43 protein-coding genes and 2 pseudogenes (1 of these 45 running past the window's edge) are annotated in these 57,671 nt (G+C 53.0%); 22 read left to right on the top strand and 23 right to left on the bottom strand.

Annotated elements, in window-relative coordinates:
* The 5 genes from Q1A43_RS20065 to Q1A43_RS20045 all read right to left on the bottom strand — a co-directional run.
* Nucleotides 1-263, bottom strand: the 5' portion of a protein-coding gene (locus tag Q1A43_RS20065; protein ID WP_299938237.1) for a M35 family metallo-endopeptidase. 337 nt of this gene lie to the left of the window's left edge; only the first 263 of its 600 coding nucleotides appear in the window; its start codon is at nucleotides 261-263; the stop codon falls past the left edge of the window.
* A 57-nt stretch (nucleotides 264-320) separates the two neighbouring features.
* Nucleotides 321-917: a hypothetical protein gene (locus Q1A43_RS20060; protein ID WP_299938234.1), complete on the bottom strand. Its 597-nt coding sequence runs from the start codon at nucleotides 915-917 to the stop codon at nucleotides 321-323.
* Nucleotides 918-938: 21 nt separating this feature from the next.
* Nucleotides 939-6,908 carry a hypothetical protein gene (locus Q1A43_RS20055; protein WP_299938231.1) on the bottom strand — a complete coding sequence of 1,990 codons (5,970 nt, stop codon included), beginning with the start codon at nucleotides 6,906-6,908 and terminating at the stop codon, nucleotides 939-941.
* A 7-nt stretch (nucleotides 6,909-6,915) separates the two neighbouring features.
* Nucleotides 6,916-13,968: a hypothetical protein gene (locus tag Q1A43_RS20050; protein ID WP_299938228.1), complete on the bottom strand. Its 7,053-nt coding sequence runs from the start codon at nucleotides 13,966-13,968 to the stop codon at nucleotides 6,916-6,918.
* A gap of 661 nt (nucleotides 13,969-14,629) precedes the next feature.
* Entirely contained in the window at nucleotides 14,630-15,013 is a 384-nt protein-coding gene (locus Q1A43_RS20045) for a DUF6634 family protein (protein ID WP_299938225.1), read from the bottom strand.
* Between the two features lie 214 nt (nucleotides 15,014-15,227).
* Between Q1A43_RS20045 and Q1A43_RS20040 the strand changes: the two genes are divergently transcribed.
* The 6 genes from Q1A43_RS20040 (at nucleotide 15,228) to Q1A43_RS20015 (ending at nucleotide 21,819) form a co-directional block, all read left to right on the top strand.
* On the top strand, nucleotides 15,228-15,470 hold the full coding sequence (locus tag Q1A43_RS20040; RefSeq protein ID WP_299938222.1) for a helix-turn-helix transcriptional regulator: 243 nt from the start codon (nucleotides 15,228-15,230) through the stop codon (nucleotides 15,468-15,470).
* 197 nt (nucleotides 15,471-15,667) lie between these two features.
* Complete coding sequence (locus Q1A43_RS20035) at nucleotides 15,668-16,468, top strand: TnsA endonuclease N-terminal domain-containing protein (RefSeq protein WP_299938219.1); 801 nt, start codon at nucleotides 15,668-15,670, stop codon at nucleotides 16,466-16,468.
* The gene (locus Q1A43_RS20030; protein ID WP_299938216.1) at nucleotides 16,465-18,753 is read left to right on the top strand and encodes a Mu transposase C-terminal domain-containing protein; all 2,289 of its coding nucleotides are present in this window, start codon (nucleotides 16,465-16,467) and stop codon (nucleotides 18,751-18,753) included. The genes Q1A43_RS20035 and Q1A43_RS20030 overlap by 4 nt, the downstream gene beginning before the upstream one ends.
* Complete coding sequence (locus Q1A43_RS20025) at nucleotides 18,750-19,697, top strand: ATP-binding protein (protein WP_299938213.1); 948 nt, start codon at nucleotides 18,750-18,752, stop codon at nucleotides 19,695-19,697. Before Q1A43_RS20030 ends, Q1A43_RS20025 begins: the two co-directional genes overlap by 4 nt.
* Nucleotides 19,698-19,725: 28 nt before the next feature.
* On the top strand, nucleotides 19,726-21,603 hold the full coding sequence (locus Q1A43_RS20020) for a TniQ family protein (protein WP_299938210.1): 1,878 nt from the start codon (nucleotides 19,726-19,728) through the stop codon (nucleotides 21,601-21,603).
* Between the two features lie 30 nt (nucleotides 21,604-21,633).
* Nucleotides 21,634-21,819, top strand: a complete 186-nt coding sequence (locus Q1A43_RS20015) for a hypothetical protein (protein WP_299938207.1) — start codon at nucleotides 21,634-21,636, stop codon at nucleotides 21,817-21,819.
* A gap of 826 nt (nucleotides 21,820-22,645) precedes the next feature.
* On the opposite strand, the gene Q1A43_RS20010 is transcribed toward Q1A43_RS20015, so the two are convergent.
* From Q1A43_RS20010 to Q1A43_RS19990, 5 genes and pseudogenes are all read right to left on the bottom strand, one after another.
* Complete coding sequence (locus tag Q1A43_RS20010) at nucleotides 22,646-22,894, bottom strand: hypothetical protein (protein ID WP_299938204.1); 249 nt, start codon at nucleotides 22,892-22,894, stop codon at nucleotides 22,646-22,648.
* 344 nt (nucleotides 22,895-23,238) lie between these two features.
* Nucleotides 23,239-23,642: pseudogene (locus Q1A43_RS20005) on the bottom strand (transposase); the annotation flags it as partial.
* A gap of 183 nt (nucleotides 23,643-23,825) precedes the next feature.
* Nucleotides 23,826-24,310 (bottom strand): annotated as a pseudogene (locus Q1A43_RS20000) (IS3 family transposase); the annotation flags it as partial.
* Between the two features lie 140 nt (nucleotides 24,311-24,450).
* Entirely contained in the window at nucleotides 24,451-25,725 is a 1,275-nt protein-coding gene (gene rhaI, locus Q1A43_RS19995; RefSeq protein WP_299938201.1) for an L-rhamnose catabolism isomerase, read from the bottom strand.
* A gap of 57 nt (nucleotides 25,726-25,782) precedes the next feature.
* Nucleotides 25,783-27,879 carry a bifunctional rhamnulose-1-phosphate aldolase/short-chain dehydrogenase gene (locus Q1A43_RS19990; protein ID WP_299938198.1) on the bottom strand — a complete coding sequence of 699 codons (2,097 nt, stop codon included), beginning with the start codon at nucleotides 27,877-27,879 and terminating at the stop codon, nucleotides 25,783-25,785.
* Nucleotides 27,880-28,066: 187 nt separating this feature from the next.
* Between Q1A43_RS19990 and Q1A43_RS19985 the strand changes: the two genes are divergently transcribed.
* The 7 genes from Q1A43_RS19985 (at nucleotide 28,067) to Q1A43_RS19955 (ending at nucleotide 35,216) form a co-directional block, all read left to right on the top strand.
* Nucleotides 28,067-28,867, top strand: coding sequence for a DeoR/GlpR family DNA-binding transcription regulator (locus tag Q1A43_RS19985; RefSeq protein WP_299923742.1), 801 nt, complete (start codon nucleotides 28,067-28,069; stop codon nucleotides 28,865-28,867).
* A gap of 55 nt (nucleotides 28,868-28,922) precedes the next feature.
* Nucleotides 28,923-29,912 carry a rhamnose ABC transporter substrate-binding protein gene (rhaS, locus tag Q1A43_RS19980; protein WP_299923739.1) on the top strand — a complete coding sequence of 330 codons (990 nt, stop codon included), beginning with the start codon at nucleotides 28,923-28,925 and terminating at the stop codon, nucleotides 29,910-29,912.
* 98 nt (nucleotides 29,913-30,010) lie between these two features.
* Nucleotides 30,011-31,558, top strand: coding sequence for a sugar ABC transporter ATP-binding protein (locus Q1A43_RS19975; protein ID WP_299938195.1), 1,548 nt, complete (start codon nucleotides 30,011-30,013; stop codon nucleotides 31,556-31,558).
* A complete protein-coding gene (locus tag Q1A43_RS19970; RefSeq protein WP_299923733.1) occupies nucleotides 31,555-32,532 on the top strand; it encodes an ABC transporter permease in 978 nt (325 codons plus the stop codon). The genes Q1A43_RS19975 and Q1A43_RS19970 overlap by 4 nt, the downstream gene beginning before the upstream one ends.
* On the top strand, nucleotides 32,529-33,530 hold the full coding sequence (locus Q1A43_RS19965; RefSeq protein WP_299923730.1) for an ABC transporter permease: 1,002 nt from the start codon (nucleotides 32,529-32,531) through the stop codon (nucleotides 33,528-33,530). The genes Q1A43_RS19970 and Q1A43_RS19965 overlap by 4 nt, the downstream gene beginning before the upstream one ends.
* A 4-nt stretch (nucleotides 33,531-33,534) precedes the next feature.
* Complete coding sequence (locus tag Q1A43_RS19960; protein WP_299923728.1) at nucleotides 33,535-33,849, top strand: L-rhamnose mutarotase; 315 nt, start codon at nucleotides 33,535-33,537, stop codon at nucleotides 33,847-33,849.
* The gene (locus tag Q1A43_RS19955) at nucleotides 33,846-35,216 is read left to right on the top strand and encodes an FGGY-family carbohydrate kinase (protein WP_299938192.1); all 1,371 of its coding nucleotides are present in this window, start codon (nucleotides 33,846-33,848) and stop codon (nucleotides 35,214-35,216) included. The genes Q1A43_RS19960 and Q1A43_RS19955 overlap by 4 nt, the downstream gene beginning before the upstream one ends.
* 4 nt (nucleotides 35,217-35,220) lie before the next feature.
* On the opposite strand, the gene Q1A43_RS19950 is transcribed toward Q1A43_RS19955, so the two are convergent.
* The 4 genes from Q1A43_RS19950 to Q1A43_RS19935 all read right to left on the bottom strand — a co-directional run bounded on the left by Q1A43_RS19950 (nucleotide 35,221) and on the right by Q1A43_RS19935 (nucleotide 40,782).
* Entirely contained in the window at nucleotides 35,221-36,249 is a 1,029-nt protein-coding gene (locus tag Q1A43_RS19950) for a GlxA family transcriptional regulator (protein ID WP_299923724.1), read from the bottom strand.
* A gap of 74 nt (nucleotides 36,250-36,323) precedes the next feature.
* The gene (locus Q1A43_RS19945; RefSeq protein ID WP_299938190.1) at nucleotides 36,324-37,970 is read right to left on the bottom strand and encodes a BCCT family transporter; all 1,647 of its coding nucleotides are present in this window, start codon (nucleotides 37,968-37,970) and stop codon (nucleotides 36,324-36,326) included.
* 85 nt (nucleotides 37,971-38,055) lie between these two features.
* Nucleotides 38,056-39,159 carry a dimethylsulfoniopropionate demethylase gene (locus tag Q1A43_RS19940; RefSeq protein ID WP_299938188.1) on the bottom strand — a complete coding sequence of 368 codons (1,104 nt, stop codon included), beginning with the start codon at nucleotides 39,157-39,159 and terminating at the stop codon, nucleotides 38,056-38,058.
* Nucleotides 39,160-40,782 (bottom strand): long-chain-fatty-acid--CoA ligase, encoded by a 1,623-nt coding sequence (locus Q1A43_RS19935; RefSeq protein ID WP_299938186.1) that lies wholly within the window; start codon nucleotides 40,780-40,782, stop codon nucleotides 39,160-39,162.
* A gap of 210 nt (nucleotides 40,783-40,992) precedes the next feature.
* On the opposite strand from Q1A43_RS19935, the gene Q1A43_RS19930 reads away from it, so the two are divergent.
* Nucleotides 40,993-41,886 carry a LysR family transcriptional regulator gene (locus Q1A43_RS19930; RefSeq protein ID WP_299938183.1) on the top strand — a complete coding sequence of 298 codons (894 nt, stop codon included), beginning with the start codon at nucleotides 40,993-40,995 and terminating at the stop codon, nucleotides 41,884-41,886.
* 441 nt (nucleotides 41,887-42,327) lie between these two features.
* Here the strand turns inward: Q1A43_RS19930 and Q1A43_RS19925 are convergent, their stop codons facing one another.
* From Q1A43_RS19925 to Q1A43_RS19905, 5 genes are read right to left on the bottom strand one after another with little or no spacing between them, the layout of a single operon-like run.
* A complete protein-coding gene (locus tag Q1A43_RS19925; RefSeq protein ID WP_299927080.1) occupies nucleotides 42,328-42,885 on the bottom strand; it encodes a DUF3833 domain-containing protein in 558 nt (185 codons plus the stop codon).
* Nucleotides 42,885-44,111: an MFS transporter gene (locus tag Q1A43_RS19920; RefSeq protein ID WP_299938180.1), complete on the bottom strand. Its 1,227-nt coding sequence runs from the start codon at nucleotides 44,109-44,111 to the stop codon at nucleotides 42,885-42,887. Before Q1A43_RS19920 ends, Q1A43_RS19925 begins: the two co-directional genes overlap by 1 nt.
* On the bottom strand, nucleotides 44,108-44,602 hold the full coding sequence (locus Q1A43_RS19915) for a hypothetical protein (protein WP_299938177.1): 495 nt from the start codon (nucleotides 44,600-44,602) through the stop codon (nucleotides 44,108-44,110). Before Q1A43_RS19915 ends, Q1A43_RS19920 begins: the two co-directional genes overlap by 4 nt.
* On the bottom strand, nucleotides 44,595-45,752 hold the full coding sequence (locus Q1A43_RS19910; protein WP_299938174.1) for a cyclopropane-fatty-acyl-phospholipid synthase family protein: 1,158 nt from the start codon (nucleotides 45,750-45,752) through the stop codon (nucleotides 44,595-44,597). The genes Q1A43_RS19915 and Q1A43_RS19910 overlap by 8 nt, the downstream gene beginning before the upstream one ends.
* Nucleotides 45,691-47,040 carry an FAD-dependent oxidoreductase gene (locus tag Q1A43_RS19905; RefSeq protein ID WP_299938364.1) on the bottom strand — a complete coding sequence of 450 codons (1,350 nt, stop codon included), beginning with the start codon at nucleotides 47,038-47,040 and terminating at the stop codon, nucleotides 45,691-45,693. Before Q1A43_RS19905 ends, Q1A43_RS19910 begins: the two co-directional genes overlap by 62 nt.
* Before the next feature lie 121 nt (nucleotides 47,041-47,161).
* Here Q1A43_RS19905 and Q1A43_RS19900 point away from each other — a divergent pair, with 121 nt between their 5' ends.
* Complete coding sequence (locus Q1A43_RS19900; protein WP_299938362.1) at nucleotides 47,162-47,929, top strand: DUF1365 domain-containing protein; 768 nt, start codon at nucleotides 47,162-47,164, stop codon at nucleotides 47,927-47,929.
* Nucleotides 47,926-48,651: an SDR family NAD(P)-dependent oxidoreductase gene (locus Q1A43_RS19895; protein WP_299938172.1), complete on the top strand. Its 726-nt coding sequence runs from the start codon at nucleotides 47,926-47,928 to the stop codon at nucleotides 48,649-48,651. Before Q1A43_RS19900 ends, Q1A43_RS19895 begins: the two co-directional genes overlap by 4 nt.
* Before the next feature lie 47 nt (nucleotides 48,652-48,698).
* On the opposite strand, the gene Q1A43_RS19890 is transcribed toward Q1A43_RS19895, so the two are convergent.
* The 4 genes from Q1A43_RS19890 to Q1A43_RS19875 all read right to left on the bottom strand — a co-directional run bounded on the left by Q1A43_RS19890 (nucleotide 48,699) and on the right by Q1A43_RS19875 (nucleotide 51,392).
* Nucleotides 48,699-49,208 carry a fasciclin domain-containing protein gene (locus Q1A43_RS19890; protein WP_299938169.1) on the bottom strand — a complete coding sequence of 170 codons (510 nt, stop codon included), beginning with the start codon at nucleotides 49,206-49,208 and terminating at the stop codon, nucleotides 48,699-48,701.
* Between the two features lie 177 nt (nucleotides 49,209-49,385).
* Nucleotides 49,386-50,021 carry a ChrR family anti-sigma-E factor gene (locus Q1A43_RS19885; protein WP_299938166.1) on the bottom strand — a complete coding sequence of 212 codons (636 nt, stop codon included), beginning with the start codon at nucleotides 50,019-50,021 and terminating at the stop codon, nucleotides 49,386-49,388.
* Nucleotides 50,022-50,600 (bottom strand): sigma-70 family RNA polymerase sigma factor, encoded by a 579-nt coding sequence (locus Q1A43_RS19880; protein ID WP_299938163.1) that lies wholly within the window; start codon nucleotides 50,598-50,600, stop codon nucleotides 50,022-50,024. It abuts the gene before it with no gap.
* A gap of 507 nt (nucleotides 50,601-51,107) precedes the next feature.
* Nucleotides 51,108-51,392: a DUF2218 domain-containing protein gene (locus tag Q1A43_RS19875; protein WP_299938161.1), complete on the bottom strand. Its 285-nt coding sequence runs from the start codon at nucleotides 51,390-51,392 to the stop codon at nucleotides 51,108-51,110.
* Nucleotides 51,393-51,524: 132 nt separating this feature from the next.
* Here Q1A43_RS19875 and Q1A43_RS19870 point away from each other — a divergent pair, with 132 nt between their 5' ends.
* From Q1A43_RS19870 to Q1A43_RS19845, 6 genes are all read left to right on the top strand, one after another.
* Nucleotides 51,525-52,415: a siderophore ABC transporter substrate-binding protein gene (locus tag Q1A43_RS19870; protein WP_299938158.1), complete on the top strand. Its 891-nt coding sequence runs from the start codon at nucleotides 51,525-51,527 to the stop codon at nucleotides 52,413-52,415.
* 15 nt (nucleotides 52,416-52,430) lie between these two features.
* Nucleotides 52,431-53,381 carry an iron chelate uptake ABC transporter family permease subunit gene (locus Q1A43_RS19865; RefSeq protein ID WP_299938360.1) on the top strand — a complete coding sequence of 317 codons (951 nt, stop codon included), beginning with the start codon at nucleotides 52,431-52,433 and terminating at the stop codon, nucleotides 53,379-53,381.
* A complete protein-coding gene (locus Q1A43_RS19860) occupies nucleotides 53,371-54,315 on the top strand; it encodes an iron chelate uptake ABC transporter family permease subunit (RefSeq protein WP_299938154.1) in 945 nt (314 codons plus the stop codon). The genes Q1A43_RS19865 and Q1A43_RS19860 overlap by 11 nt, the downstream gene beginning before the upstream one ends.
* Nucleotides 54,312-55,064, top strand: a complete 753-nt coding sequence (locus Q1A43_RS19855) for an ATP-binding cassette domain-containing protein (protein ID WP_299938151.1) — start codon at nucleotides 54,312-54,314, stop codon at nucleotides 55,062-55,064. Before Q1A43_RS19860 ends, Q1A43_RS19855 begins: the two co-directional genes overlap by 4 nt.
* A 217-nt stretch (nucleotides 55,065-55,281) precedes the next feature.
* Nucleotides 55,282-55,464, top strand: a complete 183-nt coding sequence (gene hemP, locus Q1A43_RS19850) for a hemin uptake protein HemP (RefSeq protein ID WP_299927238.1) — start codon at nucleotides 55,282-55,284, stop codon at nucleotides 55,462-55,464.
* 904 nt (nucleotides 55,465-56,368) lie between these two features.
* A partial coding sequence (locus Q1A43_RS19845) for a VCBS domain-containing protein (RefSeq protein WP_299938148.1) occupies nucleotides 56,369-57,671 on the top strand: 1,303 nt, incomplete at its 3' end.

The raw sequence follows: 57,671 nt of genomic DNA, 5'->3' as shown, positions 1-57,671 counted from the left end.
TGCAACATCTCGATTACGCCAGCTACGACGTCTGAACTTGGAGCTCCTAGCCATCTTGTGTACTTATCAATGGTAGGAGAGGCTGCAGCTTCTAGCAATTCAATTGCCATTGATATTTCAGTGTTCGAGGTATCAAAAGCTGTAGATATAGTCGCAGATTTTGGCTCGCTACATGCAACTTTGGAGTCGTTCAGATCTGCAATTGCTGGTGATACAGTCGACACAAAGATAATTGCAGAAAAACAACACTGAATAACAGTCATGGTTTACCTCACTTGGCGCAATGAGAGCACCGTATAGTTCAAATAGTTTTCAGACCGTCACTTTTGCTTAAAGTCTGCATGCCAGATCGTAATGCCACCCTCTTCGTCTAAAAATTTTCGAAGATTTGGGAGTTCCGAAATCGCCTTTTTCAGTTTAGCGTCATCGGTCGGCTTAACATCAAAAGCCAATCCAGCCATATGTCTTGAAAAGCCTTTCTTTTGTGTATCTGTCCAATCTGACATGATTTTGGCTAAACCTGCTTGGATTTCGGCCTTAGTTTTCGCACTAGGGTTTTTATCCACCCAGTCCTGTAGGCTTTTTCGCTCTGGGCTAGATTTGTAGGTTTGCTCAATCCATTTGCGATTATTCACAACATTTCCGGCCATTGCGCGTGCTTGATCGTCCGATGAACGCCTTCCACTAGTGAAAACAACACCCGGAAAATCGGCTTCGAGCTTTAACGCCGCTGATTTTGCATGTTCTGCTAGGTCCAGTTGCGAAGCGGTTTTTCTCTCACTTTGTAGAGCTTTTCCAAAATCGTCTTCCAGAAAATGTGGCTCGATCTCGCGGTCATTCTGTTCGCTGGTCATTTCTCTATTCTCCTGTTTCAGGTTCAAGCCTTTTAACTCACCGCTGATCAAACCCTTTGTCATCTGGCGCTGAGGGATGGGGTCCTATCTTGTAAGCAATTCCTCCTGTGTGATCAGGCAGGCGAAGGTGGTCTTGCCGCGAATTACCGATGACAAGCCATCTGGGCTCGTAGCGAAAGCCTCAACAATTTTCAGAGCGGTTTCCTCGCCCTCAAGAGCCTGAGGACTGGGCCCATCCCCGTCGGCAGCGGTGCGTTCGTATTCCCTAATCAAGATGGCTCGGCTGGATAGATTTCCGTCCAATCTCCAATCGGACGGCAATTCCACTCTAAGATCCCAAAGATTATCCGACACAGATGAACCAGCTGCGCCACTTTGTATCGGAGTTGGGTGAGACGTATCTACCTTTGTCCAACCCCCTTCCCCTGAAACACCCGCCGAACGTTCAAGAAAAATGAGCTCCAACCATGGCTTGTCTACTGTTGGTTTGAGATCTGAAAGCACAGTTCCTGGCTGGCGTTGACGGTACGTTCCACCGTTGACTACTACACGTGCGGATGCATCTGGGCGCCCCTCAGTCCAGTTTATAGTAACTTCCGCAACTCTACGGGGTGGCACGCGCGCCCAACCATCGACTGGTTGTGAGAGCTCCAACCCTTTTAGAGTTCGGTCGCGGTGTTGGCAGGCTGCGAGCGAAAGGCGCACATAAGGCATGTAACTGGTCCCTCCGCGCATATGGATATCCGAAATCCAGACATCGCGTTGGCGGTCAAGCTCCACTGGAAAAAGCGCAGCAGACACCTGATAGTCAGAAATGACATGACCATCAGAAAGTTCGTTGGGGGGAGAAACTCCGGGCAGTTCCAAATGAGCCATTCGTTCTTCCGTTAGATCGTTCAGAAAATCATCGCCGGTCAGAAAATCGTTCACGCTCACGCTATCAAATTTTGGGTCGCGCCCTTGTAAACTTACACGTGTACGCATCTCTTCAGGAATGTCTTCTGGTATTGTTTCGGGCCGATCTGCCTTTGACTCACCGGTACTATCAAACAATGCTCCGTCCCAAAGCAGAACAGCTAGTCTTTGGTCAAAACCCGCGTCAAACCAAGGACGTTGAATGAAGTACCGCAATTTGCTGTGGCGTTCGATTTTTATTCCAGTTTGACGTGGTGGCCCTCCGACGCCATGAGAAATGAGATTAATGCGATCAAATTGAAATACCGGTAACATCTGTTCGGCTAGAACAGGCGCCGCCGGCCTTGCGGTAGCACGCAATACAAACTCTTCGGTTGGTTGGCCAGGAGTGATAAAGGTCTGCGAAGTTCTGTCATTTGTCGCAAAATTCTTAGAGTGGCGTGAGATCGCAGATACTCGAAGTTGGATTTTGCGTGCTTTTGTGTCGTAGAAGTCGTGCATTATGCACCTCAGACTTCCGCCTGGATCACGCAGTAAGTTCACGGGTTTCCCGGCGAGCTCAGCTGTATTTTCGACAGTCGCCAATGTGCCTTCTAAGTGGGTCCATTCATCTGGATCAACGGGGCTAAAACGCCGCAAAGGATCACATTCGTCGCGCCGCGCCGGTTGCGAGGGATCATCGAGATACTCTTTCCATCGTGCCTCAATGCGAAGTTGATCGGTTGAAGGCCGATCACATAAGACCTGCCCCCCAAAAACCATATTGGTCGATTCTGCAGCTTCATTCTCGGCTGACCCGTCCTTCATTTTTTCTATAATTGTGTCATCGCCTAGCCAGGCTTCAAGTGCCTTAATGGTCGCCTGCTTGGCTGATGGGGCTGGCTCGACCAGCATTTGTTCCGCTACTCTCTCAGCAAGGTTCACTCGCGCAAATGGCACATGAGAAATGCCTTCTGGCACCAAATATTCTGGTGCCCTGATTGGCCGTTTCGTCGCATTGACCAAAGAAAGTCGCCGAACCGTCACCAATCCTCGTACGGGAGTTCTAGATAGTAGTTCGCCCAATTGTCTGTAGGTGCCGTGATTCGTCGCCAGTGCAGCAAAAGTACCGGCTTGCCCACGCAAGTTGTTAAAGCGGGAGCTACTTTCGTAGCTCTGCGAAGAAAAGGCCATTTGCAAAAGGCGATGCGACGCCACATCTTCACCGAATACCGGCGCAAACCAAGTGGCTAGTTCACAGCTTCGCCCATCGTTGAGCCATATACCCAAGGTAGGAAGCGTGCCTTCTAGGAAGTTGCGACTGCTGGTACCGATCCGTAACGTTAAGCCGTCGGCTTCTATCTCTGACTCTTCGAAAGTTGTGTCGTCGGGCGGCTCCGTTTCTGGACGCATAAGCTGCAAAACACAGGGGGCTTGGTTCGGCCAACCAGTGCCACCTTTCAGTGCCTCCAGCCGGATTGGTTCATCCAATAACGGGCGTCCCTCACGTGTGGGCATCAAGCACAGAACATTCGCCAATGGATCAGGTAGGTAGGGAAAATCCACTGAATTGTCGCCTGAGCGTCCCACTAAAACACCACCACGGGCAGCTTTCTGTTTTGTGCTTTCATCGCTTGAGCCAACGGTGCTTAGTGGGTCATCAAGGATCTCCGGGACATCTGGTTCGTCCAATTCTTCGCCGCCGACGGCCACTGGGAACCCGCCGCTCCAGCGAACCCGGTGCACTTTGTTGTCTTTATCGAAGAGACCGGCGAGCACATCGCTAGATTGTACATCTAGGACTCCAGCTACCTCCGCGGCAGCTATGTCAATTCTCGGAGGCAGAATGTACCTTTGTACTGTGTCGATGTTATCGGTGCTTATGGAGGAACCTGCCGTCGACTCCTCTTCTCCTTTACTGCGCAGGATTAGATCGTCTACCGAATTTCCAGGCCATTGCGTGATGAATGTCGACTCCGCGCCATGCTTCAACCCATAAGCAGACTCCGATGGTGCATGGGCTACAAACAATGGCTCGCGCGCGGTACCACTTTGGGTAGTGGGCAAAAGGATCTCGGGGGCACCAATTGGCTCATTGCGACCGAAAATAAGTGGTTTGTCCCCATCAACTGCACCCAGACGCAAAGAATGGGGTCCTATGTTGCCATTGTAGTAGTTCAATGCATCAGACAGCCGCGGTCCGCCGCGGTTTAGGAAAACGGGCCGAGCGCCAAAGTAGTATCCTGCGCGCTCTCGTTGCGGCGGCAAGCCGGGCACTACGCCGTCCAAGCCAATTTCGTCGTCATCCTCTTCTTCGGAAATCTCAGGTTCGGAGTAATCCATTTCGATCGGCAAGGGCCCTTCGTCTGGGTCTACCATTGGCGAGAACCAGTCTTGAACGATGAATTCGTCCTCACGCGCACGACGGGGCAGTGATAGCGATCGTCCTTGCCAGGTTGCTAACGTTTCTTGAACAACTACATCGGAGTAGCCGCCAACGGCGGCGGGAACAGTCTCAAGGCTACCGTCCACGTTCTTTACTTCTTTGATAGCATCTGGATGATCAAGATAGCGGTTGATGCCTGTTACATATGATGTGCTGCGATGGCGCACTTCTGGGCGCGCGGTCTTTGTTGAGACTTTCAGATCGGTCAGATCAGGACTGTTGCGAAGGCGATAATAGTCAATGTCACGATCACCTGCGGCGAACCAGGCGGTGCGCTCCTCTGGTTGAGCTATCCCAACATCGAGGCGAAACCCTATTGTTAAGTTTTCTGCAAAAGTGAGCATTGGCGAGTTACCATGCCACTCTTCGCTAATTTCGCTTGCAGCAAGATTTTCGATTTCCTCGTCAAGTCGCCCGCGGTCGATTAGCGCTATGCCATATCTGCGGACCTGAGGCAGATGAGCGTCGAGGTTCTCTTCTACCTCGCCAGCCAGGAATTGATCCGTTGTACCATCAGCAGCCCCTTCGAAGCTGTTTAGCACTTGCTGTTCGTCCAGAGTCTGAAGCGCGAAGCGCGGCGTGCCAAAACGTTTTTCAGTAAGGTCTTTTAGTCCGGCTTTGGGATCAGGCGTGCTATCGAACCATTCGGCGCGACCCGAGGGTCTAAATGCCAACGAACCTTGGAGCTCGGCCTGTAAGATAGTCGCTGTCTGCGTATGCGGGCTAAGAAAAGAAGTGGTCGCACTTAGGCGAAAGAACTCAGCGCCGCCGGTCTCGTTAAGCAACTCTTCGAGAGGTACCTTATAGTCCCGTATCAGACCTAGTTTTTCTGCAAGTACGGGATGGGCGTAGATCTCCTGAAACCTTTTCAATGCTTCATCTGCCGCCTCATCGGTTGGATTCTTGACGGCAACCCTCCCAACCCCACGACGCCACGCCGATTTTGATGCCGCTAGTGCACGTGCAAAGGGAACAGCATCGTTCAAGCTACCCTGTTCTGGGTTCAGGGTGTTTGGATTGTCATCTAAGGCCAAAGTTCCTTTTTCTCCCAACACATCGGCAACAGCCACTGCAATGTTGTCGGCGATTAAAAATTGATTTTCGTCGACAATAGCATTTGTGTCTTGATCACTCTCTTCGCCCTCGAACGCCTTTTTCCAAACAGATCGAGCATTCTCAGAGCTTGCCGCAAAATACTTGGCGGTACTTCTTTCTTGCTCCATCACAACCTGACCAAAACCGGGGCGGATGTTGCCTTTTTTCTGGGCTAGAGATGGCGAGTGGCGGCTAACATTGTACCCTAAGCTAGAGAAAACGTCATCTTCCTCGAGGACTAACGATCGAAGAGCAGCTTCTCGTCGTTTTTCGGCCAGTAACAGCAAATCCTCATCGTTGAAGCGCTGTCGCTCGCTAGGCGCTTCTGGCTGCGCCAAACGGGTAGCTGTGAGCTCAGGGAAATCAACACGTGGTTTTAAACTATCTGCGCGGTAAAGTTCGGCCAACCGGATAGCCTGACTGGGGGGAGCAACTAACTCTGGCGGAGTCTTTGATGCCGTATCTGCACCGTCGTCGCGCAATAGTAGCTGGGCCTCTTCATTCTGGGGGGGGGCATAGGAACGAACGGCCCCTAACAACCGCCCATGGATAGTTCCTATCAAATCACCCGGAGTGAGGCCTTCGTTGAACCGGTCAGTCCCTTTTTGCTGATTTTTGCTGCGTAAACTGATCGTTGCATCCCAAGCCGCCAGTAATTCTGTCGATTTGATTTCCGAAAGACCCGCTGCAATAACGCTGACATGATCGCTCCGCAAAGTGATTTTGTTCGCCTTCCTAACCCGAATTTGTTCCGGATTGCGTAGTCCGGAGGGGTTGTTGGGAAAGAGAAGTGCGCGCGCAAGGTTGCGCAACTCATTCGAGCTAAATAGGCCTTGCCAAATCTTCTGAGCTTCTTCCGGACTCCAAACTTCGGTTACTTCCTTTGACGACAGGATCCCTTCATAGTTCAAAGGGTTCAAAGAACCGTTTTGTTGGACAAACTCGTTCAGATCACTGGGAGTTTCGAAGGCCGAAAGATCAATTTCGCTGAGGGTATTGGCATCTTCTTTGCCCGACCAGCTGCAAGGCACGCGATATACTTCGAATTTTGAAGAATCGAATGGGTTAGGGATGGAGATCGAGCAAAGCTGAATATCTTGAGGCTGTGGCTCTGATTGATTTTTAGCATCGTCCATTCGCAAGAAGGTTGTCTGGCTAACGCTATGCAAATGCTGAGGCAAGTCTGCAAGCCAGACCGCGAAGCTATCGATCAAGATTTCAGCGATAGGGCGTGCATCTAAACTGGTAGGGCGTTCCCACAAAACACGTTGTTTTTCTTCCGCTGATACCGCTTTGAGGGTATTGATCTGATCTGGTGTGAGGTCGTCGATTGTAGTTGGTAGGCCGGCATCTTCGCCGCGATCAAGTGCCTCAGGATCAGTCAGGATCAAACGGTAGACGCTCTCATGTACCACCGAATCAGCCCCTGGAAAGAACCCGGTGATTGCATCTTTGATCTCATTGCTAACTGCCGCCTTGGTTATAGGAACCAGCAAAGACATGCCGTTTGGGCGAAACACGAGGCTAATATTCGCGAACGGCCCTTCGTCACCCAAGGAAATCCCGCTTGGAACCGTTGCAATGTCAAATCCAGATAAGCGTGCTGCAGTAGTTGTCATATTTGTGTCACCGTCCAGAAGCTACCGTTTTCGGAAGAACTAACCCTTTGGGGTATCCATCGTAGTATGCCTTCCATTTCACCAAACGGGGCGGTGTAAACACGCGGATCAAAGGCCGCCCCCAACTCGAATTTACCGATTTCTCATACAGGAATGCGCGGGCTTCAACGTTACGGCTACCAGAGATTTTGCGCTCAACGTCAAATGAGAAGGTCACATCAAAGAATTTGAGACTGAACGTGAAAGATACGAAGACCCGACCATACATCGCCCCATTTATGTGGGTGAGCGACAACTCGATATGAAAGGCCAATCCAAAAATACCGATTGAGCCCTCGCCAATGGCACGTACAAAGCCAGTAATGATTGTTAGACCATCTACGGTCTTCTTGATGTAGATACCGGCTGTTACTTGGCCATGACCGTTGATCACTACAAGTTTGAGAGGCACGACTCCACCGTACTCCATAGAAGCCTCAAACCCAGTGATCCGCTTGTTTGCGGTCAGCCCTATGAAACCGCCGCCACCATAAGGTGGCACAGCGATTAGGAAGGGCCGATTCCGCCTTCCAACAGAGGCCTTGAAGATCAGCTCTCCGTCATCCAGCGGCAGATGAGCCGAGACATTCAGAGAAATCTGCGAAAAAATTAACGGCCCTAGGTAAATGGTGGGTAGTTCAAATCGCACGCCTACCTCAATTTTGGGTGGCAACAGGTCGATATCGTAATATGGGCCCTGTTCCCCCCCACCGGACAGGAAGCTCGAAAGCGATTGAATGAACTTCACCATCTCGCCAAAAACGAAATCTTCGGGCAGTGCGTTCAATTTTGCAGATTGTCCTGATCCTGCTGTGAAGCTAGCGGCACGAAAATGCAGCTTCACTACATCAAAACCCGGAAGAACATTGATGGTGAATGGGTGCAACCAAGCGTCAGCCCAAACGCGACTTTCGCCGGTTAGAATGTGGTAAGTAGCGCCAGCATCAAGGACTAGATCACCGCGGCGGTTTTGGAACTCCGCAGCACCTATCGGCCTACCATTTAGATTGGGGTAGAAGACGTCTTGGATGCTTTTTTGACCTCCTTCACCATCATCCACGAGCCAATAGTTCTCATTGGCAAGAATGGGGCCATTGGAATCCTCTTTTTCAGGGGTAGCGATTTCAAAGATTGGCTTTCCGGGCGGGAAATCCCCCAACTTCGTCTCCCATGGGAATACTACGCCCACTTTGACAGGCAGCAGGTTCGTTATCGCGAGGAGGATTTCACTCTTAAGTCGCTCAAGATCGGGAAGGTCGAGGATCTGTCCTGATAAGATCAGCTCAACAAGACGATCAAGAACATCAATCCCATCCTCTATAGCAAGCGGGCGTTTTATGAGGGCCTCTAGTCCGGTTCGTATTGCGTTGGCATCGGCTTCCGCGATTTTCTTCCTTAGCTCCCTTAGATCGTCGCGTTCTTTTTCGATGGCAATGCATGCTCGGGCTAAATCTGCGGTTACCGTGCTATCGACGAGGTATCCTAGAACTGTAGGCTGATTGTTAGACTTATTGACAAGCGCTTCTGTTATTTCCGAAAAAACAGGTTGCGCTACCTGTTCCCATATAGGAAGTGCCAAATCGATAGCGACCAACAGTAAACGGCGTGACCAGCTATCGAGCGCATCCAGCGCGCCATCGCCGAATTGTGTTACACGGGCAACTTGGGCGGCAAACGTACGGTTTTGCTGGCTCGCAAAGTCTAGAACTACTGTCAGTACAGCGACCGCATCTTGAGGAGTGGTAATATTTTGGATGCGGTTTTGAACAGCTATCCCCACACGCTTGCTCTCGGCAATAGCCGTTCTGAAGTCTTGGGCGTATCTTTTGAGAGGCGCTAAATTTTCAGCCTCTACACTTGTCAAGAAATTCTCAGCTGAGCTGAAATCGACCGTCGTTCCAAGGCCAATTGCCTCAGCAATAGAGCCCTTTAGAGCCGCCCCTGTTGCCTCGATTGCTTTCTTGAGATTCCCCAGCTCGGTATCGCGTAAAGTTCTGTTCTCTTGTGTACTACCGAATGCTCTGGAAGTTTCTGCATCGATTTCGTCGATCATTTCTGCCAAATTTCGTGAGGCACCAAGAACTGCGTCAATCGCCGAGGCCTGTAATCTGAACAGTTGGTTGACGGGTTCAAGCTCTCTCGCGGTCAAACACTTAACCTTGGAAATATCCTCCTGTAGCGCTTGGAGGAGGAACTTGCCGTCCTTTAGTACGTCTAAGGCTCGTTGAGTTGCCTGCAAGGCTCGGCCTCTGGTTGAGGCGATCTTCGGAAATTGCGCGGGTACTTTCAGCCCACCGATTTGCCCATGCAGCCGCAAGACATGAGCCTCAGCCTGTTCAAACCGGCCAAAGAGATCATGGCCTTGACCAGTAAGTAGACCGGTAGCCTGTTCACAAAGACCTTTTAGAGTTGAAAATGCGTCTGAGACTTCTCTCAGTGCAGTACTTTCGAGAGCTGCTTTCGTCGCGCTCGCGACTAAGGCAATTAACTCGCGGGTGATCTCTTTTCGCTTGTCTTGTGCTTCTCCTGCGACAACATTTTTGATCCGAAGAACCTTTTGATGCAGATCAGCTAACGGAAAGCCGAAGGTCTCGGCCAAAAGTGTTTCGCCGCGTTGCCGCAACAATGCAGCCTCTTTATCAGCGAAAGATTTGACATAGTCTTTGACATCGCGCTCAATACGAAGTTGAAGGCCTTCAATGTCGCGTGAGACTACATCATCAATGTAGGCGTTTACCTGCTCAGGCGTTGGATTGGTGTTGCCAGGTAGTGGACTCAATCCTTCACTTACCCGCCTGAAGATCTGACCACGTACTTGTGTTTCAGTTTGGCGCGCATATCCAAGAACGGCACCTATAATTTTTGCCGCCTCCTGATCTGCATTGTTGATCAATTCCGCAAAAGGTAACGCTGTTTCAATACCTGCCACGACAACTTCGGTCGCCATCTCATCGACCGCATCCGCAATCAACTTGTCGATGCCGGATGTCAAAATCCGCCGCAGCTTGTCGAATTCAGCTTTTACTTCAGCGACCAACTCAGTGACGATCGGTGGAACTGGATCGTCGATCACAGCTTGAATTTCGTCTCCGAGGTCCTTAGCAGCACCAATTAGCCCAGATACTACCGAACCAAGGCTGTCACGAGCCCTCTCAAAATCCGCCTTGTTTCCTTCGGTTGGCTCCTGATCTAAAGGCAATTGGTCGACAAGTTGTTCAATTCTGGATCGGGCCGTCGCGATCGCCTCCAGAAGTTCTTCATAGGCCTTATTCAAATTAGGGTAGAGATCGCTTAGAGTAAGCTCACCGTCGGGCCCTGCAAGACCCTTAAATTTGACGGCCATACGCTCAAGGAAATCGTCGATGGCTTCAATCAAAAAATCGCCAGCGTCATCGACCGCATTCTTCAAGCGTTCGAAAACATTTTTGCCCGGACCACCTTCAACATCGTAAGTTGTTTGCTCCTTGATCTCAGGGGCACCCTCTCCCAACGAAACTGCGTCGAGCACAGACTGCAAGGTGAAAATACCCAATACCTTTGAGTTGCCAGCAAGCATTTCGATCGGGTCAAATGTTCCAACTGCGGCAGCGCTGTTAGGGTTCGGTCGGGCTTCTTTGGCTAACCTTGTTTCGCCAAAAGCAGTAAAGTTGACTGGTTCGTAGGTCTTAGCGCCACCTATCGGTCCCTTGAGGCGCGAAAGATGAGCAATGTCCATATTTGGTCGTGCAAAACCGCCCGAGCTGGCTCCATCTCCTGAGAAATCCAGCGGTAGTGGGCTTAGCACATCTAAGAACAGTTCAGAGGGGTTTCGATCTGAATCAAAGCCATGTTCTACCCATTGGGCGTTGTAACTGGCCGAAACATGGCCGTGTTGTTGACGTTTGATCCGATCAATCGACTCCACCTTGATCTTACTACGCTCTACTGTCGCATAAAAGCCGGGTTGATCGGCACCTTCCATGTAAGCGTTGATGAAGTACCCCTCGGCTGGGTTGGTGATATCCTCAAATATTTCTTTATGATTTTGCTCCGGATCACTCGGGAAGTAAGGAATACCAGGGCTCTCAGGGTAAGATCGAGCATTGCCACGCGCCCGGCCCGACACAGAGAGAGTCATTGAATGGGTGGCAAAAGACGTTGCTCTTGCGTCTTTGCTTGGCGCGAAAGCGTGCGGTTTTCCTAAGCTCTCAACCTTACGCGATCCCTGATCGGAGTTGCGATAATACTTGGCTAGATTGGCCATTTGCACAGGGTCTTGTGCTACATTGTTCGAAACAAACAAGAACCCAGCACGATGCACATCTTTATCGTCATCAAGTTCAAACTCCCACAAAACATCTGACGCTGGCGTGGTCCCCATTGCAGTTTGTCTAGGCCAGAATGTGTTTGAAAACCCTTCTATGGCGCCACTTTCAATTTTGGTTTGATCTGGTGGAAGAATTTCGGGTGATTCACTGGTCCGTAGCCGAATTCGCTTCTGAGCGAGTCCCGCGCGCCCACCAAAAGGTTGGCCGAGAGCAGGAAAGAGTTTCTCTACCTTTCCGACCGTAATGAACGTCCGCTTTATTAGATAGGCGGTCTGATCTATGTCTTCCGCATCAACTGTATGCGCTGCATTTCGCCGAAATTCTCGTTTAGTTATCTGAACAAGTGAGGCTCGATGCCCTACTGGAAGTAGAAAACCCTTCTCAGAAATAGCGACAAAGATATCCTCACCCAATAGACTCTCTTGTTCAAAAGTTTCTGTCTCTGGAGCTCGGTAATTTGCAGCTGGATAAGGGGCTTCTCCACCGGAAAGTGTAGGTCGTACAGCGTCAACATCGGCATAGGGCTGAAATACTGATCGAGAGCGCACATTTGCACCCCATGATGTCATCACAACTTGCGAAACACCTAAAGTCGGAGATTGAACAATCCCCATGTCCTCAGGTTTGATATCTTCGCCACTGGGTAGAAGGTCACCGGCGTATGTATAGCCTTCCGGCGCAGCCTTGACGTGTCCGCTGGGGTCATCGCGGAACTTTATAGGCTTAGAAGTGTTGGTAGTGGGGTCGCCATCGAGATAGGCCAGAAGGTCGTTGAGTGGAGCAGGCATGTTGTTATCGACATAAACTGCCTGGAGGCGCCGTTTGGCCATTAGCGCAAATACGGAAGTCATGGTCATCAAGTCACGCATCTGGTGGTGATTGACAGCTCGGTTAAAGGTGACGGCGCCTTCTTGACCCGGTGTTGCAATCGGTGACCAAGGGGCCAACGCTTTGTCATTATCAGAGATCGGCCGTCCTTGGAGATATCCAAGATCGACTCCTCTCACCCAAATCACCCTTAGATCTTGTGTCGACATTGACGCTGGGTCGGCAACTATATCCAACGGCTCTTCTATGTCGCCTGCATCTACCTCTGCCTCTTCAGCTGGCGTCTCTTCCTCTGCCTCTTCAGCTAGCGTCTCTGGCTTGCACTCACTCTTTCGCACTATTGGAGCAGAAGGTGCAGATTTTGGCACAATACGTGCGCTCCACAATTGGCTCCCTCGCAACCCAGCCTCGTCCAATCCGGTCGATACTGTTTCTACCCGTGCACCTGCGGAGGACGGTGAAAGAATCATGCGATAGCGCGCTTCAATGGCAGTTGTAAGATGGATCCGACTGTCGGGACGCGCGACGTCAAGATCACGGTCCTTTTCCACGCTTTCGCGAATTAGTTCCATTGCACGTCGCCGTCCAATATCCTTCCCGATACCAACGTAGTCCAATTGTTCAAGAAGAGTGCTGTCAGCAGACATGGCCCGCCCGGACACATGTAGAGCTAGGTCCTGCCATCTGGTGAATGCGTCTAGCGTCAATGGCCAAGGTTCATGATGTTCGTCGATGCGAAATGCAATCCGCGATGGAGCAGCTGCGCGAGACTCGGACATTTCCTTTAATTGCGCCCCACCCCCCGCAGTTAGGTTGTCATAAACCTCTTCTTCAAAATGCTGTGCTTCGAAGTGCGCCACCAGTATTGGCGGAGTAATTTCGGTTCCATACGGCTGGAGCCGCGCCCCAGACGGCGCATCAGGATCAGACACTACCAGAAAGCGAGAAAAACCAAATTTGAGGTTTAATAGATCTCTCGCTCGGAAGAGATTTAGAAGCGAATAGGACGCATCAAATACAAAGGATGTGTCTCCGTCGTGAAGCGTTATTACACCAGTGTCCTCTTCGCTTACATCTGGTTCTTGTTCGCTAATGCTATCGACCAGATGCACAGTGGAATCAGCTGCGCGCGGCATCCCTATCTGCATTTTCACTGGGGTCTTAGGGAAGCGCCAATCAGATAAATCCGCTTCAGTGACACCGATGTTTGCAGAAGAAAGACCTACCTCAAGATTGATCGACTGAGCACTCCAACCGGTTTGCACGTCTAATTCTAGGGCTGGTCGGCCGACATTCCCAACCAATTTGAAACTGGTCTTTCCAATCTGAGCCTTAACGGAAAGTGCTTCAGATGGTGCCCAAATATTAAAGGAACTTGGACCACTTCCCAACCGCATCGTCGAACGGCTGTAGCTCGCATCCAAAGTTATTGCACTGTGATGCCGATCGGATGTGACCTCAAGAATTGACGGACCTTCCCAAAAGAATTGATCAGCCCTGCGCCGATCCTTCGAAACCAGCAATGCACCTCGACCCAATCCCGTCGGCGCAAGAGTTACTTTCGTCGATGCGTCCAAGTGTGAAGGAGCATTTTGCCCTGCTTTTGCGGTTAAGTCTGCTAAAGCAACATGCCATGATGGGTCATCTATCGAAGGATGGTTCCACCTCATGGCCCCGGCACTGAATCCAAAAGGTCCAGCCCTCAACTGAACAGTTTTTTCTGACCGTCCACGTACGACAAGTGACCCAGTTGGGGTCGCAAACACTTCCACCGGTTCGTCAACAAGTGCAAAATGCTTACTATTTTCATTAGGCCGGAGATCATCGCGTATCTGAACTGCGCGCAGATCAGTCAACCAATCGGAAAGTAGAACCGGACGCCTCATAGCCTCCGGTGATTGAACTGACCGAACGTGCCAAGCTCCGGCACTACGTTGAAATATCAATCCAAATTCAAAGGCTCGGGTCAAGCCTGCTACACGCGCGCGACGCAAGCTAAAGAACCAACTTGCCCCTCGTTGGGTCAATTGAGCACTTCGGGTTTGCCCAAAACCAGATAGGTTGAACCGAGAAACCGAACCAGCGTGTTCTATTATTAGCGCATCTCGCTCTAAACGTAAGGACAGTTGTTCGAAACCAAGAGCTCTGGTTGCAGGTAACACCGCCAGAGCCGTCAAAAACGTCCTGCGAGATATGGAGACATCGGCTAGTAAGCTACCGCTCATTTTTCTGTGCCAGAAAGCTGTGTCCTGAAGCCGGTGCGCTTTCGAAGTTCGGAACAAAGTATCCCCCCTTCAATAAAATAGCTATTTAGAATAATTTGCTTAATTCGTACTAGTCTCAACGATCGGGTTGAATTAATCAAGACTATTGCCTCGTTAATCTGAGATTCGGTTTTCCGAAGCGCTTGAAAAGGCAAGGACGGCGTTACCCCGACCATTGCTCGGCCTCCGCCTCAGGCGCCTAGATGACGGCTCTCATTGTGATGCTCATTCATCTCATAACTCCGAAGAGATTTGAGTGTCGGGTTAATACCAACAACTTTCTTTACGATCTATCTTTTTTCTGAGCCACTTTCATTTCGGTCATAACCCATTTCCGCGTTGCTTTAAGGAGGCTTTGAATGGCAACAATCATCTCATCCCTTTCCTTAGGATTTGGTAGCAGCCAGTCTGGCCCAAGCCGGTACCAACGACTGCGCGTCCGTGCCCACCCAGCGTCCGGATCAAACCCGAAAAGCGGTGTCGTCGTCACATACGGGTCATCAATCGTTGGATGCCCCTGCACCTTACCGTAAATTTGTTGAACACTTTGACCAATTGTTTCGAGGCGATAATGGTTGATGATCGGCGCATTCGTAAGTTCTTCGTCCGTTGGTCCTCGTTCTGCATCTGCGATGGCCTTCAAGACTTCATCAAAATTCTCGTCCATATTACATCCGTTCTGTCGTTCTTTGGGATCCGTTGTGCTGCCTGAAAGTCGTACACAAAAACTACCAAGGCAACCCACCCGGAGAGATCCGAATTGGTAAGTAACATATTGATTCTATTATTTACTTTACTGAGAAAGCTGATCAGGACTCTTGCTTTTCAGTCGCAATGGATTCATTCTGCGCATGTCCATTTACGTGGATTTGGAGGGCTCAATGCCGCAAAAGCTAGATGCAAATCTCATTAAGTACAGGTTGCTTTCAGAAGCCAACTTGTCGCTGAAAGATCTTGCGAAGAAACTGAAACGCGATCCCTCCACAATCAGCATGGTCATCCACGGTCGCCGCAAAAGCGCGCCAATTATGCAGGCCATAGCTGACATCTTGGATCCAACGTTATCTGAAACGCCTGACGACGGTACGACTGTTGATGTCGAGAACAAAGAGGATGCAGCATGACCTAGGTTTCAACAAAAATTAGCCAGAGGTATTGCTGAATTAGCAAAGGCCCGGATGCATTTGCAATCCAGACCCTGCCGTAGAACGCCTTCTTCATCTCACCTCACAATTTGAAAGTCAACAGACTCGCGCAAGCGATCAGTCGCTTGCGCTCAAAAATCCGACGCTGTCGCGTTCGGAAACGAGGATGCTTTGCTATGAATATGTCACTCGATCACGCGCTGATGGAGCACGCCACGAGTCCAGAAATGGATTTGTCAGGAATGCCAGAGGCGTTCCAAAGGGCCTACGGCCCAACTGAACCGTTTGAGAATGACTTCGTGGAACTGGAGATGCCCGATTTAGTGCCGCTCCCTTATCGAGGGAACCGTAAGATCAATCCGCGCTCGAGGGGCTCAACCCGAATATTTTCCGTTTGGTTAGACCTACAAACGCGAACACCAAGAAATTACGGTTTCGATAGCCAGGTTGAGTATCATAACGGCGCAGTTACGTTGATTGATCCATCTGTCGCGCAAATCCAAGAGCAATTCGGACCAATCCCCTTTATCGATGAAGACGGCAAACCGGCCAACCACTACATAGATCTGCTGATCACCAAGAAGAGTGGTCGCAAGATTGCGGTCGCGGTGAAACCGACCAAACGCCTGAAATCGGGGCGTTTCATGCGCCAACTTGAAGCACTCCAAAAGACAATGCCTTCGGGAATTGCCGATGAATTACGGCTCGTAACTGAGGCGTGTATTCCACGCGCTGAAGCGTTCAACGCAGTCATGTACCAGCGATTTTCCTTATGCCGAGACATCGAAGTTGAAATCCGTCTCAGGGACGTTCTTTCATCAGCTACTGGCGACATTTCAATATGCGATCTTGCGGAGCGGTGTCGGGCTGGCGGTAGAGCGTTTCGCCCAATCGTGAGGGGCATCTTTGAAGGCCTACTCGCAAAACAAAGCTCTGGACGTATCAACCTCTTCACGAAGGTGCGGAGGCTCCAATGATACCCAAAATCCATTTGAACCCTGTCCATCAGTACATGATCGATCGTGTTCCTTATCATTTCGAAACCGGCGACAATCACTCAGCCTACTTCCGGCGGGAAGATGGTTCAGGTGCAGTTGAGCGATTTGGGTGGGAAGAACTTAATGGGATCGTCGGTACCGACCGATGGGAATGTAAACGGCGTTCGTCCACATCGGATGCCGCCGAGAATGAACCTGACCCTCACGTTTTCATTTGGGAACTGTCTGAAACGCAGAGAATTCTGTTTTTGCGCAGGTGGTTTTTCGTTTTGGCACTTAATAAACTATATGCTGGCGGATCGGTAAAACTGACACCAGAGGACGTCAAAGCCAACTTCTATGATCTTCTCGATGAAGCAACGAAAATTCATTTGACCTTCAATGGACAATTTGGAGTTCAGTATTTCTGTTCCAAAGACAACGCCCTTGGCTACAAAGCAAGCCCTTCCAAAATCCTAGAATGGCGAAGACGGGTCGAGCAGGCTTACGGTCGCATTGATGTCCTTGTCGACCAAAGAGGAAAGTCCTCTGAAATCGACATTGATCAAGAGAGCTTCGTTTTCATCATCAAGAAGCTTCGCAATTTTCTCTCGCAGCAGCAGTCTAGTGCCAATGGTGTCGTCGATGAAACGATCAAGGCTCTAAGATTCGAGAACGAGCAGCGCAACAAAGACGGGCTTAAGTTGCTCGAGACACGGGGAAGAACGCAGTTGCATGAATGGGTCGCTAACTTTGGCCCGGTCAAAATTGAGGCCAATCGCAAGGGCAAGAGCTTTGCGAAACGCAAGTATTCTGGCGTTGGTAAGACAGAACAAGCGATACGTCCTGGCCAAACCTTCATTGTGGATGAATGGGAAGTAGATGCTCGGAACGTAATCATGTCCGGGCCCATGCGTGAAGGGCTAGATGACAAGACAATCAAGGCACTTCCGCGTGGTCGGCGGTGGCTCTATATCGTGATTGATGTAGCAACGCGCTACATCGTTGGGTTTTTCCTATCCACTTCCCAAAAGACGGAATCCGCCGTTCGATCTCTGCATATGGCCACGCGAGACAAGACAGATCTCGCAAAAGCTGCCGGGGCAGAGTCTGACTGGCATGGTTTCTCGTTTGAAAGTTTGGAGAGTGATACAGGCGCGGCATTCTATGCAGAGCCGACTCAACGCGCAGTCAGTACCGCCTATGCGACTTACGTTTTTCCCATGGTTGGTGAACCACAATTTCGCGGAATAATTGAACGGGTATTTGGTACCTTCCGCGATCGAGCGATGCCCTTCATTCCAGGTCGAACATTTAGCAACCCGCAACAACGCGGCGACTACCCCACCGAGGAACTTGCCGTCCTTACCGACGATCAGCTCGCATTGATCTTCATTCGATACATCGTAGACGTATACCATCACTCAATGCATCGCGGCTTAGGGGGCGAGACTCCGGCGGCAGCGTTGGCTCGCTTGGGAGGACTATACGGCGTGCCTCCCAAACTATCCCCAAATACGCTCCGCAGGGCCTTTGGAAGCAGGGAAGAACGTACAGTCACCGCACGAGGTATCCAGTTCTTAGGAATCCACTACAATAGCAAGGAACTGCAACAAATCCGCCAAGAGCGTGGAAGCAACAAGCGCGCATTTTTCATTGACCCAGATGACCTTGGGACAATCAGCGTCTGGAACAATGATCACTGGGTTGAGGTTCGCTGCAGTGTTGAGAAATTCCACAATATTCGGCTTGTCGATTGGATCGAAGTAGGGAAAATCCTGCGCAGTCGCTACTCTGCACAAGCCGAGATCAAAACATCTGTCATCATGAGAGCTTTGGCAGACATGCGCAGTCGCGCAACCGACGCGCTAAAGATCATGAACGCGCTTCCTCAGATGCTCACTGCAGATGACTTGGAGCGCTTAGATCGCGAGCTTTATTGGGGCCTTTCGGTTGTCGATGACGCCCCAGCAACCGTTGACGGTCTAAAGCGAGCCGAAGACGGGCTCGGCTATGTCATTGGCGGCGCGTCCACTGACAGCCGTTCGGATGAAAAACCAACGCCTCCTGTTAGCAGCCTTCCGACTTCGGAAGCATCAAACGAACCGCCAGAAGCAGGAGATGTTAGCGAAGACGATTGGTGGGGCGACGGGGCAGAAGTTGGGGAGCCCCGCCACGATTTCGACCCGGCACAACGCTATTCGAATTCATCTGCCGATGAAACACCGTCAGCAGCGCCGAACGAAGATGATGACGATTGGTGGCGCGAGGAGGATGAAAAATGACAGAAGCACCTTCTAATCATGATCTGTATGTGCGGCATCACAAACTCCGAGGATTGTTCATCGAACACCCTGATGCCCAGCTGATATTCGATGAAGTTGACGATCTGCTCGCTGAGTATCGCGTCGCTCAGAAATTTGGGGACATCTTTGAAACTGGTGGCCTTGTCATATTGGGGCACAGCGGCACAGGTAAGACAGACGGTACCACATTTGCATTGTCCCAATCTGGACTCGACCTAACCGTTGTAGGCGACAACCCCCGCCCGGTTATCATTGTCAAGCTGAGTGCAGATGCGACCTTAAAGGGTCTATACTTGGATGTGCTCCGAGCATTTGGATGGACGAAGCCTTCTAAAGGGGAAAGCGCCCAATCCCTTTGGGTTCACATAGCAAACTATATCAGGGACCTAAAAACTGTCGTGATCGTGTTGGACGAAATCCAACACGTGAGAGCAGCAGGGCCAAGCGATCGCGCAAAACTGCAGGACTTTCTAAAGTCGCTCGTCCAACAAAGCGACAACGCAGTGATCCCAATTCTGGTGGGGATGCCTTCGTTTCAGGAAGTATTGGTTTCGGACACGCAGTTTCGTCGTCGCTACAAACAGATTCATATGCGAAGACTGAATCCAGCTATCGATCAAGAGACAGCAATCCGGACGCTCGCCCGGTTCGTAACAGCCGCAGACCTAAATATGGACAAGAGCGTCAAATCCCGAGACTTCGCCGCCAGGGTACTTCATGCCTCGAATTATGCCTTTGGACATCTATGCGTATTCTGCCGCACAGCCACCAAAAAAGCCCTTCTCAGCAGATCGCACGAGGTGACCATCGAGCACTTTGAAGCGACTTACCGAAGCGCTACGGGCTGCCTTCCGGCCGTCAATCCATTTGTCGCGTTGGACTTTCAAAGCATTCCAATGGGCGACGACCCAATCGACCCTTAACTCGCAACAATAAAAACCGAGCAGTCAAATGATCACAATATTGCCAATCACAATAGCGGCGTCAGCCGCCGAACCCGGATTCTCAGTACTGGCACGCAACGCTGATGCCAATGCGGTTCGGTCAGTCCAAGAATTCTGCGTCGCAACAGGCCTCAACAAGAAAAAGATTTGCGCCGGCGATCCTGACAGCGTCGAATTACTTGGAGAGCTAACAGGTTCCGGCGCCACCCAGTTGATCTCCAACAGCCCACGCCAGCTTCATCGCAAGAACACGATACTGGATGGGAAGACACTGCTGTCGCGGTCAGTGCGAAAGGCTGACTTGTCGATCTGTCCACAGTGTTGGTCCGAAATAGCCGACTCTGGCTTATTTAGGCCGTACAATTTGGCGATGAAACGCGATTGGTTATTGAGACCGATCCAGACCTGTTCTGTTCATCACACTCGTTTGGTGCCGCTACCGTTCAATGACTATTCCACCTGCTACGACCATGTCTTCCGTAGCCGATTGAACCATTCTTGGCTGAAAGGCCTGCCGGAATTGATAGCCTCGCAATCACCAACCAAATTTGAAGCTGCGGTCATTGAACACTTGGACCAAGACACAAGCCTCTGTTGCTGGTTGGACAAGGTCCAAATAGACGTTCTTGAACGCTGGTGTCTTGGTCTCGGGTTTTTCATGGAACGCGGTTCCGGCCAACCTGTCGATCTTGATATCAACACGCAGAGGCAACTTATCGACATCGGCTTCGACGTTACCGTAAATGGCGTTGGTTCTATCCATAACGCCGTCAGCGCAGCTCTCAGGAAACACAGCATTCGAATGGGTAAAACTTGGCTCTACGGATGGGCCTACCAAGCGGCAAATCCGCTCGAACGCCGGCCATTCCGCGCTTTGATGAAGAACATCTGTAATGACCAAGGCGACTATTGTCTGCTCAGCGTTGCCAAGGTCGATCAGAAATCACCGTTTGTCGAAGCGGAAATCCGAAAGATTGCCCAAAAAACTGATAGATCAGTTGGGTGGGTTCGAAATGTTCTTCGCACAGACGGGATGATACCTGAAAACGGGATCCCTACGCAGGGCAACCTGAGACAGCATATGCAGATCTGCCTGCGACATGTCGCCAAGGTCGCAGACGGCATAAACGCTAAGGCGTCTGCAGCCCGCCTCAATATCGGGATCAAAGCGTTTGAGGGGTTGGTGGGCGACGGCATCATCGAGCCAATCAAGACCGAGACGTCCGCAAAACCACGTTACGAGGCTCGTGTGGTTGATGAACTTTTTGCGAAAATAGAAGTCAACTTGGAAAAGATCCCGCACAATGACATCGACGAATTTATGTCGATCCCCGATGCATGCTTTGCCGTATCAAGCACGACAGCCAAGATCACTTCGCTGCTACTCTCAGATCAGTTGCCAAAGTCGTATACGATAGACCTAGCGGCTGGTTTCAGCGGCATCCGCGTAAATATCTCTGAACTCAGATCGAAGCTTCTCATGCATGCCTCGACGGGCCTAACAATGCAGGATCTGCGGGCGCGGCTTGGGCTTCAATATTCTGAAGTAAAGCAGCTCACCACCCTGAAACTTCTGCCGAGCTTCTCAGGCCGCAAGGAAGGGAGCAGTCGGCCAGCACTTATCGTTGATCCAACAGATTTAGCGAAATTCTTGGAGCGGTTCCAAACCATTCGTACCGCAGCTAAGCAGCTCGGAATTGACGAGGGCATTGCCAGATCGAGAATTCTGAATTCCAAGATTTATCGCGCACCTGAGGGACAAGGCCTACCTATCTACAAAACGAGCGATATTGTCGGCATCAGACCGCGATCTATCCCGCGCCGCCGTCCTCGAACGCAACGCGCAATCTTACAATCCGGTGCGTCGCCACCGTTTCAACCATGAACTATCTTGTTTTCAAAATGGAGGAGAATAATGGACCTAGAAATTTCTGACTACGAACTTGGTCATAGTTTGAGCGCACAGCGCGACCTACTTGAGCAGGCCTTTGCCACTGGTGACGACAGTATCGTTGAGCAAGCACTGGTTCATGTCACCATGGTTCGCCGCATGAAGAAAAACGGGACATTGGAGTGGCAACGTCCGGACGAAGACCTATGAGTGCATCGCCCAAGGCAATCGGGTAAGCAAACTACGCACACCAAAATCTGCAAGCCGAGCGATGCCCATCGCGATCGCTTTGGAATTGTCACCTGCCGTGATTCCTCGAGATAACCTCACATAAAATTTGGTCATCCAGCCCTAATTCTTGCACCGCCTCTGGCGGTTTTTTTGTGCCTGCCATTGGCCAAGTTGCGTTCTTGCCCGGATGAAAGTGCGGTTCTAAATGGACTCTTCCGAAAATTTGATTCAGTTTCAGCGGGTTAGAAATTCGCCAGACTCCGATTTAAACCGGACGCCACATCAATATGGCGTCCAACGTGAATCGTGATTTGTACGGCGAGAAACGCAATTTTGTCAGGCAAGAACGGAACTTTGCACATAAGTTTCACATTTGCAGACATATTGAGTAGTCTGAACTGGCTCCGAGCGAGTTCTTGAAAAGCTCTCTGACAAGTCAGCCATGAAAGTGGCAGCTCAATTGGTAGAACAACTGGTTTTGATCTCGTGTGTTGCAGATTCGAGTACGGCCCTTCCAGCCAAAAAAGAAAGGAAACATTAGGGGGAACAAAAGGGTTGCTCTGATTGTTTGGCTTCGTTCACAACAACTGATGTGAAACATGTGTTTCCATGATGTTGGTGTCGACCAATGGGGGCTAAATCCGGTCACCAACTACGACATCACACACAGGCCAAAGAAAGCTATAGCCGTACAAGCGCTAGAGCGACGTGAGGCAAAGATTGATTGAGGGCACCAAACAAACCTCTTTGTTGCTTAGCATTTCAACCATTCGCCCAGACTAATAGCTGAGTTTTCTCGTTTGTCTCAAACCAACCATTCATCCTTGGGCCGCCCTTTGATTTTCCCCCGGACAATCCGATCATTCAATCCTAAATATTCCCAATCTGTCCAACTATCTTGGCGGTCATCCTCTAGAGCTGGGAGGAGTGCAATGTTTCGTAGTGACTTGTTTCCATCAGTCAAACCAAGCTCCCAAGGGCTCCATTTGCTTTCTTTACTGTTTTTGGTCGCAAGAAAAACAAATTTTCGAGATTGAATGATACGAGATTTCAACGTCGAGGCTGTATCTTTGTTCTTATATGGTGGCAAAGAGGGTTCTTTCTTGTCGACACAAACGTTCGCGCTGTGGTTTTCGAGTATACGGATGACACGGGTTGAGAGCTCATGGATTTTCTGGAGTGAGACAAGAAGCACGCAGCAGTTGGTGATCGTCTTTCAGCTCTCTTTAGGACGTTTGCCCGATCCTGTGTCGATAGGTTCCGGGAAAAAACCTCGGGTACCCCTCAATTTCAATGGGGATCGGCTCTAGAGCTAACGCGGCCATTTTCAGGTTCGTGGCGGGTGTTATGCCGCCAATGCCCATGTTGGGTCGTTCATTGTGTAAGTCCACAGCCATTGTTCACCGACAACCGTTCCAACCAGTCTGCATTTGTCTCGTTCTCATCACTCAGCACTGGACTGCAACGATAACACGTCTCGCTGATCTTAAATGCTCGGCTGGCCAGCGCGATGCTGATCCCGTGATCTGTGACCGCATTCATGGCCACCTCCCGCCTCCGTCCCTCACGGGACATTGCAGGGCAATGCCCTGGCGGGCAGTGGACGGCCTTAGCGCTTTTTCGAGCGCCTGCTCAGGTTCTCTCGGACCAATGGCGGACAAAAGCTCGCTCTCAGACATCAAAGACGCATCCATACCGCCAAATGTCGCCCGCCATTTAAAGAAACTCGCGCTGCTCATCCCATGCTCTCGGCACAGTTTAGAAACTGGCACACCGCCCTCTGCTTGCTTCAGGATCGCCATGATCGGCGCGTCGCTGTATCATCCGTTCTTCATTCCAAATCTCCTCAGATATCGTGCCGAGAAAATTCTACTTTTGAACACCACTAATTTCGGCGGGATTACCGTGCGAAAAGAAGTGGCTGCCCCTATCCGCATGGTGAAGGCAGCCTTTTGGGGGGCGCGGAAAGCGATGGACGTTTTTTTTAGGCCGATTTCCCGCAACTCTTCCGTCATCCGTGGTCTGCCGTAGCCGCGCAGGTTAAGAGGTGACTGTTTTTTTGAGGTGCGCCAGCGTGACCAGATCAGAGCGTTGTCTAGGGCTGGCAGGACAGCTGCGCAAAGCACGCACGCCGCGCGGACTGACATCCATGACATGGAACATCCGGCCAATGGAAATGCAGATTGGTGCTCTTCAATTAACTAAAACCTCACGGCTATTGGCTCGCGAAGCACCCCGTGGCCTTTCTAAGATTTCCCGCGCCTCCTTTAGAATGCGGTTCTCGCGCTGAAGCCGACCATTCGCTTGGTCGAAGCTCAAATCCTCTTTCGACACCACATCCGTGTCTTTGTGTGCCGAGATCCACATGTTCAACGCCGACATCATCGGCGACCTGTTTGCATGTTAGCCCGCTGGTCAGTGCTATCCTCACCGTTTGTCGTCGGAACTCCTCCTCACTTAGATGCCGCAAAGGCCATGAGTTTTAAAGCGGGGGGGGGATGGCCAGCACGTTATGGACAGTAACCTGTGCCGGTTGGGGGGGCGTCTGTCAGGGATGGAAAGAAGCGGATCGCTTCCTCAGGTGTGTTCTTCAGCGAAGGCTCTATCGATTTAGACGATTCCGCCGCCCGCACCGCTAGAAACAGGCCGTTTCTCAGACACTTGGTCGCGATACCCCGCCGCGCGGAAAGTCATGACCGGATCAATCGCTCCTCCGGCTGAAACCCGAGCGTGCGCCAGAATAGCATCCACATCGGTGCGAAACGCCGCGCGCAAGGTGGCCGAAGCCATAAGCGCGTCATTGTCGTCTTGATAGCCGGTCAAGGCCGCGCGATCGACAAGCGAGGCCTGCACATAGGCGCGCTGAATTTCCATCGCCGAAATCATCAGGCTTTCGATCGGATCGGTGACATTGTGGGATTGGTCGATCATATGCGCCAGATCAAGGCCCGGGGTGCCTTCGGCATCGACAAGTTCGTTCCAGACCAGAAACAAACGATAGGGGTCAATCGTGCCGCTATCGAGATCGTCGTCCCCGTATTTGCTATCATTAAAATGAAATCCGCCAAGCTTGCCCACATGGATCAAGCGCGACACGATCATCTCAATATTAACATTGGGTGCGTGATGGCCCAGATCGACGAGACACATGGCTTGGTCGCCGAGCTCCTGCGCGGTCATGAGCGAGGTGCCCCAGTCCTGCACCACGGTCGAATAGAACGCCGGTTCATAGATTTTGTGTTCGGAAAACAAACGCCAATCATCGGGCAGGCCGCGATAGATGTCTTTCATCGAAGACAGATAACGCTCGAACTGACGACCCATATGAGTTTGGCCGGGAAAGTTCGCGCCATCGCCAATCCAAACGGTCAACGCCTTGGAGCCGATCTGTTGACCAATGTCGATGCATTCCAGATTGTGCTCAACCGCTTGGGCGCGGGTTGCGGTATCTGTATGCGTCAGCGAACCGAATTTGTAGGAATGGGTTTGGTCGGCCTGATCTTGAAAGCTGTTGGAATTCATCGCGTCAAAGGTCAAACCATGCTGACCCGCCTTGGCCAGCAAATCCTTGGGGTCCGCCTTGTCCCATGGGATGTGCAGCGACACCGATGGGGCGGCTTGGGTCAGGGCATGGATCACACCACAATCGTCAAGCTTGTCAAAGATGTTGGCCGGTTCGCCCAGACCCGGAAAGCGGGCAAAGCGGGTGCCGCCAGTGCCGGTTCCCCAAGATGGCACAGCAACACCAAACCCTTTGGCGCGCTCAACAATGGCGTTGATGTCGACGCCGCGACGATCAAGCTTTTCGCCAAGATGGTCAAAGTCACGCGCCAGATCGCTGGCCCGTTTGGCGTTTTCCGCCTCGATCACAGATGTATCTATCATGGTCCCCTCCCTCAAAGGGCTGCGCCGGATGCAAAAGGCATCAAGCGCAACTTTGTCTTAGCGTGTAAAGGCCTGCACATTGCCGGCGTCGACATTGACGATGTTGCCGGTTGATTTGGCCGATTGGTCAGAGGCAAAGAAATACGCCGCCTCGGCGATGTCCTCGGGCAAGACAGAGCGTTTGAGCATAGACCGCTGACGATACATTTCCTCCAACCCTTCCTTGTCGGTGCCATAGGTTCCGGCCCGTTGATCAAGCCATTCGCCTTCCCAAATCTTGGACCCGCGCAAAACGGCATCTGGATTGACGACATTGACGCGAATACCGGCTTCGGCCCCTTCAAGCGCCAAACAACGGGCAAGGTGAATTTCCGATGCCTTGGCGGTGCAATAGGCAGAGGCATTGGGCGATGCAGCAAGACCGTTTTTGGAGGCCACAAAGACAACAGAGCCGCCAATGTTTTGCACACGCATCATTTTGAACGCTTCACGCGACACAAGGAAATATCCGGTCGACAGGATGTCCATGTTCTTGTTCCACAGCTCAAGTGTGGTTTCTTCGACAGGAGCAGAAGAGGCGATACCCGCGTTGGAAACCAAAATATCGACACCGCCAAATTCAACAGCCGTTTGCGCATATGCCGCCGCCACGGCGTCTTCGTCGGTGACGTTCATCACCACGCTGCGCAACACGTCGTTGCCATAGCGCAACGACAGGTTGGCAAGGGTGGATTGCAGGGCGTCTTGGTTGATGTCTGCCAACATCACACAGGCCCCTTCGGCAAGGTAACGTTCGGCGGTGGCCGATCCGATTCCACCCGCACCGCCGGTGACCAAAGCCACACGTCCAGCAAGGCTTTTGGGTTTTGGCATGCGTTGAAGTTTGGCTTCTTCCAAGAGCCAGTATTCGATGTCAAAGGCCTCTTGCTCGGGCAAGCCACAGTAATCGGAAACGGCCGATGCGCCGCGCATCACGTTGATTGCGTTGACATAGAATTCACCAGAGATACGTGCCGTTGCGCGGTCTTTGGCAAAAGTGATCATGCCAACGCCGGGGATGAGGTAAACCACGGCATTGGGGTCCCGTAGGGCCGGGCTGTCGGGGTGTTTGCAGCGTTCATAATAGGCTTCGTAACCCTTGCGATACTCTGCGACTTGCGTCTCGAGGCCGGCCAATACATCGTCGATGTTGCCCTTGGCCGGATCGAAATCGACCACCAGCGGGCAAATCTTGGTCCTTAGGAAGTGATCCGGGCAAGAGGTGCCAAGTGCTGCGAGATCGCGCATATCTTTGGCGTTCACAAATTCGAGCACCGCGTCGGTATCGACAAAATTGCCAACCATGTGCTGTTGGCCGGAAACGAACCCGCGAATGGCGGGCATCAGTTTCGCTGCTAAGGCGCGGCGGGCATCGGCGGCAAGGCTGGTGTGGATTGGGCCGCCAAAAGCCGGAACATCGGCGGTTTTATCCTCAAAATAAGCAATGGCCTTGTTGATGATATCAAGCGTGAGCTCATAGCAGGTCTTGGCGTCATCGTCCCAGGTAAATAGCCCGTGCGATTCCAAAACGACGCCTTTGGCATCTGGATTGTCGAGACAGAATTTTTCGAGCCATAGCCCCAACTCGTACCCCGGCTTTTTCCACGGAAGCCAGCCAATGTCGTCGCCAAAGATCTCTTTGGTCATGGCCTTGCTATCCTTAGACGCCGCAATCGCAATGATGGCATCGGGATGCATATGATCGACGTGCTTTTTAGGGACATAAGCGTGAAGTGGCGTGTCGATAGAGGCTGCGCGCGGGTTCAAATTGAAGGTACAATGGGGCAGGTAGCCCACCATTTCGTCTTCAAAGGCGACGCCGCGATACATGGTTTTCAGTGCGCGCAGCTTGTCCATATAAAGGGTTGAAAACCCATCCATTTTAATGGACCCAACATCGCCACCAGAGCCCTTGACCCACAACACTTCGGCGTCCTGACCGGACAACGGGTCCGGTTGGATGACTTTGGCGGATGTGTTGCCGCCGCCATAATTGGTCACGCGCTTATCAGATCCAAGCAGATTTGAGCGGTAAAGAAGCTTTTCTGGCTCGCTCATCGTTGCGGCTTTGTTGTCATCCCATAAGGAAACAAGGTGATTTGCCTCGGTGGTCATTGTGATCTCCTCCCGATCCGCAGATAATCTCAGTCGATTTGATCAAAGGGTGATTGGATTGCGACGGTTTGTCAATCACAAATCATCAAAATCAATCACTAATGATCGAAAAATGATGATAAATGACATTTTGTGATTGACAGTGATCGTTGCTTTGCGGCACGGTTAGCGTCAACGGGAGGAAGAGATGCACGAAAAGGAACGCCATAATATCATTCTGTCAGCGGTACAGGATCGTCCGGTTGTGACGGTTTTGGACCTTTGCAGCTTGACTGGCGCGTCTGAGGCGACAATCCGCAGGGATGTGGCCGGTTTGCATGAGGCTAAGAAGTTGCGCCGGGTGCGCGGGGGCGTCGAAGCCCTTCACCCCAATCAGCTTCCGGGATTGGCCGGGCGGCCGTTTGCCGTGAATGAGGCGATCAATATCGCGCAAAAGCAAGCAATTGCGCGCAAGGCGGTTGAACTTTGCGAAGAGGGGGAGCCGATCATTATTAATGGCGGCACCACGACCTTTCAAATGGTCCATCCTTTGGCGACGCGCCGCTGTCAGGTGTTTACCAACTCATTTCCGACGGCTGAACACCTCCTCAAGAATTCCAAAAACACGGTTCTGATGTCCGGCGGAGTGATTTACCGCGAACAAAACATTGTGCTGTCGCCCTTTGATAATGATGTCACCCGCAACTTTTATGCACGCCGCATGTTTATGGGCGCGCAAGGTGTTGGGCCGCTTGGGGTTATGGAGGCTGATCCGCTCATCATTCAGGCCGAGCAAAAGCTCATTGGCCAAGCGGATGAATTGGTTTTGCTGGTTGATTCCAGCAAGTTTGAAGCACGTTCCAGTTTGGTTCTGTGTCCACTCAATAACATTGATGTGCTGATCACCGATGACGGGATCAGCGACCGCGCCGCCGCCATGGTGGATGCGGCAGACATCAAATTAATCGTGGTGCCGGTTGGTGCCGTGAAGGAGGAGGCGGCGTCGTAATCGGCCAGTAATGGAACGGCGCGCCGCAAATTTGGGAAACCAGGGAGGAAACCCGATGAAACTTGCAAAACTCATGACATCTGTGGCCGTTGCCGCAGGATTGTTCGCCGGTCCAGTATCTGCCGAAGACATGCGCATTGCGCTGGTGGTCAAAGCTTTGGGCATCGGGTTCTTTGAAGCCGCTGCCGAAGGGGCCGAAGAGGCCGCCAAAGAATTGGGAGGCGTCGAAATCATCTATACTGGCCCAACCGACACCACTGCCGAGGGGCAGATCGAGGTGATCAATTCGCTGATCGCTCAGCAAGTTGACGCCATTGCGGTTTCCTCCAATGACACTGACGCGCTTGTTCCTACGCTGAAAAAGGCAATGCAGCGCGGGATCACTGTTATTTCTTGGGACTCTGGCGTTGCCGAAGATGGCCGCATGGCGCACCTGAACCCATCCTCTAACGCGTTGATTGGTAACATGATCATCAAACTGGCAGCCGATCATTTGCCAGAGGGCGGCCAAGTGGCGGTGTTGTCCGCGACCACCACATCGACAAACCAGAACATCTGGATTGACGAGATGAACAAGGTGATGGGCAACTATCCCGGTATCGAAGTTGTTTCGACCGTTTACGGCGACGATCTTGCCGATAAATCCTATCGCGAAGCCACCGGCCTTATGCAGTCTCATCCGGATTTGGACGCCATCATCGCCCCGACTTCGGTTGGCATTGTCGCCGCGGCCCAAGCCGTTGCCGATGCGGGCAATATTGGCAAGGTTAACGTAACGGGTCTTGGCCTGCCGTCGGAAATGGCCGGGGCAATCGACAGCGGCGCGTCCAAATCCTTTGCGATCTGGAACCCGATTGATCTTGGCTATTCGGCAACCATGCTGGCCCACCAGCTGGCAACCGAAGCCGCCAAAGCCGAACCGGGTGCAGAAATTGCGATTGGCCGTATGGGCACAATCACCTTGGATGACACCAATGCTGCGGCGATGGCCGACCCCTTTGTCTATGACGCCAGCAATATCGCGGACTTCAAGGATATCTTCTAAGATACCCTAAAGAAAAGCGAGGGGCGGCGCGGGATACGGGCCGCCCTTTTACCAAGACCTGCTCTGCCATTGGCCGGGCTTTGCGATAGGGATGCGCGATGCGAAATCTCAGCCCGGAGGGAGACAGTGCCGCGCAGGACGCGCAGCCGGTTCTTACCCTTGATAAGATCACCAAAACCTTTCCCGGTGTCAAAGCGCTTGATGGTGTTGATCTGCATCTATTTGCCGGTCAAGTCACTGCTTTGATTGGTGAAAACGGCGCGGGTAAGTCAACTGTCGTCAAGACGCTGACCGGAATTTATCAGCCGAACGGCGGGCAGATTTTGCTTCATGGTAAACCGGTTCGCTTTGTCACGCCCCAAGATGCCGCCGATGCGGGTGTCACGGCGATCCATCAGGAAACCGTGTTATTTGATGAACTCTCGGTTGCCGAGAATGTCTTTATCGGCCACGCGCCCAAGGGGCGGTTTGGGTTGATTGACACCGCAGCGATGCATAGTCGGACGGCGGACATTTTAGGCACGATCGGCGCGAAAATCAGCCCGTCTGTCAAGCTTAAAGACCTTGGGATTGCGTCCCGACATCTGGTCGCGATTGCCCGCGCGCTGTCGGTTGAGGCGCAGGTTGTGATTATGGACGAACCCACCGCGGCCCTTAGCCAAACCGAGATTGAGGAGCTTTACGAGCTGGTCGATACTCTCAAGGCAAAGGGCAAGGCGATTTTGTTTATATCGCACAAGTTCGACGAGATTTTCCGCATTGCTGATCGCTTTACCGTGTTTCGGGATGGCCAATTGGTTGGAGCCGGACAGATGGCCGATGTCACCGAAGCCGATCTGGTGAAAATGATGGTTGGCCGCGCGGTGGATCAATTATTTCCCAAGCGCCATGCCGAGATTGGCGACAAGGTTCTTACGGTCGCGGGTTACAGCCATCCAACCGAGTTTGAAGACATCAATTTCACCCTGCGGCGCGGCGAAATCCTCGGGTTTTATGGGCTGGTCGGGGCAGGGCGGTCTGAGTTCATGCAATCGTTGATCGGAATAACAAAACCGTCCAAAGGCGCGGTTCGGATTGGCGACGACGTGCGTGTCATTCGATCCCCGGCGGATGCAATCAAGGCAGGCATTGTTTACGTCCCCGAAGACAGGGGCAAACAAGGGGCTATTCTGGATATGCCTATCTTCCAGAACGTCACCCTGCCATCGCTACACAAGACATCAAAGGACGGGTTCATCCGGCTGGCAGAGGAGTTCGCCTTGGCGCGCGAATACACCCAGCGTTTGGATTTGCGCGCGGCGTCACTTGATACCAATGTTGGGGCCTTGTCCGGCGGCAATCAACAAAAGGTGGTCATTGCCAAATGGTTGGCGACCAAGCCGCGCGTCATCATTCTCGATGAACCAACCAAGGGGATCGACATCGGATCCAAGGCGGCGGTGCATGACTTTATGTCTGAACTCGCGGCACAGGGGCTATCCGTGATCATGGTCAGCTCAGAAATCCCTGAAATCATGGGCATGTCGGATCGTGTCATTGTCATGCGCGATGGCCGTATGGTCGCCGAACTGGAAGGGGACGCGCTAAGCCCCGAAACGCTGGTGCGGCATGCGGTTGGAATAAATGAACAAGGAGACGCGGCATGACGTTCCTGAAATCAAGAGAGACTATTCTCGCCGCTGCGATAGTGGTGTTGATCGCCTTGATTGCCACGCGGTTCCCCGGCTTTATCGCCCCCGCCAATCTGGTAATGGTGTTCACCGATACCTCGCCGTTGATGATTTTGGCGATGGGGCAGATGGTGGTGATTTTAACCCGCTGTATTGATCTTTCTGTGGCGGCAAACCTCGCGCTTACGGGAATGGTTTGCGCGATGATCAACGTGGCAATGCCGGGCCTGCCGATTGCTGTGATTGTAGCGATTTCTATTCTCATGGGCGCAGCCTTGGGGGCGATCAATGGGGTGTTGGTGTGGAAGCTCAATATCCCGCCAATCGTTGTGACACTTGGCACAATGACCATTTTCCGGGGCGTCATTTTCTTGCTGACAGACGGCAAATGGATCAACGCCCATGAGATGAGCGCGGCCTTTACCGGTGTTCCACGTACCAGCCTTCTTGGTATGCCAGTGTTGGGTTGGGTGAGCGTCCTTGTCGCGGTTGTGATGGTCATCGTTATGGCCCGCACCACATTGGGGCGAGCGATCTATGCGGTTGGCGGCAACCCTCATGCGGCGGTTTACACCGGGATCGATGTCGGCAAGACGCAGTTTTTGGCCTTTACGATCTCGGGCATGTTGGCTGGGTTAACTGGCTATCTTTGGATTGCCCGCTATTCAGTGGCCTATGTTGATATCGCTGGCGGGTTTGAACTGGATGTGGTCGCGGCCTGTGTCATCGGCGGGATTTCAATCGCCGGTGGGGCCGGGACAGTGATCGGCACGTTGCTCGGGGCGCTCTTTTTAGGGGTGATAAAAAACGCGCTTCCGGTTGTCGATATTTCACCGTTTTGGCAGTTGGCGATCTCCGGAGCCGCCATCATCATTGCCGTCGCCTTTAATGCCCAATCTGGCCGGACCAAAGGCCGTATCATCCTCAAATCAGCGGAGCATGCGCAATGAGCCTGACAGATACAACGCCGCGCGTCATTCCCGATCGCCTGCGCTCACCGATGCGGGCCCGGATGATGAGCTGGGAAAGCCTTTTGCTTGGGGTGGCCGTTGGGATTTTCATCCTAAACTCGCTGGCTTCGCCGTATTTTCTAAATGCTTGGAACCTCTCCGACGCGACGTTCAATTTCACTGAAAAGGCAATGATTGCCTTTGCCATGGCGCTGTTGATCATCGCCGGTGAAATTGATCTCTCGGTTGCGGCGATAATTGCGCTGGCGTCAACCGCGATGGGCGTGGCGATGGAGATGGGAGCGGGCACCCCGGTACTGGTCTTGGTTGGTCTGGGAACCGGGTTGGCATGCGGGGCCTTTAATGGGGCCTTGGTGACCAAACTGGGGCTGCCCTCCATCGTTGTGACCATCGGCACCATGAGCCTGTTTCGCGGGATCAGCTACATCATTTTGGGTGACGGGGCGTTTCGTGGCTATCCCAGTGACTTTTCCTGGTTTGGTCAGGGCTATGTCTTTTGGGTGATTTCCGTCGAATTTGCGATCTTCGCACTGTTGGCTGTGGTGTTTGGCGTTTTACTGCACAAAACCAGCTTTGGACGCACCGTTTATGCCGTCGGGAACAACCCAACCGGCGCGTTGTTTTCGGGCATTCGCGTTGACCGCGTCAAGATGATCTTGTTCTTGTTGACTGGTCTGATGTCAGGCTTGGCGGCGGTTTGTTTGACCTCTCGGCTCGGATCGACACGCCCTTCAATTGCCAGCGGAATGGAGCTGGAAATCGTGACCATGGTTGTTCTGGGTGGGGTAAACATTCTTGGCGGTTCGGGGAGCATTCCCGGCGTTGTGATCGCGGCCTTTGTCATGGGACTTGTAACTTTTGGGCTGGGCCTGTTGAACGTCCCGGGCATCGTCATGTCGATCTTCATCGGGTTGTTGTTGATCGGGGTCATTGCCCTGCCGCGCCTTTGGGCAATGTATCGCAAGACGGGGGGATAACGTCATGGAAAAGATCGCCTTTCGTATGCGCTTAACGCCCGGACACCTCGACGAATACCGCAGACGCCATGATGAGATTTGGCCTGATCTTGTGACATTGCTCAAAGAGGCTGGGATCGTTGATTATTCGATCCACTATGCCCAAGACACATGTGATTTATTTGCGGTGTTGTGGCGCAAAGACGGGCATTCCATGGATGATCTGCCAAACCATCCGGTCATGCAACGGTGGTGGGAGCATATGGCGGATCTGATGGAAACCCACCCCAACAACGAACCGGTGGTTGAGCCGCTTGAAACCGTGTTTCATTTGCCATGATCGGGCCGGAACCAACACCCAAGCACATTGCGGTTATTGATGTCGGCAAGACCAACGCCAAATTGGCGCTTGTCGACAGTGAAACCCTATCGGAAATAGCCGTTGTGACCCGGCCGAACACGGTTATTGATGCCGCCCCCTATCCGCATTTTGACCTTGAGGGGCATTGGGCGTTCTTCCTTGAAAACCTAGCCGCGTTTCACAAGAGCCATGGCGTTGATGCGATTTCGATCACAACCCACGGGGCCTCGGTTGTGTTGCTGGACAAGGCCGGGGACTTGGCGACCCCGATGCTTGACTATGAGTTTGACGGGCCGAACGAGTGCGACGAGGCGTATAACAAAATCCGTCCGATTTTTGCGGAAACCGGGTCACCACGATTGCCGGGTGGATTGAACGTTGGGGCGCAATTACATTGGCTTTTTGAGCGTGACCCAACCCTTTTGGACCGCACCGCGCATGTCATCACCTATCCTCAATACTGGGCCTATCGTCTTACGGGGCAATGGGCCTGTGATGTGACCTCGTTGGGCTGTCATACTGACCTTTGGAACCCCTGGACCGGGCGGGCGTCTACGCTGGTTGGTACATTGGGACTGTCTGACAAGCTCGCTCCGGCGCTCCCTTCATCGCATGTTTTGGGCGTTATCACGGCCGAGACCGCCGCAAAGACCGGATTGCGGGCGACAACACCGGTGGTCTGCGGCATCCATGATAGCAATGCCTCTTTGGTTCCTTATCTTCAGGGAGACATGGATACGTTTTCCGTTGTTTCAACGGGGACTTGGGTGGTTGCCATGGCGCTTAACGGGGGGGATGTGAAACTTGACCCGGCGCGCGACACTTTGGTGAACGTTAACGCCGTCGGGGCACCCGTCCCATCGGCGCGGTTCATGGGGGGGCGCGAATACGAAATCATCCGCGACGCCTCAACGGTCGAGCCTTCCGAGCAAGATCGAATGACTGTTTTGCATAATAAAATCATGCTGTTGCCCGCCGTCGAGCCCAATAGCGGCCCGTATTCTGGTCGCGTGTTCAGTTGGAGCAATCCACCGCAGTCAGACGGTGAACGCATTTATGCGCTGTCGCTCTATCTTGCTCTGATGACGCAGACATGCCTTGATCTGATCGGAGCCAAGGGGCCGACACTTGTCGAAGGCCCCTTTGCCCGAAATGCAGATTTCCTTGATATGCTGGCGGTGTTGCGCCCCAATGGGGTTGGCGCGGCCAGTTCCAAAACCGGGACCAGCCTTGGAGCTGCGATGTTGGTGTCACCGTCCGAGATGCCTCGGGTTCACATGCAGGACAGGCCAGAGTTTGCCCCCCTTTTGGCGCGCTACGCAGAGAGCTGGCATGCCCTTCTCTAAAAGGTCACGGTGTGTTGGTTCCAGAAAAGCAAGGCACCGCCACGCCGCGCTCATTGCTAGGCGTCACACCGAACCGCCGTTTATACAGTTTGGAAAAATGCGTGGTGTTTTGGAACCCGGTGGCGATGGCGACATCGATCATTGCCAAGTCTGTTTGTTGCAGCAAAATGCGGGCCCGTTCGAGGCGGAGTTTCGTGCTAAAAGCCTTGGGCGACATGTTAAGATGTTTTGAGAAAAGGCGTTCCAATTGGCGGCTCGATACACCGACCTGAACGGCAACTTGGGAGGGTGAAATCGGGTCTTCGATGCTTGTTTTCATCACTTGGATCGCTTGTTCCAAATGATGGCTTTGGCGGCCAAACTGGCACGCAATTGAAAATGTTTGTTCGGTGTGTTTGTCGCGAATACTGGAACAGGCCAAATCGCCCGCCACGGTTTGCGCACAGGATATGCCGTTGTGTTGGGACACGACATTTATAAACAGATCCAAGGCCGTCGCGCCGCCGGGGCATGTGATCACCTTGTCCGAAATTTCAAAGATAGATTGCGTGATATCCGCGTTGGGAAAGCTCTCTTGCAAGGCCGGAGCCGTTGACCAATGGCTGGCGATGCTTTGACCCGATGACAGCCCGGTTTGTGCCAAAAGCGCAGTCCCGCCACCGCCCATCGCCCCGAGTTTGGCACCGTGACGCGCAGCTTTGCGGAGCCATTTGACCACCTGCAAGTCGACCGGTTCATCAACCCGCGCACCACCACATAAAACAATGGTTTCATCATGTTGGATGTCTGGCAGGCTATCGTCAACCGCCATGGTCAAACCCGTCGAGGCGGTGGCGGGGGTGCCATCGGCGCTGACGATCTTCCAACAATAGACAGGCGAGGCTCCGGCGGCATTGGCACCGGCCAAGACCTCAACGGCGGTGCTAAGACTCATCGCCGAAAAACCCGGCAGCAAAACAAAAACGAAAGGTCGTGAAATGGACCGTGGCGCAATGCTAGTGGCGAATTGAAGGTTGAGATCAAGCTTGGTCATAGGGTTTGCTTTTCAATGAACTGATCCGGGGAAAAGGCAGGCCGAGCGACGGGTGGCTCGGCCTGCCTGATTGGTTAGTCTTCCGAATAGACGCTGGTGACGCCGTTGGCTTCGCGTTTGCTGTCGCGCAAGATACCCTTGATCAAGGCAATGCCCATCAAGGCCATCACAAGGCTAAAAGGTAGCGCGCCAATGACCATGGCAGTTTGGATTGCACCCAAACCTCCGATCACAAGCAGGGCTCCAACAACCATCGCAAGGGCAACGCCCCAAAAAATGATATGAGGGCGTCCCTTTGGACCTTCGTCACCACCAGAGTTGATGGTGTTGACAATAAGAACCGCGCTATCCGCCGAAGTCACGAGATAGGTCAAGAGCAAGATAACAACCAACACGGCCATTACCCAAGCAAACCCTGATGACAGGATCACATCGAGCATCGCAAAGAGCTGCGCTTGCTGACCTGCGCCCGAGATCGCATCGCCAGCGGTGCCGTTCAGGGTTAGGTTAATGGCGGTGCCACCGACAATGGTGAACCAGACAAAGCACATGAGTGACGGGATGACGATCGCGCCCAAAACATATTCCCGTACGGTGCGCCCGCGTGAAATACGCGCCAAAAACACCCCGACAAAGGGCGCAAATGCGATCCACCAGGCCCAATAGAACACCGACCATCCGCCCTGCCACGAGGCCAAAGCGTCGCCTGTTTCGGTGCTATCGGCGCGCCAAACGGTAAACAGTAAGCTAGGCAGGGCGACGATGTAGTCAAACAATCCGACAAAAAGCGCCTGTATGCCAAAGGCGGCGGATCCAAAAATCAAGAAGAACGCCAACAAGAAAAAGCTTAGGCCCATGTTGATGTTGGACAGCCATTTGATGCCTTTGCCAACGCCAGAAAGGGCGGACAAAGTTGAGGCACCCATGATGACAACTAGTGCCACGACAATGGCTGTGGTTGTGGCTTTGCCTTCCGCATCCAAAAGCCAGTCGCCAAAGCCAATTCGGTGCAAACCGGCGACGAATTGTTCGACCCCAAAGCCCAGAGTTTGCGCCACACCCAACACGGTCGCAACAACCGCAACGATGTCGATCACATGGCCCAATGGCCCCGATAGGCGTGCGCCAAACAACGGTGAAAGGCCCGAACGAATGGTCAATGGTAGATTGCGACGGTAAGAAAAATACCCAAGCGACAGCCCGACCAAGGCATAGCAAGCCCATGCCGAAAAGCCCCAGTGAAGGAACGACCATTTGTAGGCGTAGCGCACATTGCCCTCGGTCGAGCCTTCGGCCAGCCCTTGGATAACCTCGGGGTTATTGGCAAAGTGATACATAGGTTCGGCAGTGGCAAAGGTCAGCATGCCAATCCCGATCCCGGCGCCGAACATCATAGAAAACCAAGAGAAGCTTGAAAATTCCGGCGCATCATCGGCCATCCCCATGCGGAGCTTTCCAGTACTTGGAATAATCGCCAAAACCACGCAAACCAAGATAAAGAAGGCAACAACCCAGATGTACCATGTTGCGAAATTCGCCAATAGGAAGCTGTTCATGCTGCTCAGGACGCTGGCGGCATTCTCCGGAAAGGCGACGGCCCATATAATCAAGGCCCCAATCAGGACTTTGGCCGTGATAGTGACGTCTTTGCTAAAGCCATCATAAAAGCCGCCATCCGCGGTCTTGATGGGCAATTCCATCAGCGGTGGTTCATTTGACATTGGTGTCCCTCCCTTTTTGACACAGGTTTCTTGGCTCGGCGAACGCATGTCCGCCGAGAGACTTCAGGTCTTGCTTTTGGTGTGGTTACTTCCAGAATCCGGCTTGGACTGTGGCCGTTCGTTGCCCTTCGGGCGTGTCGGCCGTTAGGGACGTTCCCGCCTCCCAAAAACCGGCATCAACCATCGCGATGGCCACATTTGTTTGAAAATCTGGGGACCAAGCGGCCGATGTAATCTGACCTACAACCGTTTCACCGCTGTTCAGGGGCCACGCTGTTGTCGTGGCGCTTACCGGATCACCGTCGATTGCGACGGCCCGGATTTTGCGTTTTGGTCCGGCTTCAGCTTCGGCCTTGAGCGCCGCTTTACCGATAAAATTAACGCTTTCAGGTGCGTTGCAGAACTTGTCCAACCCGCATTCTAACGGTGTGTTCTCCATCGACATGTCATTGCCATAGCTCAACAACCCGCCCTCAATGCGCTCAATCAAGTTTGGGCACCCGGCCCGAACAGTTAGATCTGGGCCGGCCGCAAACAGAGCGTCCCAAAGCGGCATCGCAAGGTTACGGTCCTCGACGTAAATTTCGAAGCCACCCTGTTTGGAATAGCCGGACCGCGCCACGATGAAGGACGACTCGCCAAAGGGCAGCCGTTTGTGGCGGAAAAAGCGAATGTCGTGGACTTCTGGGCCAAAGACCCGTTCCATCAATTGTCCGGCCTTTGGCCCCTGAACCCCCAATGGGGCGACGTCGGGCTCGAATACCTCGACATCAAAACCTGCGCCAATCGCCAAACCTTTGGCCCACAAAAGCAGGTCACTATCGGCGATGGAAATCCACCAACGGGTTTCGCTATGTTTGATCGCCACTGGATCATTGAGCATACGCCCCTTTTGATCAACGATCGGGACGTAGTAACATTGGTCATCCTGCATCTTGGTCAGATCGCGGGGCGTGAGCAGCTGCATCAGTCTGGAGGCGTCAGGACCGATCAATTCAACCTGTCGTTCCACCGACACGTCCCAAACCTGAACATGGTTTTTCAGGTGATGATAATCGCGTTCGACATCATCAAACACCGTGGGCAGCAACATGTGATTGTAGACCGTATAGGCTTTGACACCGGCGGCCTTCACACCGGCCGAGAACGGAGTCTCACGCAGGCGACGGGATGGAGAAAGAAGAGACATTCAGGACCTCGTATCCAGCGCCAAATGGCGCAGTTGAAATTTTTGGATTTTGCCGGTGGAGGTTTTGGGCAATTCACCAAAGACCACCGATTTAGGTGTTTTGAACCCGGCAAGGCGGGATCGGCAAAATTGGATGATCTCATCGGCGTTGGCCGACATGTCGGCGCGCAACTCGACAAAAGCGCAGGGAACTTCGCCCCATTTCGGATCGGGTTTGGCAATGACCGCCGCGGCAAGAACGGCGGGGTGATCATAAATGACGGCTTCAACTTCGACCGAAGAGATGTTTTCCCCGCCTGAAATGATCACATCTTTGAGGCGGTCCTTGATCTGGATATAGCCACCTGTGTCGACCACAGCGCCATCACCCGACCAGAACCAGCCGTTGGCAAACGCCTGTGCAGTGGCTTCGGGGTCTTTGTAATAGCCTTTCATAACCGTGTTGCCGCGAACAGCGATTTCACCTTGTTGGGTGCTGTCTTGGGGGACGGGTTCTCCAGTGTCGCGGTCAATCACCGCGACCTCTTGAACCATGGGAAAGGCGATGCCTTGTTGCGCCTGAAGCCGGGATTGTTCGGCGGGGTCAGCCGCGTCCCAACCATCCTGCCAGAGACATTTTGAGATGTGCCCATAGGTTTCGGTCAGCCCGTAAACCTGCATCACATCCAATCCCATGGCGCGGGACTTTTCCAAAACCGATGGCGGTGGCGGCGCCCCAGCGGTTAGGGCCCGCACAGGCGGGTCAAATTGGGTTTGCGCCTGATCCGCGGCGTCGACCAACATTTGCAACACAATTGGAGCGGCCCCCATATGGGTCACGCTATGGGTTTGGATGGCCTCCAAAAGCTTGTCTGGGGCAGGGGTGCGGGTGAACACCGTTGTCGCGCCAAGCATGGCCATAACCCAGGGATGGCCCCAGCCATTGCAGTGAAACATCGGCACAACGGAAAGATAGACCGGGTAATGCGGCACCTGCCACGCGGCAACCGTGCCCATCGCCATCAAATAGGCACCGCGATGATGATAAACCACGCCCTTTGGGCGCCCGGATGTGCCGGAGGTATAGTTCAGAGCGATAGCATCCCATTCATCCGCTGGAAGGCCGGTTTTTTGAACGGGTTTACCTTGAACAAGGCTTTCATAGAGATCACCGCCAAGCCTCGGCACAGCCTGTGAATGGGGGTCGACGATTTCAATGGTTTCAATGGAGCGGCCCAGAGTTTCGAAAGCTTGGGCTAGGGTCCCTGACAGTTCTGCATCCACAATCACCAGTTTGGTATCCGCATGATCAAGGATATAGGCAATTGTCTCGGCTTCGAGGCGGGTGTTCAACGTGTTGATCACCGCACCAGTCATAGGCACTGCAAACTGGAGTTCAAACAGTTGTGGGGTATTGGGGCACAAGACCGAAACCGTGTCACCCTTGCCAAGACCACGAGCGGTAAGACCATTGGCAACGGTGCGAATGCGCCCCGCCAAATCCGACCAACTGACCCGCACATCGCCATAGACGACGGCCAAACGATCGCCATGCAGCTTTTCCGCCCGGTGAAGGAACGAGACAGGTGACAAAGGCACAAAATTAGCGTCGGTCTTTTGCAGACCGTCGTAATGAATTTGCATGGTCGCTCCTCCCAAAAAGACCATCCGACGTTCAATTGAGTGCCAAGCATTCAACCCGGCATTCACATATATGAGAAAGCAGTGCGATGGAGACACCCGTACTTGACGGTCTGTCTTGGCTCGCTTTAGTGCAGTTCTTGGGCTACTGCTTAGATCGAAAATCTGCGCTGGAATATATGGAAAAAAATTCGATAAGGATCGAAAAATTCAATGACTAAAGATTTGCCAACTCTGAAGGGATTGCGTGCCTTTGAAGAGGCGTACCGCCTGCGAAGCTTTACAGCAGCGGCCAAATCTTTGAACGTTCAGCAACCTGCAATTAGTTACCAGATCAAGCGCTTAGAAGAGGACCTGGGGGTCATCCTTTTTGACAAACGGCAGGGGCGGCCGGTTCCAACCGGGCCCGCGCATGAGCTATTTGAAACCGTGTCCCGCTCTTTTGATGCCATCCGGCAAACATCAAATGACCTTCGTCAATCGGCAGCCAAGCCCAGCTTCACAATCGCGACATATCCCGGCATCGGAACGTATTGGTTGTCGCCGCGCTTGCCGATTCTGGCGGAGGAGCTTGATCTCAACACCAAACTGATCACTGTCAAAAAGGACGCGGATCTGTGGCGGGAACAAGCAGATTGTTGGATCGTATTTGGCCGGGGCGATTGGGCTGGATTTGACGCAGAGCTTTTGATTTTGGAGGAGGTGTGTCCGGTGGCCGCGCCCGGATTGGCCGAGCGTGCCTCACCGGATGATCCGTTCGATTGGCCGAAAGGGGCGCGGATTATCGAACAAGATGATCCCGAAAACCGGTGGCTTGGCTGGGATGATTGGTGCCGCAAGCAACGCCACAAACAACCCCCAGAGGCGCAGCGGATTTCGGTCAACGATCACGGTCTGGCCTTGCACATGGCCTTGGCCGGGCAAGGGGTCGCCTTGGCTTGGTTGGGCATAGTAGATGACCTTTTGACCAGCCAAAGCCTAATCCGATTATCACCGCATGTTTTAACCTCCGGAGCGGGCTATTGGCTTGTTGGCCGTCCTGGTTTCTTTGAAACGCAGCGGGGGGAAATGGTGTTGCGGTATTTGAAAGGCCCCGACGAAAGTTAGAACCAGTTCGGAAGAGAAATGCAAATTGCGGCATGGCCTTGGCGCAGACAATTTAGGTTTTGCCAAACCCTTTGATGAGATCAAAACGTGTTGTGGCTGCGCTCGAATAGACAAATATGACGCCGGTCGTTGCGTGCTCTGTTTCGGTTTTTCGGACCGACGCCCCTAGTCGACGGTTCTATGAGCGTGTCCCAACCATGTAAAGAAAACCGGTGCCCCTGGTTATGACCAAATCAATGTTCAGATAGCCCGCGCCACCCAATATCGCGCTATTTTTATGGAGCAATGTACTGCGCAAAGATGATTGCCAGTGTGACGGGCGCGTGCACTTAGAGCGGATTGTTCTCGTTCATAAGAAGCTAATGGAGCAGGGGGCAAAGCTATGTCTTTGACCTATTGTAACGAGGAGAGATAGAACTTTTCCCTGATGCAAAATCCGCCTCACTGGGTGCTATCGACTTTTCGCATTGTCGCGATGAGTTCTGCAACTTTCAGGCCGAACTTGCGCATCTCTGATTTGTTCATAATCGCGCCATCTGCGGTGAGATACATCCAGTCGGTGGCTTTTAGGGTGTGGCCGCCTGCATCTTTTGGCAGAATGATCTCATACGACAACTGAACTGTTGATCCCGAAACGATACCTTGCGCTACGCCTACCAAATCGTCCGCGGTGGCCGTAAACGTGTTGTTTGGCCCAAGGGTAAGATACCATTTGCGGCTTTGAGTTTTGCCGTTGGAATAGGTGAATTCTTCGGTCAGAGTTCCGGTGTCTCCATCCCATTTCCCGACCATTTTGGCGACAAAACTGTTGGTCATTTTACCGTTGGGGCCAAAGATTAACCCTTCAGAGAGGATGTCTCCAGAGAGGTGTTTTTTCAAGTCGAACTGTGGCCCGGTTTGCGCATAGTCGTTGGGCGATTGGAAGCGAAAGCTAAACAGATAGGTTTTGGCGATTATGGCGATCAGCAGGATCAAAAGACAGGCAGCAAACAGTTTCATCACGAGGGACTTTCAGATGGCAGCGTCATGGCATAGCCAAAAGCTGCGGTTTTCAGGAGACAAGGCAGGATCGCATAAGCCGCTACGAGCGCGGCCAGTGCGTCAGGTGAGTTGTTCGACGCCGGAGCAAAGCCGCGCAGTTCCAAGGCTGGCAAAGCAATTGCCGCTGCAAGTGCCAGAGCCAACTTGCCAGCAAAGGACCAGATGCCAAACGCCGTTGCGGCGTTCAGACCAGCCTTTGTAAGGGCAATGCTGAACAGCGCTGGCAATAGCACCATATCCGCCCCAAGGGCCGCACCGGACGCCATGCATATCAGCGCAAAACCAAAGGCATCTCCGGCAGATAAAAAGGCCGCTCCGACAAAGCTTGCTATGGCTAGTGGCATGGCAATGAGTAGGGTTGGTTTCGCGCCAATTTTGCGGGCCAGAAGGCTCCAGAAAGGGACGCTCAGACCAGCTGAGACAAAGAAAAGAACCAAAAGAGGCCCGGCGAGTGTTGGCAGGTCAAGATAATCTTGGACAAAAAACAAAAACAGCGTTGAAGTGAGCGCCACCGGCAAGCTGTTAAGAACTGCCAATATCAGCAACTTGACGCCGCCCGCTTGCGACAAAGCCGCAAGGCTAATCTTCTGCCCGGCCACAACCGGGCGCGTCCAGATCGGTCTGGTTGCAACGCCTGCGATGAGCGCTACCACACCCAAAAGAAGTCCAAAGGTGTGATATCCTTGGTCCGTGCTTCCCAACCCTACCAAGATGCTCGGGGCAATCGACGCAAGGACAACGCCAGCCAACATGCCGCTTTCTCGATAGCTCGCAAGGGTCATTAAATCGCTGGCTTGGGGCGATTTTGCCAAGGTTGCAGAGCGACCATAAAGCAAAATCATTCCAAGGCTGTAGGCGGAAAATAATAACATCAGAACGGCAATCAATTTCGCCGCGACAAAGGCCCCGCTTTGCAACCCAAACAACAGTGGAAAGCCGACCGCAAGGCCCGCAGCGGCCGCAAATGCAAACCCGCCTTGCCAGTGCGGCCAACGATCAATCGCCCAGCCGATCAGCGGATCTTGCACGAGGTCAAACAACCGGATGGTCAGCAAAATCACACCCAATGTTCCCAGCCCGATGCCCAGTTCGGTAGCGGCAAATTGCGGTAGATGAATGTATAGCGGGATGCCTGCGCAGGCTAACATCAGGGCGTAAAGGCTAACCCGTGGATAGACCATCATTGCCCCAAAAGCGCCCGTGAAAAGCGCCGTGAGCGACTATTGTCCCCTAGGAAAATCTCCATGAACTTGGTCTTGATGCCCTTTTGCGACAAGGTGCAGGCCGCGCGGTCATTGCGCCAAAACCTAAGTTGATCGGGCCCGGAACTGATGGCTAAATAACGATCTCCCGGCGCGACCGCCTGATAACAGGTTTCAAGTTGGGTGCGAATTGGCATGGCATTGCCCATCCGAGACATTTCACGCAAGGTCGCTTCGACCAAATCATACTGGCTCAGGTTGCGCTTGTAGGTGAGCTCAAGCGCAAAATCCTGCGACCAGTCCAAAGCGGACCCGCCTTTGGTAAAAAGCTTTGCATCATAGATTTTCACCCCCAAGTAGCGCAGCGACGCTTGCCCCCGTATTTCCGCCCCGGGCAACGCAGAAGACAGCGGTGTTGCCGCGCTGGCAATCGGCACAAGGCTCAAAAATGCGGCCAAGGTCAGCTTACGCATGGGCCAACTCAACTTGGACAACATTGGTGTGACCAATCGCAAAGGAGGCCGCACAGATTTCCAAGTAGTATTGCCAGTTGCGAAAAAAGCTGTCGCCATAGCCTTGCTCAAATATTTTGGCTTTTTGCTCTGACAGACGTTCGGCCCAAATTCGGCAGGTTTTGGCATAGTCCTGACCAAAGGCGAAACTGTCTTTCACATCCAAACCTGCGGATTTCGCTTGGGTGGCGATGACCTTGTCAGAGAGGAGCATTCCTCCCGGAAACACATATTGCCGGATGTAATCGGATGAGCCGCGATAGCTGTCAAAGAAATCGTCGCGCACGGTGATTGCCTGCAACATGACCTTCCCACCTTCGGCGAGGTTGCGTTTCAACGTATTGAAATAGCTGGGCCAATAGGCTTCGCCTACGGCTTCGATCATCTCTATGGAAACGATGTTGTCGTACTTGCCCTGCACATCACGGTAGTCGCGCAATTGGATATCGGCGCGTCCATCCAGCCGGCAATCGGCATAGCTGTGTTGATTGCGCGAGATGGTCACCCCCGTAACATTTCGGCCTTCTGAGCTGGCATGTTCCGCAAAACCGCCCCAGCCACAGCCGATTTCCAAAACGCTCTCGTTGCCGTTTAATCGCGACAAAACACGATCGTTTTTGCGGGTCTGTGCCTGGGCAAGATCGTCGCCGCCCTGTTCAAAAATACCGGAAGAATAGGTCATGCCTTCATCTAGCCACAGCTGGTAGAATTCATTTCCGACATCGTAATGTGCCCGAATGTTGGTGCGGGACCCGCGTTTTGAGTTGGCGCGCAACACTCTATCAACAAGACGAAACTTGGCCCGATTGAACGGGTTTGCCTGATCATATTTTCCTAAATGCTCCCGGTTCAGCATCGCGACTGACATCAAGCCTTCTATCGAAGGTGTATCCCACAAGCCCTGAACATAGGCCTCGCCCAATCCAACTTGACCATGCGCTGCCATCGCCGAGACAGCAGCCCAATCGTGGATCTGCATCTCGGCTTCGGGGCCGTGATCTCCGAACTGATAACGCGCGCCATCAGGTGTGCGCAGTGTCAGTTGCCCCTCACGCAGTTGCGCGCAGGTTTCCAGAAATTGTGATGTCATGGCTTTGTTCGTCAATGTCATGCTGGTGTCCTTTGGTGGTCAGGGCGCTGGGGGTGTTCATCATGCGGACAATCCGCATGGCGCTGGCGATGCCGTCTTCGTGAAATCCGTGGCGATTATAGGCTCCGGCAAACCAGGTCTTGTTCTGGCCCTGCATCGCCCTCAATTCGCGTTGCGCCTGAAGTGCCGCCTTGTCGAACACGGGATGCGAAAATTCGACGCGATCATAGATTTTGTCGGCTGGTATCGGCTTCGTCGGATTGAGCGTCACAAAAAGCGGATCGCTTTCAGGGATATTCTGTAGCCGGTTCATCCAATAGGTCACACCGACGCCACCATCTTGGCTGCGATAGGCCCAGCTGGACCAACATCCGCGCCGTTTAGGCATTTGCCCTTCATCACAATGCAAGACCGCGGTATTGGGCTGGTAACGGATTGAGCCAAGCGCCGCTGTTTCCGACGTGGTTGCGTTATTCCCTAATATCTTAAGGGCTTGGTCAGAGTGGCAGGCAAAGATTACATCATCAAAGTCCTGCGCCCCTTGGCCTTGCGCCACAACTGTGACACCCGCCTTGTCCCGTGTGACCTGCTCAATCGGTGTCGCGGTGTGGATCTGACATCCTCGCGCCACAAGAGCGGTCTCAAGGCGGCGCACATATTCGATGCTGCCGCCTTTGACGGTCCACCATTGATGCTGGCCGGTTCCGGCCAAAAGTGCGTGATTGCGGAAAAACTGGATCAGGGATTTGGCAGGAAAAGCGTCGACATCGGTCACCGGGGTTGACCAGATCGCACCGCACATTGGCATGAGATAGTTGTCGCGAAACCACCGCCCAAGGCACAATTCGTCGACCAGCTCACCGATGGTTTTGTCGTCATCGATCGCGGCGGCTTCGGCCTCTTTGCCAAAACGAAGGATGTCGGCAACCATCTTATAAAACTGTGGCCGTACAAGGTTGCGTTTTTGTGCCGAAATCGCTGCAAGACTATTTAGACCATATTCGATCTTGCCGTCGTCGATGCTGGCGCAAAAGCTCATCTCGCTTTTGATCACCGGCACGTCCAATTCCCGGAAAAGGCGGGTCAGGTAGGGATAGGTCGCGTAGTTGAAAACGATAAAGCCCGTGTCGACAGGCTGATCGCCAGATTTGCCAGCCAGAACAGTGCGCGCATGGCCGCCCAAACGCGGTGCGGCTTCGAACAGAGTCACATCATGTTGCGCGGACAGGTAGTAGGCCGCCGACAATCCGGAAATGCCGCCTCCGACGATGGCGATCTTGCGGCGCGGGCCTTGGGTTTGATCCAACATGCGGTCCTCGTTCATGGTTGTGTTTGAAGGGGATACGCAGCAGATCAGCAGTTGGATCACTTTGTGCTCAAAAACCTATTTCTTGAGTGATCCACCAACGGCGGACGTCCGTATTAGCTGTATGATTGAACTTGTCTCTGCCCAAACCTATCACGCCCGCCGCGGCCGTATGAAAAATGCCTTTCGCTATGGGGTGGATTACGTGTTGACCGATATGACCACCGGTGCCCCACCGCTTTTGTCACGCAATCGGTTCAACCTGTTTTCGATCCATGACCGCCATCATGGCGGCCCTCGTGGACATGGGGCAGGGGTCGAATGGTTTCGCACCGAGTTGCAAAGGCGCGGATTTCCGGTAGAGCGTGCGCAGTTGTTGCTTTTGACCCAGCCAAGCTTTTTGTGGTTTCACTTTAACCCAGTTAGCTTTTGGATTGCGGTCATCGATGGCACTCCGCGCGCCTTTATCGCCGAGGTCAACAACACGTTTGGACATCGACATTGTTACTTTTGTGCCCAAGATGATTTTCGCCCTATCAAACGGGATGAAATCCTTGAGGCCGAAAAGCTGATGCATGTTTCTCCGTTTCAGCAAGTCGCGGGCCAGTACCGCTTTGGGTTTGATATGAGTGATCGGGCGTTCAACATTCGCATTTCCTATGAGAATGGCGATCAAGGGGTTTTGGCGACACTCAATGGGCTACGGGCCCCCGCAACGTCGAAAGGCTTGGCAAGCGTTGCACTGCGTCGGCCGTTTGGGGCGGTGCGTGTCGTGGCGCTGATTTATTGGCAAGCCCTGAAACTCTGGCTCAAAGGGGCCCCTTTTCGACGCAAGCCAAAGCCACCAAAACCCTTGGTGTCCAACTGCAAAGCCTCCAAGGCAGAGGCGTGAAAATGTTTGATGGCAAGACCTTTTGGCTGATCGGGGCCAGCGAAGGCTTGGGGCGCGAGATTGCCAAAGGGTTGGCACAACACGGCGCACATGTTGTGTTATCGGCGCGATCGGCTCACCGTTTGCAAGACCTCTTGGAGGTCATCGGCGCAGCGACGGTGCTGCCCATGGATGTCACCGATCCCCAATCGGTGGCTAGGGCGGTGCAAGAACTTGGCCCGATTGACGGGGTCATCTATAACGCTGGGGCCTATGAGCCCATGAGCGCCAAAGCATGGGACAGCCAAGCAGCGCTAACGATGTTAGACGTGAATTTGACCGGTGCATTGCGGGTGTTGGGCCATGTGGTTCCAGGGTTTGTTGAAAAAAATCAGGGTGATATTACTCTGATCGGCTCCTTGGCCGGATATCGAGGTTTGCCCTCTGCCATCGGCTATGGAGCTAGCAAAGCGGCATTGATCAGCCTTGCCGAAACCATGCGCCACGACCTGAAAGACACCGGTGTCAATGTTCGGATCATCAACCCGGGGTTTATCAAAACCCGTCTGACGGACAAGAATAGCTTTGCCATGCCACAATTGATGGCGCCCGAAGCCGCCGCCAAAAAGGTGTTGCACGCGATGCGGGGCAAGCGGTTTCGAACCGATTTCCCACGGCCGTTTTCATGGGGGATCAAGGCGTTTGATATGTTGCCGGACTGGCTTGTTTATCGTGGTCAATAAGTAGCTGGAAAATGAGGCCCCGCACACAGGTACGGGGCCCGTTTGATTTAGTGACAATCCGGGCGGTTGCCGGGCAACAGAACCTTATCAATGACGTGGATCACGCCGTTGTCGGCTTGAATATCTGCAATCACAACATTGGCCATCTCACCGGAACCGTCGGCAATTTTGACGCCTTCGCCGTTTGCGGTGATGCAAAGGCGTTCGCTTGTCAGCATGGGTTTGAAGTAGGTCGATCCGGTCGGGATCATGTCCGCAGACAGTTTGCGATCATCTACATGATAGAGAAGCACATTGGTCAGCTGGTCTTTGTTTTCGGGCTTGAGCAAGGTCTCAACTGTGCCGTCTGGCAACGCTGCAAAGGCATCGTTGATGGGTGCATATACGGTGAAAGGACCGGGGCCGGACAACGCGTCGGCCAAGCCGGCCGCGCTAACGGCCGCGACAAGGGTTGAGAAACGCTCGTCTGCTGCCGCGATCTCTACGATTGTGCTGGCCTGTGCCGCGGTTGTGGTCAAGGCAAGGGCAGCAATGGCCGCTTTGAAGGTGGTTTTCATAGTCTGTCTCCAAGTACGAATGGGTGTGTGACCCGTTGCAATTTTTAGTCGTACTTAGGATACGGATAGGGGTTCTTTTTGGATGTCAAAGTCACGAAAACGTTATAAATAACAATGCGATACAATGGAAAAGGCCCGCACTGTGCGGGCCTTTGGGATTTGACTATGTAGCAACCGTTAGATCCGGAAGAACGGCTGCAACAAGCGCGGGACAAAGGCGTTAAACCGCAAGGGTGCATCGGTTGCCGCAAGACAAATACAGGCGTCCCCGGCATCGGCAATCGGGGTGTGTTCCAAGTCTTCATCACCTATCTCGACATCACCAGCGCTGTATCTTCCGGTCTCGTCGCTAAAACTGCCTTGCAAAACCAGCGTCAATTCAAGGCCGTTGTGACTGTGATCCGGCACAGCTTGCCCCGCCGGAATATAAAGCAACCGGACAGAGCCACCGCCGGTTTCGGACAAAATGCTCTGCTTGACACCCATACCTAGGGTTTTCCAACGCGGCGGTTTGCCTTTCAACGCCTCGACAACGGGCCCCGGGTAGATACCTTGTCGTTCAAATATCGGTTCGGGTACCACTGGATCATCAAGCATCGCCATAAGATCAGATTTCAATCCAGCCGACACCGACACATGGTCGGACCGTTCAAGCAGCGCGCCACCAACCGTTTGATGCGCACCAAGCGCCGCCCGGCATTCCGCACATAGCGACACATGTGTGGCGACAACAACAGCGAACGGATGAGGAAGATTGCCAGAGGCGTAGGCCGCCATCATGGCATCAGGAATATGATGTGTGATTGCACTCATTTAACGCAACCCTTCTAACTCTTTGCGCAGGCGGCGAAGGCCCAGCCGAATGCGAGATTTTACAGTGCCAAGCGGCAGGCCAGTTTGGGCGCTGATCTCTTGATGTGTGAGATCGCCCAGATAGGCCTTTTCGATCATGTCTTTTTGATCCGGCCCCAGTTGATCGATGGCCGTTTTCAGCTGTTCGGCCTCTTGGTCAAAAGCCAGTATTTGACTGGCGTCTGGCTCTGAACCGGGGTCTTGCGCCAACTCATCTGGTATGGGGCGGTGTTCTTTGCGGATGATGTCGATCTGCCGGTTGCGGGCGATCTGATAAATCCACGCCGACGCCTGTGCCCGGTGTGGATCAAACATCGACGCTTTACGCCAAACGGTTAGCATAACATCTTGGACGATTTCTTCAGCCTGCGCCGATCCCATGCCGCTGCGCATCACAAAGCCTTTCAGACGCGGCGCAAAGTAATCAAATAGCTGTGCGAAAGCCGCTCGGTCACGATTGTCCCGAACCGCAATCAGCCAGACAGTTAGCTCTGACGTTTTCTGCGATTGCTCCGGCAAAGGTTTTCCCGATTTTGGCATACCGCTTCGAACAGGTCTAGCAGTCGGCATATGTAGGCTTGAAACGATCATACCTACACTACGTCCGAGTGCAAACTTTGGATCACTTGGATCAGGAAATAGTGCAGGTTTTTGGTCTGGTCAGATTTCCGGCGCTTCGTTTGCTCCAAAAGTATTGCCAAATGCTGCATCGGTCTGGCGTTAGCAAATTGAGCTTTCGGGTTTCTTTTTTACCGACATTGTATGGTGTGGAACGATCCGTTTTACGAATAGGGGAGCCATCGGAACCACGCCTGGCTATTTATCGAGTGTCCTGTGTTGCTTGCACGACTGCGGAAATTGCAGCCGATGGCACTGGCTTGATTTTGCGTCACTTTCGTTTGGGGCTTTCGGCCATGTCGGAGGTTCGCGTGGCCCATTTAAAGGAGTGTTGCTCTGCTACACTGCGACGACAGTTTCAGTCTTTTCTTGTTTTAAATCAAAGCTGAACCGTCGCCGCCAACACCGAACACATTGGACCTGAAATTCTCATGCACTCCAAGTCATGTGTTTGAAGTTTTCTCGAAAGGCAAAGCGTTCAAGGTGGCTGTCGATGACGTTGCGCGCCGGGTCTACCGCGTCTTGGTCCTTCAACTCAAAGCGGATTGTCAGGCCTGCATCATCAGCTTTTAGAACCGCCTGACCCATTGGAAAGCTACAGGTGCCTTCTGTGTCACTATGGGTGACGTCGATCTTATGGGCGAAGTGCTTGCAAAGCTGTTGCAAGTATTTTGGGCCGTTTTGTGTGGCGAATGTTCCGGTGAGCTTAAACATGTGTATGTCCTTATCTGATAGAAAAAGTCAGTTAATGCTGGACTCGCCTTTTTCAAGCGCCTAATCAAGCCCTGAAATTCAAAGCGCAAAGCCAGCCCTCAGGTCAGCCATGCGACAAAGCAGGAGTGTGATATGCTCAAGAAGCTCGCCTTGTCCTTGTCTGTGATGGCCACATTGGTTCAGGCAGAAACCGTCTCGATTGAGACCTATGCCGGTATGGCCGACGTGCCGTTGTCCCCTGAAAAGATTGCGGTTTTTGATGTCGCGGCACTCGACACCCTCGCGGCGCTCAACGTGTCGCCCGATGGCGTCGTGGGGCCGATCTTTGTTACATACCTTGATGACGCCAAGGCCGGAGCTTCCCCGATTGGCTCTTTGTTTGAACCAGATTTCGAAGCGGTGGCTGCGCTGGCCCCGGACCTGATCATCGCCGGTGGACGGTCCTCCAAAGTGGCTCCGGATCTGGCCAAAATCGCCCCAACCGTCGATATGACAATTTGGGAAGACACGGTTGGTCAGGGCCTTGCCCGCCTGGATGCCTATGGCAAGATTTTTGGCAAGGAAGCAGAAGCCCAAGCGCTGGCCGACGCCTTTAATGCCAAACTAGACGCCACCAAGGCATCGGTTGCCGATCAAGGCACCGCCCTGATTGTCATGACCAACGGACCCAAAGTATCGGCCTATGGGTCGGGGGGGCGTTTTGGATGGCTGCACACAGCGTTGAACCTTCCTGAGGCGGTGAGTGAGGTGGAGAAAACCACCCATGGTGAGGCGATCAGTTTTGAGTTTATCCGTGACGCCAACCCAGACATCTTGATCGTCGTGGATCGTTTGGCCGCTATTGGCCGCGAAGGCGAACGCGCGGCGGCAACCTTGGATAACGAGCTGGTACATCAGACAAAGGCTTGGGAAAACGGCCGGGTGATTTATCTCGACAGTGGCCCGCTTTATATCGCCGGCGGTGGTATTCAGTCGATGACCCAGACCCTAGATCAAATTTCTGCGGCGCTGGCCGGAAGCTGATCCATGACAAGAGGCATGGCGGGAATGATTGGGCTTTTGGGCCTCTTGGCGCTCGCCATGCTGTCGTTGTTTGTCGGGGTGATCGATATGTCACCCACAGATTTGGTGCGCGACCCCGAGGCGCTGCGCCTTGTGGCGCAAAGCCGCTTTCCCCGAACCATTGCCGTGATCATAACCGGCGCCGTTCTGGCGATTTCGGGTACGATCATGCAGCAAATCCTACGCAATCGATTTGTCGAACCAATGACGGCGGGAACCGGGCAGGGGGCTGCTCTTGGCATCTTGATTGCAACCGTTGTGATGCCCGCAGCCCCGCTTTTGCTGCGCATGACATTTGCCTCGGCCACGGCACTCATTGCAAGTCTTGGGTTCTTGGCTATCGTGCGGCGGCTGCCGCCAACCCAGCCGCTGCTCACCCCTTTGGTGGGTATGGTTTATGGCGGGTTGCTTGGGGCGGCGGTGACGTTTTTTGCCTATCAATACGACCTGCTGCAATACATTGATGTCTGGATGTCGGGCGAGTTTTCTGGCGTCTTGCGTGGGCGCTATGAACTGCTTTGGATTGCGGCGGCGATCGGCGCGCTGACCTATCTGATTGCCGATCAACTGGCCATTGTTGGGCTAGGGCGCACGGCGTCGGTCAACCTTGGTCTGAACTATATGCAGGTGGTGCTCTTGGGGTTGGTGGCGGTGTCAATCGTCACGGCGCTGACCGTTGTGACTGTTGGAATGATACCTTTTGTCGGGCTTGTTGTGCCAAATGTCATCTCGCGCCGTTTTGGCGATAACCTGCGCGCGACCCTGCCAATTGTGGCCTTGATGGGGGCGGGGCTGGTGCTTGTTTCTGACATATTGGGGCGGCTGTTGCGCTACCCTTTCGAAATCCCGGTCGGTACAGTCTTTGGCGTGATCGGCGCGGTTGTTTTCCTTTGGCTGCTGTATGCGGGGCCGCGTCATGCACGCTAGGCGGATGTGGATTTTGACCGGCGTCTTGGCCCTGTGTTGCGTGGCGTTTATGACGCTAGGCGCGCGGGGGAATTGGGGGTTTGTTCTGCCGTTTCGCGGCGCAAAACTGGGTGCGTTATTGGTTGTGGCGGTGTCGGTTAGCACCGCAACCGTCTTGTTCCAAACCATCACCCAGAACCGCATTTTGACGCCCTCGATCATGGGGTTTGATGCGCTGTTTGTCTTGCTTCTGACTGGTGCGGTGTTTTCGCTTGGCGGGCAGGGGTATGTGCAACTGCCACCCGTTGCGGTGTTTTTGGTGAATGTCGCGGCATTAGTGGCGGCGTCTTTGATCCTCTTTGGGACGTTGTTGTTTCAGGCCCGCCACGATTTGATGCGGATGATCCTGACCGGGATTATCTGCGGAACTTTGTTTCGCTCTTTGACCAGCTTCATGCAGCGGATGATTGACCCCAATGAATTCGCGGTCATCCAGGTCTCAAGCTTTGCCCGTTTTACTCAAATCGAAACCGACCTACTTGGGCTTGCAATGGTCCTATTGGGGGGGGCACTTTTGGCCTGTTGGCGGATGCGGTTTCGGCTGGATGTTCTGGCGCTCGGCCATGACGCGGCGACAAACTTGGGTGAAAACCCGCGACGCGGCCAGATCGAAGCGCTTGTTCTCATTGCGGTTCTTGTTTCGGTATCGACGGCCTTGGTTGGCCCGGTGGCCTTCCTTGGGTTGTTGGTCGTGTCGATCGCCCATCTGATCACCCCAAGCCCCTATCACACTGTGCTTTTGCCCTCGGCTGCTTTGATTTCGGCGATCACCTTGGTTGGAGGGCAGACGATTATGGAACGGGCGCTACAGCTCTCAACCCCGCTTTCTGTTGTTATCGATGTCTTGGGCGGCGTTGTGTTCCTTGTCTTGCTTCTAAAGGGAATAAGAAAATGATCTCCATCTCCGGGGTCTCCTATCACTACGGTTCTGCTCCGATTTTGGAGGATCTAACGCTCGAAATTCCCAAGGGTGGGATCACCGCTTTGGTCGGCGCGAACGGTGCCGGGAAATCGACCTTGTTGGGGTTGGTTGCGCGCCTGATGCCGCTACAGAGCGGCGCGGTCAACGTGGATGGTCTCAATGTGACAACCACCAAAAGCGATGTCTTGGCGCGAAAACTGGCGATCCTGCCTCAAGCATCCGAGACCGCGCCGCGTTTGACAGTGCGCGAGCTGGTTGGATTTGGCCGCTATCCGCATCACAAGGGGCGGCCGGGGCCGCAGGATGTTGCGCATGTTCAAAACGCCATAGCGGCCTTTGACCTCGTCGCGCTTGCCGATCGTCCGCTCGATAGCCTGTCCGGAGGGCAGCGGCAGCGCGCGCAGGTGGCGATGACCTTTGCCCAAGACACCGAATATGTGTTGCTGGATGAACCCCTGAACAATCTCGATATTGCGGCAAGCCGCTCGCTCATGGCGTTGTTACTGGGGTTAACCCGCGATCATGGTCGTACCATCGTGACAGTGCTGCACGACATCAACTATGCCTGTTCCTATGCTGATCATATGGTCACACTTGTCGATGGTACGCTCGGCCCCTGTGGTGCGCCGCGTGACATCGTTTCCCAAGACTTGCTGACCCAGATTTTTAACACAGACGCCAACGTTATCAGACATGAAAACAGAGTTCTGGTTCAGGTCTGATCAGAAAAATAACAGAGTAAAAAAGTCAGGCTTGATTTGTCCGAGTAAATTTGTCAGAAAGCCGTTGCCCGCCAAAGGCGTTTCACAAAGGTGCCTCATGCAAGACATCACCACATCGCCGTGTTGCTACGATCTGCGTCGCGATTTTGATGATTTGCAAAGCGTGAGTTGCTGTGACGCTGACCCGATTGAATGGATTTTGGATAACTTGTCGAACATGTCAGATGATCCCAAAGACCAAGGCCAAGCGACGCGCCCAAGCAACACGCCGGTCGCTCAAAACCCTCTCTATGACGCGCTGCATCTGACTGACGGTGGCAATCAGGCGACGATTGCCTTGGATGACAAACACTATACGCTGCGGATCACCAAATCCGGCAAGCTCATCCTGACCAAGTGACGCCATGATTATTTGTTCCTGCCAAAACATCAGCTGCCGCGACATTCTCGATCAACTTCCGGGTGTTCGGGTAACTCCGAGGCGTTTGCCTTGCAAGATGCCAGCCAGGCGCATGACAGGCTTGAAAGCCGCGCCGCCACATTGGGTCTTAGGCTGACCGTAGTACTCGGACGTCCTCTTTCGAGGGCCTGAGTTTGAACAGAATGGTTTCTGTTGTGATGGGTGGCGTTGCGGCTTTGGATAGCGATACCTACCGTTCTGGTGGTCACGAGGCGCTGAGAACAAGCTGAATTCAATCAATGCGATTACTGTCTAAAAACCTTCCTGCCTGCAATTGCGCTCGTGTTAAGCGTTTTGATGGTGCTCTAAGGCAAGGTTTCTGGAGCTTGATTTGACCCTATATCTGGGTGTTTGATCATGGATGATGAAATGTCCAAGATCGACGTTCCCCATGAGTTTTGGTTGCCCAATATGAATAGACCTGAAAAATTATTTCTGTGTGTTCTAAGGAATAAATAGAGGTGAGGTGTGTATTTTCTGTATGTCTACCGCCTGGGTTGATATCCCTTCAATTGGAGCTGCAAAATCCAACATATTTGGAAAAGTGCCGTGAAAAGAAAAAGAATCTAAGAAAACAAATCACATGCATCGTGAAAGGGTTTGGTTTTATTTTGGATGGTTCTTTTTTGCACCCTATGGGGGATATTCGCAAGAAAGCACACCCTGAGGGTGTTAAAAATTCAATATTTGTCATGAAAACAAGAGGATAGGGCGGCTTCTTATTTATGACTCTGGTGAATACCTTTCCCTTGACAGACTGAGCATTCATCGCGCCTAATTGACCCAGGGTTAGATTTTAACTCGTGGGCATTTTTAAGCCAAATTTATTTTTTTGGGGGATAAAATGGCCAGAATTAACGGCACAAATGCGTCTGATGCAATTTCCGGTACAAATCGTAATGACAAAATAAAAGGCCGCGATGGGGATGATACCCTTCATGGTCTGGCGGGCAACGATCGAATTTACGGTGGCGATGGCAACGACTCTGTTGTTGGCGGGAGCGGCCGTGACAGGCTTTACGGAGACGACGGCAACGACACTCTGGAAGGTGGTTCTGGTGACGACATTCTCTCGGGCGGAGAGGGGGATGACTCGTTGGACGGTGGCACTGGCCGGGACGTTTTGAGTGGTGGCGAGGGCCAAGACACTGTTTTAGGTGGTGCCGGTCGTGATTATCTAAATGGTGGAAGCGGTGACGACCTCTTGGACGGAGGTGATGACAATGACCTTCTCATAGGCGGCAGCGGATCGGATAGCTTATTTGGCGGAGCCGGCAATGATGTTCTTATTGGCGATACCTTTGGGTTTGGAGGGTTTTGGCACCGTTACCATTGGCATGGCAACCAGCCTCAATACAACGATGTTCTAGATGGCGGCAGCGGCAATGATTTCTTGCTTGCAGGGCGCGGTGATGACACGGTTCAGGGCGGTGCAGGTAACGATTTTGTTGTCGCGGGATATGGCGATGATGTCGCTGTGTACACACTTGGCGACAACATTGGTGCGAGCGATGAGTATCGTGGTGGGCGCGGCATTGATACGCTCACATTGAACATGACGGCAGCGGAATGGCTGAGCCCGGATGTTCAAAATGATGTGGCACAATACCTTGTCTTTTTGGCTGCAAACACCAGCCCCCATTCGGGGCAAGCCAATACAGCGGCCTTTCAGTTCACAGCCTTTGATCTAACGGCTCGTGAGTTTGAAAACCTGCAAGTGATTGTGGATGGGGTCGTTCTTGATCCCACCGATCAGGCGGTTGTCGCGAATGACGATATGGTCGGAGTTGCCGAAGGGGACAGCGCGGTTGGGTTCCCATCCGTGTTGCTCAATGATGATGTTCCTGATGTTGCCCAATCTGTTACATTGGTTTCTGGGCCAAGTGTGGGTGTCTTCACTTTCGTCGAAGGCACGCCTACCTATCCTCTTCCGGCCACGCCAGTGGTGGGAAGTTTTACCTATGATCCCAACGGTGAATTTGAAGACTTGGCCGAAGGTGAGACGCGCGATGTGTCCTTCACATATCTCGTTGTTGACGCAGATGGAGATTCCGATACCGCAACTGTAACCATCACCGTCACCGGCACCAATGACGCGCCGACCTTGGCGGCGGGCCTTGGCAATGCTGTCGAAGATGGTGCGAGCG

Origin of the sequence: uncultured Pelagimonas sp. (assembly GCF_947498515.1) — a bacterium.
In the GTDB taxonomy this organism is placed as follows: domain Bacteria; phylum Pseudomonadota; class Alphaproteobacteria; order Rhodobacterales; family Rhodobacteraceae; genus Pelagimonas.
The sequence above is the reverse complement of the archived record's forward strand: the minus strand, read 5'-3'. Positions and strand labels throughout refer to the sequence as shown.

What these genes read in the sequence shown, in the direction of transcription:
- Q1A43_RS20060 (WP_299938234.1), bottom strand. Translation starts at nt 917, where the DNA reads ATGACAAAGGGTTTGATCAGCGGTGAGTTAAAAGGCTTGAACCTGAAA.
- Q1A43_RS20055 (WP_299938231.1), bottom strand. Translation starts at nt 6,908, where the DNA reads ATGACAACTACTGCAGCACGCTTATCTGGATTTGACATTGCAACGGTT.
- Q1A43_RS20050 (WP_299938228.1), bottom strand. Translation starts at nt 13,968, where the DNA reads ATGAGGCGTCCGGTTCTACTTTCCGATTGGTTGACTGATCTGCGCGCA.
- Q1A43_RS20045 (WP_299938225.1), bottom strand. Translation starts at nt 15,013, where the DNA reads ATGGACGAGAATTTTGATGAAGTCTTGAAGGCCATCGCAGATGCAGAA.
- Q1A43_RS20040 (WP_299938222.1), top strand. Translation starts at nt 15,228, where the DNA reads ATGCCGCAAAAGCTAGATGCAAATCTCATTAAGTACAGGTTGCTTTCA.
- Q1A43_RS20035 (WP_299938219.1), top strand. Translation starts at nt 15,668, where the DNA reads ATGAATATGTCACTCGATCACGCGCTGATGGAGCACGCCACGAGTCCA.
- Q1A43_RS20030 (WP_299938216.1), top strand. Translation starts at nt 16,465, where the DNA reads ATGATACCCAAAATCCATTTGAACCCTGTCCATCAGTACATGATCGAT.
- Q1A43_RS20025 (WP_299938213.1), top strand. Translation starts at nt 18,750, where the DNA reads ATGACAGAAGCACCTTCTAATCATGATCTGTATGTGCGGCATCACAAA.
- Q1A43_RS20020 (WP_299938210.1), top strand. Translation starts at nt 19,726, where the DNA reads ATGATCACAATATTGCCAATCACAATAGCGGCGTCAGCCGCCGAACCC.
- Q1A43_RS20015 (WP_299938207.1), top strand. Translation starts at nt 21,634, where the DNA reads ATGGACCTAGAAATTTCTGACTACGAACTTGGTCATAGTTTGAGCGCA.
- rhaI (WP_299938201.1), bottom strand. Translation starts at nt 25,725, where the DNA reads ATGATAGATACATCTGTGATCGAGGCGGAAAACGCCAAACGGGCCAGC.
- Q1A43_RS19990 (WP_299938198.1), bottom strand. Translation starts at nt 27,879, where the DNA reads ATGACCACCGAGGCAAATCACCTTGTTTCCTTATGGGATGACAACAAA.
- Q1A43_RS19985 (WP_299923742.1), top strand. Translation starts at nt 28,067, where the DNA reads ATGCACGAAAAGGAACGCCATAATATCATTCTGTCAGCGGTACAGGAT.
- rhaS (WP_299923739.1), top strand. Translation starts at nt 28,923, where the DNA reads ATGAAACTTGCAAAACTCATGACATCTGTGGCCGTTGCCGCAGGATTG.
- Q1A43_RS19975 (WP_299938195.1), top strand. Translation starts at nt 30,011, where the DNA reads ATGCGAAATCTCAGCCCGGAGGGAGACAGTGCCGCGCAGGACGCGCAG.
- Q1A43_RS19970 (WP_299923733.1), top strand. Translation starts at nt 31,555, where the DNA reads ATGACGTTCCTGAAATCAAGAGAGACTATTCTCGCCGCTGCGATAGTG.
- Q1A43_RS19965 (WP_299923730.1), top strand. Translation starts at nt 32,529, where the DNA reads ATGAGCCTGACAGATACAACGCCGCGCGTCATTCCCGATCGCCTGCGC.
- Q1A43_RS19960 (WP_299923728.1), top strand. Translation starts at nt 33,535, where the DNA reads ATGGAAAAGATCGCCTTTCGTATGCGCTTAACGCCCGGACACCTCGAC.
- Q1A43_RS19955 (WP_299938192.1), top strand. Translation starts at nt 33,846, where the DNA reads ATGATCGGGCCGGAACCAACACCCAAGCACATTGCGGTTATTGATGTC.
- Q1A43_RS19950 (WP_299923724.1), bottom strand. Translation starts at nt 36,249, where the DNA reads ATGACCAAGCTTGATCTCAACCTTCAATTCGCCACTAGCATTGCGCCA.
- Q1A43_RS19945 (WP_299938190.1), bottom strand. Translation starts at nt 37,970, where the DNA reads ATGTCAAATGAACCACCGCTGATGGAATTGCCCATCAAGACCGCGGAT.
- Q1A43_RS19940 (WP_299938188.1), bottom strand. Translation starts at nt 39,159, where the DNA reads ATGTCTCTTCTTTCTCCATCCCGTCGCCTGCGTGAGACTCCGTTCTCG.
- Q1A43_RS19935 (WP_299938186.1), bottom strand. Translation starts at nt 40,782, where the DNA reads ATGCAAATTCATTACGACGGTCTGCAAAAGACCGACGCTAATTTTGTG.
- Q1A43_RS19930 (WP_299938183.1), top strand. Translation starts at nt 40,993, where the DNA reads ATGACTAAAGATTTGCCAACTCTGAAGGGATTGCGTGCCTTTGAAGAG.
- Q1A43_RS19925 (WP_299927080.1), bottom strand. Translation starts at nt 42,885, where the DNA reads ATGAAACTGTTTGCTGCCTGTCTTTTGATCCTGCTGATCGCCATAATC.
- Q1A43_RS19920 (WP_299938180.1), bottom strand. Translation starts at nt 44,111, where the DNA reads ATGATGGTCTATCCACGGGTTAGCCTTTACGCCCTGATGTTAGCCTGC.
- Q1A43_RS19915 (WP_299938177.1), bottom strand. Translation starts at nt 44,602, where the DNA reads ATGCGTAAGCTGACCTTGGCCGCATTTTTGAGCCTTGTGCCGATTGCC.
- Q1A43_RS19910 (WP_299938174.1), bottom strand. Translation starts at nt 45,752, where the DNA reads ATGACATTGACGAACAAAGCCATGACATCACAATTTCTGGAAACCTGC.
- Q1A43_RS19905 (WP_299938364.1), bottom strand. Translation starts at nt 47,040, where the DNA reads ATGTTGGATCAAACCCAAGGCCCGCGCCGCAAGATCGCCATCGTCGGA.
- Q1A43_RS19900 (WP_299938362.1), top strand. Translation starts at nt 47,162, where the DNA reads ATGATTGAACTTGTCTCTGCCCAAACCTATCACGCCCGCCGCGGCCGT.
- Q1A43_RS19890 (WP_299938169.1), bottom strand. Translation starts at nt 49,208, where the DNA reads ATGAAAACCACCTTCAAAGCGGCCATTGCTGCCCTTGCCTTGACCACA.
- Q1A43_RS19885 (WP_299938166.1), bottom strand. Translation starts at nt 50,021, where the DNA reads ATGAGTGCAATCACACATCATATTCCTGATGCCATGATGGCGGCCTAC.
- Q1A43_RS19880 (WP_299938163.1), bottom strand. Translation starts at nt 50,600, where the DNA reads ATGCCAAAATCGGGAAAACCTTTGCCGGAGCAATCGCAGAAAACGTCA.
- Q1A43_RS19875 (WP_299938161.1), bottom strand. Translation starts at nt 51,392, where the DNA reads ATGTTTAAGCTCACCGGAACATTCGCCACACAAAACGGCCCAAAATAC.
- Q1A43_RS19870 (WP_299938158.1), top strand. Translation starts at nt 51,525, where the DNA reads ATGCTCAAGAAGCTCGCCTTGTCCTTGTCTGTGATGGCCACATTGGTT.
- Q1A43_RS19865 (WP_299938360.1), top strand. Translation starts at nt 52,431, where the DNA reads ATGGCGGGAATGATTGGGCTTTTGGGCCTCTTGGCGCTCGCCATGCTG.
- Q1A43_RS19860 (WP_299938154.1), top strand. Translation starts at nt 53,371, where the DNA reads ATGCACGCTAGGCGGATGTGGATTTTGACCGGCGTCTTGGCCCTGTGT.
- Q1A43_RS19855 (WP_299938151.1), top strand. Translation starts at nt 54,312, where the DNA reads ATGATCTCCATCTCCGGGGTCTCCTATCACTACGGTTCTGCTCCGATT.
- hemP (WP_299927238.1), top strand. Translation starts at nt 55,282, where the DNA reads ATGTCAGATGATCCCAAAGACCAAGGCCAAGCGACGCGCCCAAGCAAC.